Below are 57,671 nucleotides of genomic sequence, written 5' to 3'. Positions count from 1 at the left end.
TCGTCTGTCTCTCGCGGACACTTGGCTTACCTCCAGCGCGAAGGCGTAGGTGTGGAGCGAGCCGAGAGGCTGGACGGCTCGGCGGAACTGACTCCAACGCGCGGCCAGCTCTACGGCCCAGACGAAGGCGTTGAGATTGACGGACGGGATTTTGTCGCTCGCTCCCAAGAGAGCTTCGACGGACGCGGCGACCCGCATCAGTTTCGGATAATGATCTCGCCCGAAGATGGGGCGGAGCTGGCCCGCGTGAATCGCGACGGCACACCGAACCTGAAAGACACAACACGGGCGCTCATGGCGCAGATGGAAGAGGACTTGGGCACGCGGCTCGATTGGGTGGCGGTTGACCATTTCGACACCGCCCATCCGCACACGCATATCATCGCGCGGGGCGTGACCCATGACGGCAAAGGATTGAACATTGCGGGCGAGTATATCTCGCGCGGCATACGCGGACGGCTGGAGGAAGAACTGACCCGAGAGCTTGGCTGGAAGTCCGAGCTTGCAATCCAGCAAGAGATGAAACGTGAGATGAAAGCTATGCGCGTGACGCAAGCAGATAAGCATATCGCGGACGGTATGGACAAACTGACCAACACAATCGACTTACGCGCAGGGTCAGCCGTAGCCACCTTCGCCGCTAACTCATCTATGAACAGACATATCCTGATTGGGCGTATGAGACATTTGAAGTCTATGGGCCTTGCAACGCAAATTGAGTCTGGCCGCTGGCATATCGAAAACGATGCACTCAAGACCCTCGGACAGATAGAGCGGCGCGAGCAGCTCAACAAAGATATTCACGCGGCGATGAAGAGGGCAAACATCAAAAGACCTGTTCGCCTACATGATGGCCGCCAGAGCTATGACGGAGGCCTTTCAACCCACCGCGTCATTGGGCGCGTAATCGCGAAAACTCATGGCTATGATGAAGGCATGGACGCAAGCCAAAATGGCGGCGGTAGAGTCAGGTTCATCATCGACGGCAGTGACGGCTATGTCAGCACGGTTGAAACGAGCATGGACACGCGAGCAGGCGAAGCAGCTAAGGTCGGCTCGATTATCGAAGTCTCACCGCCCAGCCTGCGCAAAGTTGATCGGAACATCCAAGCCATTGCAACGGGCAAAGATTATCACGGCAAGCCACGTAACGGGCTTATCGGGAATTACGCGATAGCGACCAGCGGGCCAGACGATTGGATGGACGGGAGCGGCAGCAGAGGCGCAGCCCATATGCGGGCGCATAGATTGCGGCTAGCAACGCTAGTTAAGGCGGGCGTAGTGCAAGTCGTGAGCAAGGATAAGGACGGCGACCCCAATGAATGGCATGTGCCAGAAGACTTTGAAGAAAAGGCAATCGCACTCGATATGAAGCAAGGCCGCGCGTCAGGCGTGAAGCTGTTATCCGTTCAAGACTTAGAGGCACAGCTCGCGAGTCCCGGTGCGACTTGGCTTGACCGTTCACAAGTAAGTTGGGGCAGAAGCGGGCTAGGAGGAATGAGTTCAAAATCCAGCGCATTCGCGAAAGAGCTGGACACGGCTTTCCAGCAGCGACGCACATGGCTCATTGAGCGTGGCTATGCGGAGCTACGCCAAGACGAACAAAAGGCTTCCATCATCTATAAGCGAGGTTATCTGAAAGCCTTAGAGACGGAAGGGTTCGACGCCGCAACCGAGAAGCTGGAGAGCATCACAGATAAGGCCCATGTTGCTGCGCAGACGGGACGGCTGATTGAAGGTACGGTTGCGCAGAAATATGAACTCCCACACGGCCCCCACGCGATGATTGAAACGCAGCGGGCTTTCTACCTCGTGCCATGGGAGAGCGCACATGCGCAGAAATGGGGCAATCGTATCAAAGGCAGAGTGCTTAGTGGCGGCAGTATTGATTGGGAGACAGGACGGACACGAGGAATTGGGAGGTGAATTATGCAACGGCAGCAAGGGAGTTTGTGAATTCGTGCTTCAAGGGCTTGAACCTTTGCTATTGTTTACAAGCGTGGCAATTATATCATATTGCAGAATCTAAAAAATGCTAACTCCCAACTTATCTCAATTATGGGTTGTTCACTCCAGCCTTGCCTTTAAAATAAATTAGAGATTCGTAGGGGATATTAATGCGTGACGCTAGGGTACATCTTTATAAGCCATTAGCGCAAAATCTATTGAATTCAGCACTAGAGCAAGCTGAATTAACCCACCCCGATGGTAGACCGCTTTATAGATACGAGTTATCCGAAAACGCCTATCGTGAGGCAGGCAAAATAGTCAAAAACCTTAAAAACTCTCTTGGTTCGCCCGTCCCTTGGTTGGATCGACTATTTGTTCTTTATGCCGCTCACTGGTTTCGAAGAGAGTGTTACAGCACTGCATATACTTGGAGTGATCTAAAAATTGTCCCAGACTCTCTTAACACCATAAATCGTGGAAAGATTGTCGAAAGAGGATTCAAGTTCTGGAATGTTTCACCAATTGAAAATGGGAATGGACGCCAATGGCTGCAAACTCTGGCTTTAAATGGAGGAATACCCGCGAAATTAATTGCAGATCAAAAAGAAACTTGGCTTGATCGATATCTGAACTCTGTTGTGCGCGATCCGGAGGCCTATATTGATGATGGCGAGTATAGCCTTCAAAAAACTTGTCAAAAGCCAGAACACCTCAGCCATCTTATTGAGGGGTTTCGGGACGAAATAATTGTTAATCAAGCTGTGGATCTATTGACGGCAGTAATAGGTTGGAGAAGAGAGCTCCCTGCAGGACTAAACGATATTGAGTCTATGCATTGGCTGGATAGCAACCATCCGCATTGGCGAAACCACTTCGCTCTACATGTGGAGGGCCTCGGAGGTGCTTTGAAGAGTTTAATCAGTCGCTTGTTAGACGTCAGCATTCCCAAAACTCCTGCGGGGCTGACCGCGCAGAGGTTCATTAAGCTAATAAAGTCGGAAACCGGAATTTTAGCTTGGGACGAAGAAGTAAGCATAGGACTGGATGGAGAGGCGCCAAACCACTTGGCTAGATCAAGTGACGGATTAGATTGCAAATGGGACATTCACTTAGTCGGGCGTTTGGACGGGAACGAAAGGATCGGTATCGCCAATTACACTGCAACGCCTAACAAAGATGATGGCCGAACTAATGCCTCACTTTTTCTAACGCCCAATAAGCGTACATCCGAGTATTACAGGCTACCATTACGGGATCCAGTGCTTTTGATGTTTTCAAACACCAAATTTGGACGAAGGTCTCTACTTTGGCAAAAAGGAGAAAGTCTAAATCAGGAGGTTCTTGTTTTCGGCGTGATGGATTCCTTAAGAGCAGAATATGTTGGCTCTGGAACCGTAGACTGCAGAAGTGTCTCAGCTTGGCTGATAATTAGTAGTTCGTCAGTGTTTCAGTTGCTGGACGCCGAAAGCTCAATGCAGATGCTGTGTGAAGATCAAACAAGCAAACTGTATGAACTCCGAGGTCGAGTTAAAATCACTAGTGGAAGACGACATTATCGCATTCGCACCAATTGCAAATCAAAAACTCAATTTCAGCTGACAGTAGATGGAGCAGATTTCGACGGTCTGAAAGCACTGAATTCCGCCATTTCTATCTCCGTGGAAAACAGTGAAGTCATACGTTGGAAAAACGGGACGCGGGATAATTCCCGTCAGAATAAGAAACTAAAACAAGGTCGTTCATCTCTGGTATGGAAGGATGAAGATGGTTTTGTGTTATCACGGGTTTCTGTACTGGCGCTTCCAAGTAGGGCGACATTCGATGCCTGCATCGTTGATGAAGGCATCGAAGTTAAATGGTCTGGCCTCACTGACTGGAAGCTCATTTTCCCGGAGTCAAATAAAGTATTTTGTGGCGCTCAAGGTTGCTGCATTTTACCAAAAAATACCAAAGCAAAAATTGATTTTTTCCTAGTTGATGTCAACCAAAAGACCACGAAAGTAATTATTCCCGTAAAAGTACTAAAACCATTGATGGCGAACTCAAATGGAAGTGTCATTGAAAGCAGGACTATATCCGATTTCTCCGATATGCGGGACTTGTATATCCACTTACCTCGAAGAGAAGTTTTGGAGTTAGAATTGAAAACAACACCAAGATCTCGAGTATATATGAATGGATACAGTGGTGAAAGCAGAGCTAATGATTACCTACCAATGGTTAAGGCTCTCGCAGCGAACTCTCTGGAGAGAGGTCCAAGAGTCGAGCTGAAAGTATGGAATGGGCCTACGCTTGGGTTATTTAGTCGTCCTCAAAAAATGATGCTTCAAAATCAGAATGGAAACATCCTTTCACCACCTGCCTCATCAGGTTATGGTGTTGCCAGACCACTATGGTCACCGGAAAAAGTCTATCGACTGCAAAAAATTGGTGAAAATGAATATAGGTTACCTGCGTCAGTATTGGGCCCAGCCCTAGTATATCTTCAGGATGTAGGCCGCGTCACTACCAGGCCCATACTCATAGGCTCAGCTTACAGAACCTTACCTCCAACAGGTAATTTCACCAGAATACTAGGAATAGAAAATGAGCGTGAAAGACTTTCACGGCTCACGGATTTTTTTAAGTCACTAACGATGGCGTCCCTGGAGTATAAACCAAAAGTTGATTTGTTAATTAAGACTGTTGTCTCTCTCAGGGGGTTGTCACCAAGATCTCTAGATATGCTTAAAGTTCTGCCTGATTGTCCGTCAATATTAATCGCTATGTTATTTAAAGCGAGTGCGGAGCAACGGGAACTCATACTAAACTTGTCTGAAGATCTGCCATTTTTGTGGCAAGCCTTGCCAGACAAGGCGTGGCAAAATGCCTTGCAATCAAAGTTTTTGGAAATGCAATCAAATCTTAGAGAGCTTGATATGCCAAGTTCACCTCCTGACGTTATGGAGCGTCTAAAAAACTGGGCTATTAATATCAGCTTTGATGCTCCATGGTTCGGTGGAATTTATCGAAGCTTAAATTCGGAAGTTCCATCAATGGCATCGCTAATAAGAGAGCACTTAAATATATACGAAAATGCTGCTTTAGACACCCAATATGATACCGTATTGACTAATCCAAAGGTAAAGGAAGCTCTCAGTGGTTTCAACATTAGACCCAACCCTGGATTGGCAGCACCTTTTGCTCTCTCATTAGCCGCTCTCGGAATGTATAAATTATCACCCGAACAAGTCATCGACATTCGAAAGCTATTATCTATTAGCCCTGATTATATTAACTTAGGGTACATCCACGCGATGAAGGATCTATGTCATGATTGATGTATTACAGACTACGGCTGATTTACGAGAACGACTAGCAGAAGCAGTTATTGCCCAAAATGGAATCGCAGACCCAAACTTACTTTTCGAGCTTCGTAAGTTACTTAAGAGTAACTCTCAGGCGTTGCTTCGGGACCCAATTTTGGAAGGTGCCTACCCTTTTGTTCAGGCCGAATGTACACTAGAAAATTTATCTGGAACCTTACTTCATAAGGAAACGGTCCGAGCATTAGGTATTGATGAAAATGAAGGCTTTCCCGCAAGCCGAAGGCCTTACGCACATCAATTAGAATCATGGAATAAGCTCGATTTAACTAAACCAGCTGAGTCCATCGTGGTTAGTTCTGGTACTGGTTCAGGTAAAACCGAATGTTTTATGGTTCCCATGTTAGATGATTTGATCAGACAAGACGCGAATGGCGGTCTTGATGATGGAATTCGAGCAATTATGCTTTACCCCTTAAACGCCTTGATTGATAGTCAACGCGAACGCCTTGATGCATGGTCGCGCCCATTGGGCGGAAGAATACGCTACGCCCTATATAATAGCCATTTATCTAAAAGCATTCGTGAAGACGTTCGTAGACAGCATCACAGAGGGAATCCCCAGCAGGTTCCTGATCGGAAGGAGTTGTATTCGCGTCCCCCCCACATTCTTGTGACTAATGTCACGATGCTCGAATATATGTTAGTTCGGCCACAAGATAAAAATTTACTCGAAAAATCACAAGGAAAGTTGCGCTGGATTATCTTGGACGAGGCTCACACCTACGTAGGCGCAACAGCAGCTGAAATCGCACTATTATTAAGACGGGTCATGAGTGCGTTTGAGGTCGCGCCATCTGAAGTAAGAATAGTGGCAACTTCGGCGACTGTAGGTGACGGTCAGAAGGCAAAAAATGATCTCAAGCGTTTCTTATCGAACGTTGGAGGCATTCCAATGGAGCGTGTCCACGTGATTGAGGGTAGTCGGCGTCTTCCTCCAGGGCCGGATGCGGATAACCAGCCTGATAAGTATCGTGAGCTTGTTCAAAAACCGGGGGTATGGTCTTTTGTGCAGAAGTTATATTCTGGAGAAGTCTCTGTTCAAGAGTTAAATACGCTTGCATCAGAATTAGGTTTAACGTCATCTGATTTATTGCTTCAATTGGGTCAAACGCGGAGCGGTGAAGAGAACCTAGCTGCATTTAGGGCACATCTGTTTCAACGGTCATTATCTGGTTTGTGGACTTGTATTAACCCCGAATGTAGTTCGAAAAATGCTGACTCAATTTGGCCTTTTGGTAAATTATACCTTGACCACAGAAACACCTGCGAATGTGGTTCTCCCACTCTCGACGTCATGACCTGCCGAAGATGTGGCCAAAATGCGCTTGCCGGACGAGAGGAAGGTGGGCAACTGCTTCCCAAAAACATAAGAGACTTTGGTGATGAGTATGTATTCGACGCGCTTCGAGAGCGCGAAGAAGAAACGGATGATGACGAAGAAATAGATAGCGATGCATCAAACGTTGAAAAAGAAAGATTAGATCTACTGTTTAGTGCCTCAAAGGCGCCACCAAAAAACAACCTTGGTACAATGTCGGTCAAACACGATGGAACGATTTTAGACTATACTGATCCGAATACGTTATCTTTATCCCAAGTGCCTGATATTGATGGAAACTGCCCACATTGTTCATCAGCTGAAACGGGCAAGAAGCCAAAATTATACGATTTCTTTTTTAGCGCACCGTCTTCAATGACAAACCTAACGCCCGTAATGCTCGAAGCAATGCCAGCGCATAAAACTACAACAAACACTATTGTTCCCAGCGCCGAACCCGATCTGCCAATGGATGGGCGTCAAATTTTATCATTTACTGACAGTCGACAAGGTACGGCTCGTATGGCTGCCAATTTGCAGCGTGATGCCGAAAGAAGCTTCGTGGCCTCATTTATATACAGAGAAGTCCAACGGCGACCCAAAGCCTTATCCGAAGAGGATCGGGCTTTGTTAGAAAAGAAGATCAACGTTGGCCTAGAATTATTCTCAGAAAGTGAAATTGAAAATTTTCGGTCAAAACTGGAGAATAAGCCATCACCGCTCTCATGGGACACATTGGAGCTAAAGTTGAGTGAGAGGATAGAAGTTCATAAATGGATAAAAGACACGTGGTCTGTTAGAGATGAAATTTACATGAGTTCGACCGATGGGGCGCGCAATATTGCTAAGGCCCTTTTGATGCGGGAATTTTTTGCTAGGCCCAAATTTGCATCTTCAATTGAGACGATGGGGCTCGCTCGGTTGAAGGTCTCAAAGATTGAGAATGCTATTCCTCCTAATGTTCCCGGCTACAATATTAGTCCCGAAGATTGGAGATCATTCCTCTATGCATTTTTTACGTTGTTCATCCGCAATCGGAATATGATTTTCATTGGGCGCTCAATGCAGCAATGGGTTGCGAGAAAGAGTTCGAGAGCGTGGTTCCTTCCACCTGGAGAATTTAGTGACCGGAAAGCGACCCGCGTTTGGCCAAATGCAAAGCCTGGCAAGGTTAACTCTCAGATGGCAAAACTTCTCGCATTGGGTCTGAAGCTAGACCTAGAAACGAGTGCTCACCGGAACGTAATAAATGAGTACCTCCAGGCCGCGTTCAAAACCTTTCAATCCATCAGCAAAAAAGATGACAAAGGCGGGTATCAGTTGCACTTGGAAGATACTGTATCAATTGAAGCATTCGTAAACGGATACTTTTGTCCCGTTAGTAGACGGCCAATTGATATAGCCCCGTTCGGGATATCTCCATATGCGCGCAGCTTAGAAGACAAAGCATCAGCCATATCTTTTCCCCAAAGACCGGAATTCTCTGCGCCATGTGATGCGACAAACTGGCTCGCATCAGATGCAAAAATCAACGAACTTAAAGCGCTAGGCGTTTGGAGAGATCGTCACGACCGGGTAGCAAAATTCTCCAATTATTATCGGACAGCGGAACATTCGGCTCAGAATTCACGACAGCTTTTAGTGGAATACGAAAACGAGTTTAAGGCCGGCCACATTAATGTTTTGAATTGCTCAACAACGATGGAAATGGGTGTTGATATTGGCAGCGTGAATGGTGTTGTCATGAGTAATCTTCCTCCTTCTATTGCAAACTATAGACAAAGGATCGGTCGAGCCGGTCGACGTGGGCAAAGCGCAGCACTCGGTTATACGATAGCCAAGTCTAAACCGTTGGATATGGAAGCGTTTAGAACGCCTTCCTCCTATCTAAAACGCACCCCAAAAGCTCCTAAGGTTGATCTGAAAAGCGAGCCAATTGTTGACCGTCATGTGAACGCATATTTACTGGGACAATTTATGAGGAAACATGATGGCAATCTTACGAAGATTGATGCAGGCTTCTTTTTCGGCTGCCCAAGCTCTTTAAAGGAAAGGCGCACATTACTTGCTCAACGCCCCAGTTCCAAGTTCATGGAATGGTGCAAAGGGGTCCAAGACCAAACTGGAATTCGTGAGGATTTAGTCCGTTTATGCAAAGGAACTGCGCGAGAAGGAAGTATCAACTTAGTCGATAGAACGATTGATAGCTTCAAGAAAATTGAACTCGAATATGCGAATGTTTGGGATAATCTACGCCGCCAAATACAAAGAGATAACATAAAGGATGCCGGAAAAACTGGGATTGAAAGACAGCTGAAGCGACATGTCGGTGAATACTTAATGGGATATCTTGCAGACAAAGGCTTTCTCCCGGGTCACGGATTTCCTAGTCATGTTGTGCCTTTTATTATGAAACGGAAACAGAAGGATGCATCCTCAAATCAATCACGATTTGGAGATTGGCCCAGCCGAACCTTAGATGTAGCCATTCGAGAATATGCTCCCGGTTCAAGCTTTATGGTAGATGGCCTCGTTTATAATTCGGGTGGAGTTACCCTGAATTGGAAAATTCCGGCAAGTGTGGAAGGTGTGAGCGACATTCAATCGCTTCGGTGGAGTGCAAGTTGTGGTGACTGTGGCCATGCATGGACTAATGAAATCAAACCTGAAGTCTGTCCTGAATGTAACAATGTTGAAGTGGAGCCTCAACGCTACTTGGTTCCGTCAGGGTTTTGTCAAGACCACTCAATAAAACCCCATGCAGATGTTGAGGATGTACGTTTTGTACCTATGGAACCGGTTAGGATATCAGTTGGTAAACTAGCGGGTCATCAACCGCTTCCCAATCCTGCTCTTGGCCGAATGTCAGCGGACAGAACAGGGACGGTATTTTTTCATTCGAGGGGAGAAGGAGGAGAAGGCTATGCGCTCTGCTTAGACTGTGGTCGCATGGAGAGCCAGTCGGAAGATTCGACAGAAGCTTTAAAAGATCACAAGTCCCTGAGGTGGACTACTGATGCTAGCAGCATTTGCGCGGGAAACTCTAAAGACTATGCTATAGTTCCAAAAATCGACCTAGGACATCAAATTCAAACAGATGTTTTTGAACTGCAACCCAATGAAGTTATTAATCATCCAGCCGTTGCCCATGCCTTAGCAATTGCAATCCGAGAATTGCTTGCATTTCGACTAAGTATCGATCCCCAAGAGATTGGTTTTGGCCTCAAGACTGCCCGCAATTCACTTGGTCGCAAAACTTTTGTCATTGGACTTTTTGATAAAGCGGCTGGCGGCGCGGGATACGTATCTGATGCGGTAAATGAATTTGGTTCCTTAATCGATCGCGCAATCGAGGTCCTCGACTGCGAAATGGATTGTGAACGAGGATGCTCGTCTTGTGTATTGACAGGGGATGCTCCGGCTGGAGGGGTAACCAGCCTAGATAGGCGTGCTGCCCTAACTTTTGCCCGCCAGCATCTAAGATGCAGCGATGATTTAGTGTCTGAAGACGCGAAATTGCTCCAAGATGCTCGCAGAGTAGGAGATTTGCGGGGAGACATTTTAGCAAAGATGCGCAGAAGTAGTGACAAATCCATTCCCGCTTATTTCTATTTTGATTTGATTGATCCAACCATGCTTGAAAATTGGATTTTAAATGAAGAATTGCCAGAATGGACCCGTCAGAAAAAACAAGAAGTAACATTAGTCATTCCCCGAAAATTCTATGAGAACTGGACGAGTCCCCAAATCATGTACGCACGTGATTACCTCAATAGAACTGGCGTAAAGCTTGCCTTAGGTGACGCGCCGTCAAGTGCTGTTTTTGCATCACTTGGCAACGATGCTTGGGCATCCCGTGATAAGTCGATTAAGCTTCCCGGCGCTCACTGGGGCATTACTGAGGAATCGATAGTCGTATCAGGAAAAAATAATAATCAGAGCGGCAACTATGAGAGCATTCCAACATCTTCCTTGAAGCCATTATCGGGTGCTCAACGAATAGATTTAGATAGCGGATTGGATGTCGCAATTTCAGAATTTGGGAAAGCTTTTGCCTCAAGGGTAAAGCAAGCAGCTATGCAATTGGGAGCAGATATAGATAGCATCCAAGACGTGCACTATACCGACGCTTTTATGTGCTCCCCATTAACATGGCGGCTTTTACTGGATACCGTAGAGCAGCTAGCTCCCAAGGCTAATCTTCAAGTTCAAACGCGTATACCGCATAATCAATTTGGTAACCCGAAGGCCGTGTTCCACAATTTCAGAGACGCAGCTACGATGCAGAGTTTTGTTAAAACATATTCCGCCCATAAAGGCCTTAATACTAATATCTCACTCAAAGATGTGCCTCATTATAGGCGGATGCATCTAACGCTTTCGGGTGGAAAACATATACATCTGGACTTAGATCAAGGCTTCGGCTGGTTAAAGTATGATGCATATCATAGATTAAGTGGTAATGCATTTGAGGATGTTAAAAAGTTGAACGGGAGGCTAAAACGCGCAAAATCCTTCGATAGTTATGCATACGTCTCAATTGTTTAAGGATCTTGTCCGTTTACTTACGAGCTGGAATTAGAATTTTGAATTAGCGGCTGCATAGTCAAGGACTGATGCGGCCTAACACAATTGTGGGTCATATCTTCATCACCATGGGCTTTAAGGATACTCGCAACCCATTCTGTATTGCGATGTGGCAAAGTCTAAGATCGGGATAATTCTGCTTATAAACGCAATAGTATTTGCCTCACAAACACCCTAACTTATTGCCTCACAAACGTCTTGCACGAACGCCTAAATCATTGTAATAATTAGATATTCAGGACAATGGGCACCCCGTGTGGGGGCACCATTTTCTCAAAATTCAAACCGCGTAAGTCTTTGATAAGGCTTATATTCTCCTGAGAAAACCTGCAACCTCATCAAAGATACTGTCATTTTGGGCTACATTATGAGCGAGATGAAGACACTCGACTAATATCTAAAACAACGCAAAGGCCGCTGGTATTACGTGCGCCGCGTGCCGCACCGCTATGCAGAAGTGGATAAACGGCGGCTAATCAAGAGCGCGCTCAAAACTTCGTCGCGGGAAGTCGCCAGAGCAAGGCGCGACTCGCTTGCCGAAGCCGATGATCTGTATTGGTCGTCTTTGGCGACGTCTCGGGCGAAAGGTTCGAATGCTTCTGCACTTTCTCGCTATCGCGCGGCCAAGGCACGCGCCTTTGCGAGAGAGGCTTTGTCACGTTAATGCCAGTTTTCAGACATTCTGCTAAGCATACGCGATGAAAACCTCAATCTATTCTCGCCGTCGCTTCGATTTGGACATTATTCGACGTGCTGTTTGGATGTATTTCCGGTTCAACCTCAACTTCCGGGACGTGGAAGAACTCATGGCCGAACGCGGAGTTGAATTATCTTACGAAACGATACGAAGATGGGTCGATAAGTTTGGGCCAACTTACACAAGGCGCATAAAGTGCCGGTCCAAAGCCCCTCTCCTTTTTGGCATTTGGACGAAGTCTATACAAAAATTGGTGGCAAGATGGTTTACCTCTGGCGAGCCGTCGATGACGAGGGAACGGTTCTCGACGTTGTTGTTCTAAGACGGAGAAACACAAAAGCAGCGCTGCGCCTAGTAAGGAAACTATTGAGAAACCAAGTTATAAAACCAAAACGAATCGTGACTGACCGACTTGGATCCTACGGAGCAGCGCTCAAAATCTTAGGGCTGAAACATCTGCAAGATGTGGGAGGAAGAAAGAACAATCGTGCAGAATGCTCTCACGTTCCTATCCGGCGAAGAGAACGAAAATCCCAGAAATTTAGATCAGTCAGGAACACCTAAAAACCGCTCTCCGCCCACAGTCAGTTCTACAACATCTTCAATCATCGACGTCATCTCATTTCAAGATCAATACTCCGAAAATTTAGACACCAAGCTCAAACTGAGTGGGATATTGCGACCTCACCAGTTTGCCCATAAGTCTTCAATCATTGGAGCATCACACCTCGCATGATTAACGTAACAAAGCCAAAAATTCAGTCACTAGAATATAAATAACACTTGAATGAGATAGGTGTAACAGGTTTTTGACAGGTAGTCGCTATTCACAGACTCGTGAGGATTTTATTATTGACCAAATGGTTCATAATGATTAGGTATTTGATTGTCGGCAAAACCGCCACATTATTTTTATATTATAATTGACCATTTGGTCATGAAAAGGAACGAAACGATGACCCTTATACCCTCTAAATATCACGGCGCCTTAGATTACGCTGTTGCTGCGACATTAATCGTAGCTCCTCTGGCGTTAAATTTTGAAGGCCTCGCTAAGTATTTAGCGATTGCTGGTGGACTTGGATTGCTAGCTTATAGCTTACTTACTGACTATTCACTGTCGGCTCGCAAAATTTTGTCTTTCAAAGCTCATTTGGTTTTGGATTTCATTGCAGCACTTGGACTGGTAGCTGCGCCATTTATATTTGGCTTCACTAGTTTGGAGCGCGCTTTTTATCTGTTGATAGGCTTGTCAGTAGTCGCGGTGGTCTTAGTCACCAATACAGAAACTGAAGATCAGGTGCATGTATAATGATTAACATCCATACACCCAAGAATGATTATCTGCTTGACGGCGAATTGCTCACCCAGATGTCCTCCTTCACTCTTACGTTTGCCGCGTTTGGCCTTCTTATAAGCCCAATTTTTTAAAAATTGTAGATACCTAGAAAGGTTCTCAGAATGACTAAATCTATCGTGTTATATACCAAGGGCTATTGTCCTTTCTGTAAGAGTGCTAAAGCTCTCCTAACCTATAAAGGTGTATCATTTACCGAATTCGAAATCACAGGCGATGATGCATTGACGGCCGAAATGGTGAAACGCTCGGGCCGTTATACTGTCCCGCAAATCTTTATCGGAGACGTCCATGTTGGCGGCGGTTCTGACCTAGCCGAACTCGACGCCGCCGGCGGACTTGATCCGTTGCTGACGCCATTCTTGGCACGAGCGGCATAACAGGAAACTTAAGGGAGAGAAACAATGCCAAATTATGATTATGACGTCGCTATTCTGGGGGCTGGCACAGCCGGCATGGCCGCTTATCGTGAAGCCACCAAATATACAGACCGCGTCGCCCTCGTAGACGGTGGCCCATTAGGCACCACATGTGCGCGTGTTGGGTGTATGCCGTCCAAACTTTTAATCGCCGCAGCAGAGGCTGCGCATCATGTCCGCAAAGCGTATATGTTCGGGGTAAACACAACGGAACCCGTTATTGACGGCGTCGCTGTTATGGCGCGCGTTCGGAGTGAGCGTGACCGATTTGTTGGTTTCGTCAATGAAGCTGTTGAAGGTTTCGAGAAAGGTGAACTTATCCGCCACTACGGGAAGTTCGCAGATGACCACACATTAGAGCTGAGCAATGGGAAACGCATAACGGCTAAAACGATCATTATTGCAACAGGCTCCCGTCCGAACATTCCTCCGATGTTCGAGGCAGCAGGCGACCGTTTGATTGTGAATGATGATGTTTTTGATTGGACAGACTTACCTAATTCTGTTGCCGTTTTTGGCGCGGGCGTCATCGGGTTAGAGTTAGGTCAATCATTACACCGTCTCGGCGTAGATGTGCGCCTTTTTGGTCGCGATAATTTGGTGGGGCCGCTCAGCGATCCTGAGGTTCGTGATTATGCGCTAAAGACCTTTGCCGAAGAATTTTCTGCTCATTGGCATGCCGACGCGAAAGTGTCACGCAGTGGAGAAAAGGTGAGTGTGTCATGGTCGGATAATCCAGAGGATAAGGCGGAGTTTGATTATCTTATTGCGGCGACTGGCCGTCGCCCAAATTTAGATAAGATAGGTCTCGAGAATACGACACTCCCCCTGACTGACCGCGGCGTACCAGTTTACGATCCCCTGTCAGGACGGATTGGTGACAGCCACGTTTTTATTGCCGGTGATGCGAATGTAGACATTCCGCTGCTTCATGAAGCCGCCGATGAAGGACGTATCGCAGGCGAGAATGCCGCGCGCTTCCCGCATAGCTACCGACGCAAACGCCGTACGCCACTGGGCGTCGTCTTCTCTGATCCTCAAATCGGCATCGCTGGTGCGAGCTACGCCTCACTTATCGAAAGCGGCATAGACTTTGAAATTGGTGAGGTCTCTTACGAAGACCAAGGCCGCGCGCGCGTTATGGGTATCAATAAGGGCCTTTTAAGAATTTATGCGGCGAAGGACTCCGGCAAAATACTTGGCGCAGAGATGATTGGCCCCCACGCGGAACATCTCATCAATCTTTTAGCTTGGGCTATACAATCTGATTTGAGTGTTGATGACACCTTGCAAAACCCGTTCTATCACCCTGTGCTAGAGGAAGGGGTTCGCACAGCGCTGCGCAAACTTAACCATGCTCTTGGGTTTGGCCCAAATCCGCCACTGCGTTGTATCGATTGCGGCCCTGGCGCTTAGACTTAAATATTCCACATCCCTCCCCTACTTAGCCGCTGTGTCAAAACAGCGGCTTTTTATATGTGATTTGCGCAAAGGAAATTCTGGAGTTAAAGCCTTAAAAAAAGGAAGATTATGCGCAACACCTCATCGTTTCGGATATTTATTGTTGCTTGTCTTATCTCTGTTTGTTTCTTGAGCGCCTGCACAACAACACTGCAAGAACGCTCAAATTTGAAACGTCTCTACGACAAGAGCGCTCAATATCATCAACCAGACCGTAATCCTGTCATTGTTATTCCAGGTATTTTGGGTAGCCGTTTAGTGGATGATGAAACGGGGATGACAGTTTGGGGGGCTTTCCGCAGAGACTTTGCTGATCCTGGATCTGATCAAGGAGCGCAACTCATAGCGCTACCGCTCTCTTCTGATCTCGCTCACGATAATAATCACCACATTAAAACAAGTGTGCGTTCTGACGGTGTACTTGAAAGTTTGAAGGTTGATCTGGCGGGCATTCCTATTTCTATTCAGGCCTATGCTGGTATCCTCAACACTCTGGGTGCGGGAGGGTATCGGGATGAAGAGCTGGGGCTAAATTCAATTGATTACGGAACGGATCACTTCACATGTTTTCAGTTTGATTATGATTGGCGACAAGATATTCCGTCTAATGCGGCAAGGCTAAAGACTTTCATTGACCAGAAACGCAAGGATGTTCAAAAAAATTATAGAGAAGACTACGGCATAGAAAATGCTGAAGTTAAGTTTGATATCGTCGGCCACTCAATGGGGGCAATTTTATCGCGCTATTTCGCACGCTATGGTGCAACTGATTTAGATGCCATTCCAGAGGGCGTTGTGCCTTGGTTGGGAACAAATGATGTAGAGAGGCTCATTCTTGTTGCGCCTCCCAATGCAGGATCATTGGAGGCTATGGATCAATTGCTTAATGGCTTTAATACTGGGCGACCGGTGTTGCCATATTACCATCAAGCTCTAATCGGCAGTTTTCCGTCCGTTTACCAGCTTCTACCCCGAACGCGCCACAACGCATTAGTATGGGATGGTGACATAAATCAGCCTGTGCAAGACTTGCTAGACCCTCGTCTGTGGCAAGACATGAAGTGGGGCTTAAGCGGTGACGACGAAGAAACAGATAAAGTCCTCAAAAGACTGATACCGGATGTGAAGTCGATGGCTGAACGCCGTATTATTGCTCGTGAGTATCAGCGTGCCGCCTTAAATCGTGCACGCCTATTTCAGTCGGCTATGGACTCGCCAGCGCAGACACCTGAAGGTTTCGAGATGTTTTTAGTTGCGGGTGATAACCGCGAAACGCCTGCAATTGCGTCTATAGATAAATCTAGCGGCGAGTTTGAAATATTATATTATGAGTTGGGTGATGAAACTGTGACACGCGCGAGTGCGCTGCTTGACGAGCGTGTGGGACAGGCGTGGGAGCCAAGAGTCGTCTCGCCGCTAAATTGGTCATCAACTATGTTCATTCCCGGAAAACATCGGACCATAACAAGTGGTCCGATATTTGAAGATAATGTGCTTTATTGGTTATTAGAAGACCCGCGTAAATGAGCAGGATATTCCTAAGCTCCTGAAATAACTGTGAGAACAATGCCACTTATAATCAAAGTGGAATAAGTCCAAAAATTTAATCTCTTCATAACATCCGCCTAAGCGTTGCAAAGAAAGCGCTTAGCTTGCTCGTACTGTGCAGCCATACGGTCTCTATTTGCTAAGTCAGCATCGCTGACGTTGTCACGCGTCACTTTGAAATCAAGTGCGGCCAATTGTTTTTTAAAAAAAGCTACTGATATATCGTTTGATGGACAGTCATGATTGATGAAATTTGAAATGTTTGTGTGGTTTTGCACTGGGATGTCTCCTTTTGTTGAAATTATAATTTGATCTTTAAGCCCGTTTTGGCGACCGTTTTTGGCGACCGTAGATTTGTAATAGTCATTTATTTGGTAATTGCTCGATTGTTTGGGATTTCTAACCAACTGCGCTCGACTAGTATCAAAGGCTTCAAAGCGTCTTTGGACATAATTCTCTTCAACGGTGAACCGAATTGACCCCAAGAGCGAGACATTAATCTCTTTGAAAGAAGACTTCATATATTTATTTTTTAAAAGCTTTAGAGGTGCCTGTTCAGGCAGGTTTTTTGACTCTACGGCTCCGGTATTGGTCTTTTGAAAATCTGTTTCCATAGCGTGGCTAACAGCAGGCAGAGCCAATATGCCAATGATTAAAAACGGTTTAATAATGCGCATTTTAATCCCCTCTAATTTAGAACCCTTGGTCAAGCTTGCGTTAAATTTTAGGCGCTGCAGTTCAGGACTTAACTGTCTTGTTTTTGCTTTACTTATTTCTCAAATATATTACTTTACTATTTGGTCAATAATATTGTAATCACAGTTATATGAATTAGAAAAAGGAACCTTAAAATGGGTCGACCACGCGAATTTGATAATGATGACGTTTTAACAGCCTTGCAGGACGTGTTTTGGGAGCACGGTTATGAGGGCGCGTCTTACGCAGATATAATGAAGGCAACGGGACTTAAGAAAGGTAGTTTATATGCGGCCTTCGGGGATAAGCGTTCTCTTTACCTCCATGCTTTGGCTAAATATGACAAAGGGAATGTCTCAGACGGTGTCGCCATGTTGCGAAATGAAGGTCTGACGGGAAGCGAGCGCATAAGCGCCCTCATGCAAAGCCTGGTTGATGCCGCAGAAACAAAGCGGGGGCGTTGGGGATGCCTTCTTTGTAATGCGGCTGTTGATCAAGCGCCATTTGATGCGCCTACAGAGAAAGTCGTTCAAGCCAGCCTGCAACGCATGAGGGATGCCATTGCTGTAGCGCTGAAAGATACCAAAGCTGCGGATAAATCGGAACTGATTTGGACAGCTTATTTCGGGGGGCGTGTCATCATAAAGTCTGGCGGCACCAAGACTGTACTGAAAGCTATTCAAGGGCAAACGCTTGCTTTGCTATAAAAACCGCATCCAGTTGGCTTTTCTATGATGCCTTGGGCCAAAGGGGCTAACCTAATACATGAAGGAAAAGTAGGTTATGGATATTCTTAGCGATATTCTTGATACATTAAATCTAAAAGGCGTGTTTTATTTCCGTACGGATTTTTCAAAACCATGGAGCGTTAAGGTCCCGGAGCATAAACAAGCCGCGCGATTTCATATGGTTGTTCAAGGTCAGCTCAATGTCAGAATTGATAATGGCGAAGAACACAGTCTTACGGCAGGCGACATGATACTTATCACGGGCGGCGCTTCTCATGTCCTGTATGATACAGATTATGAAAAGGCCCCAAAACTTGAAACGCTTCTCGAAGATGTTGGATATGATGGCAATGGTGTGCTTGTTTTGGGTGATGGCGATGAGATGGCTAAAACAAAGCTTGTCTGCGGACATTTCACATTTCGGACCGCTGCGGATTATCCACTGCTGAGTGAGCTTCCGAAATACCAAATAATTACGGAAAGCGAGCGAGCCTCTAACACAATGCTTGATGACATTATCAAGCTACTTATTCGCCAAGTTTACTCAAAAAAATTGGCTATTGAAGCGTCTGTTATTCGGCTGTCAGAGGTCATGTTCATAGAATTATTACGCATGAATATTGATAAGGCTGAAAATCTAAAGGGCGTGCTTGCGGCCTATCGCGATAACCAAATCGGACGTTCTTTAGGGTTAATTCATGCGAGTCCGTCTTTTCCTTGGTCAGTTGATAGGCTTGCGTCAGAAGTCGGTATGTCGCGCAGTCGATTTGCAAAAAGGTTTCGTGAGCTATTAGATATGGGGCCGATGACCTATCTTTCAGAATGGCGTATGCAAAAGGCATTAGCCAGACTTCATGATTCCAACCATAGCATTCAAGAAATTGCGAAACTATCGGGGTATCGGTCTCCTGCAGCGTTTACACGTGCATTCAAGGACAGGTTCGAAGTTTCTCCCTCCAAATATCGCCAAACTATGACGTAATTTGCATATCATCTCTTTTTCTTTGCAGATGATGTCACATTAAAGTCAATGGCTTGATAATCAGTCGCTACAGTGAGCAACTGGCCCTAACGAGTTTTATCTAATCCGTTTATAACTATACTTACTTAGGGGACATCATGGACACTGCATTTCACTATTTAGCGCTTAGCGGCCTTCTTACTATCTTACTTTGGACGCCTTATATTGTAGCAAGGCTTTTTAAGTGGGGAATCCCCACGTTTTTAAATAATTACCCAGAAGGTTTTCCTGCCAAACAACCCGAGCCGCCATTATGGGCGCAAAGGGCGCATCGCGCGCACCTCAACATGGTGGAAACGATGCCGGCCTTTATCGCGGTTGTTTTAGCGGCCGCCTATTTCGCCAAATCTGACGCCACTATCATACCAGTTGTGGCTCAGTGGGCGATGATCTTTTTCTTTGCCCGCGTCGCTCATGCGATTGTGTACATCTTGGGTATTCCGTATTTGCGCACACCTGTTTACCTTCTGTCATGGCTTGCCGTACTTGTCATTGGCGCACAATCGGTATTGTGACAAGAAGATAGGAGAAGCCGCTTTAGAAGGTCTTTGTGTCAATGTCTCAACCGTCTGATGATGACCTGCGTGAACTCATTAGCTCAGTTAGAGATTGCACGGCCTGCGATGACCTCCCACTTGGCCCAAAGCCTATTTTGCAAGGCGACCCAAGCTCTAAAATTCTAATTGTGGGTCAAGCCCCGGGAAGGATCACGCATAAAAAGGGTATTCCTTTTGATGATCCATCAGGCGTTAGATTACGAGATTGGATGGGAATCTCCGAAAGTGTTTTTTACGATCCCAAAAAGATTGCTATTTTACCCATGGGGTTTTGCTTTCCGGGAACGGGAAAGAGTGGTGATCTTCCGCCGCGCCCTAAATGTGCGGCGCTATGGAGGCCGCAATTACTGGAAAGCCTTAAGGGCGTGGAACTGACTTTAATCATCGGCCAATACGCGATTGATTGGCACATTAGAGATGGAGAAAAGATAACGCTCACCGAACGTGTTTCCAGATGGAAGGACTATATGCCCTCAAGGCTGGTTATGCCTCACCCTAGTCCAAGAAATAATTTATGGCTCAAGCGTAATCCTTGGTATGAGGCTGAAGTTTTACCCGCATTAAAGCGTCAAATTTCTAGGGTTTTAAATGAGAAAATCTCATAACCCCTTAACGGTGAAGCCATCATAGACCTCTAAGATTAATATTTGCAGGCAAAATATCTATGAATTATAAAAATAAAACAATGAGCTATAAGGAAAAATGGACACTTATTTTGGCATCACAATTTTGTGATAATCATATTCTTGACCAATCGGTTTATTACTCGTACAAGAATTTCATCGCAGACACCGAGCTGCCATTTTTTAAAACTCGAATTAGACCAATCGGTCATTAACTAAGGGACTACAAAATGACAACTACAGCAAAACTCTCTGACACAAGATATTCAGCGACACGTATCAACGCGCTGGGTGAAAAAATCAGCACGGTCGGCCTTTATGCATTAAAAGCATCGACCATTACAGTTCTGGGCTGGATTGGCGCCATGAAATTCACAGCCTATGAAGCAGGTGCTATTGAAGGGCTTGTTGCCTCCAGCCCACTGACAAGTTGGTTGTATAAAGTGACTTCCGTCCAAGGCGCGTCCAATTTTATTGGTACCACTGAGATAGCGGTCGCCGCACTTATCGTTCTAGGCTTTAAATTCCCGAAGGCCGCTCTTTTGGGTGCGCTAGGTGCTATTGGGACATTTTTTGTGACAGCAAGCTTATTGTTTACAGCACCCGTTACAGAGGCGTCATTGGGCGGCTTCCCGGCACTGTCAGTCGTGCCAGGCCAGTTTCTCTTGAAAGACTTGGTTCTTCTCGCAGCAGCAATTTTCCTGGCGGGTCAAGCGCTTCAGGAAACTGCAAAATCCTAATATAATTGTCGCATCTGATCCTGACAAGGTTTTGCTGTTTGGATCAGATGCGACAACTTTCCAAAATAGATAGGAAAAACCATGTCGAAAACATATATCGTTCCTGGACGCCGAACCCCATTTGTAAAAGCAGGAAAAGAATACGCCTCTCTTAATGCTATTGAAATTTCAAAGCCTGTCATTGAGCATATGGTAAAATCTGCGACCCCAGACTTCTTTGCATGGGGGCAGGTCATACCAAGCCCCAGCATTTCAAATTTGGGGCGAGAGCTCTGGTTGGAGGCGGGACTAGACCCATCCGTGCCAGCCTTTTCAACACAATTGGCCTGCTCAACGAGTATGTTGGCGACAATCCAAGCTTCCTCAATGTTAGGTAAAGGAGGCAATCACTTGGCTCTGGTCGGTGGAGTTGAGTCGATGAGCCATGTGCCGATTGCGTTAAAAGAAGACGTCGCTCAGAACCTTGCTTTCCTGTTCCAAGCCAATCCCGCCGCTGCGCTTGAAGCCTTTCAGTCGCTTCAACCCACCGACGTAGACCTTCCTGTCAAAGGGTGGGCCAATCGAATTTCTGGCCGGTCAATGGGCGAACATAGTGAGGATATGGCGCAGCATTTCGATATAGCCCGCGAAGATCAGGACAAGATTGCCTTCGATAGTCATAAGTGTGCCACTTCTGCGCAATCAGCTGGGTTCTTTGATGATCTTATATTGCCCTTTAACGGCGTCGAAGCCGACACAATTCCGCGCGCTGACTCCTCGCTGGAAAAGCTGGCAAGCTTGAAACCCGTTTTTGACCGAGGTCCTAACGGAACCTTGACCGCTGGAAACTCATCGCCTTTGACGGACGGTGCCGCCGGACTGTGGGTTGCTGATGAACAAGGCCTCAAAGACTTGGACGCAAGCCAGGCTGTCGAACTGGTTGATTGGCAAATTGAAGCCATGGATTACAGAAACGAAGAAGGTATTTTGATGGCGCCTGCGCGGGCCATTCCTAAACTATTGGCGCGGCATGGTTTGAGATTAAAGGATGTGGCTCTGTTTGAAATCCATGAAGCCTTTGCCGCGCAACTCTTAGCGAATGTCAAAGCGGTGACAGATTCAGTCTATCGTCGAGACAAGGCTGGTGTGGATTTTGATTTGGGCGACTTCCCTTGGGACCGATTAAATCCGAATGGTGGATCGTTGGCAATTGGTCATCCTTTCGGGGCGACGGGTGCACGTATCCTGAGCCAGACGGCAAAAGAACTCTCCGCTTATAGCTCTGGCAGTTATGCGCTCGTGTCCATTTGCGCGGATGGCGGTCAGGGAACGGTCGTTCTCTTGCGCAAACCTTAACGCAACATTTTTCTTCATGGTGTGCCGCATGAGTTGGCACGCCATCCATGACTATATACCCCAGTTGAAAGTTGAATGAATGAAAATTGACGTTCAAATCCAACGCCCGAATAACCAGACATTATCGGGTGTGTTACATGTTCCAGATAGTCAGCCCGTCTTGGCTTATGCCCTGTACGCGCATTGTTTTACGTGCACAAAAAGCATCAAGGCAGCTGTCCATATTTCCGAGCATCTCGCCCAACAGGGTATTGCGACTCTTCGCTTTGACTTCTTGGGGTTAGGCCGCAGTGAAGGTGATTTCATTGATAGTAATTTCTCAACTGGTATTCAGGATACGCTGAGCGCTGCGCGATTTTTAGAAAAAAACTATCAAGCACCACAATTACTTGTCGGACACTCCTTCGGTGGCACGGTGTCATTGGCTGCCTCAGCGCAAATTCCTTCGGTAAAAGCCGTGGCAACCATTGGCGCGCCAGCTACTCCTGAACACATCCTCAAAGCGCTCTCTGATCATTTGGACCGTTTGCGAACAGAGAAGCGGGTCGTCATCCCATTAGCAGGGCGTCCGTTTGAATTTAAGCAGGCCTTTGTCGATGATGTGACGTCTTATATGCCGGATTATAAAACCCTCAAAGCGGCGGTCCTCGTAATGCACTCGCCGCTTGACGATACTGTATCTATAGACGAGGCGACGAAGATTTTTGTCCAGGCCAAGCATCCGAAAAGTTTTGTGAGCCTTGACCAAGCGACACATCTGTTATCAGGTAAGGGCGATGCAGCCTTTTCCGCAGACATCATCGCAAGTTGGGCCAAGAGATATCTCGTGCCCCTGCCAGTTGAGGCTGCGCCAGATTTTGAAAAAGAAATTGTGGTTGAAGGAAAAACCAACAAAGCTTTTTACACATCGGCCAGAGTGGGTCGGCATAATTTCGTGATTGATGAGCCAGAACGAGTAGGTGGCACGAATAAAGGCCCAACGCCCTATGATTATCTCGGCGCAGCATTGGGTGGATGTACATCTATGACCTTAAATATGTATGCGCGCAGAAAAAAGCTCTCGGTCGAAAAAGTTTCTGTAAGGGTTGTGCACGACCGTGTTCATGCACAAGACTGTAACGACTGCGAAAAAACTGAAGGCAAAGTTGATCGTTTTGTGCGTTACATTGAAATCAATGGTGATCTTACCGATGCGGAACATCGCCGGATGATGGAAATAGCTAATCTTTGCCCGGTCCATAAAACATTTGAGAATGAGATAAAAATTGAGACCGCGCCAATGACGGATTACGCGAACTAGCTAACACTCTGCGGGAGGATAATATGATTGATGTTTACACAGCAAACACGCCAAATGGCGTGAAAGTTACCATTGCACTCGAAGAGCTAGGCCAGCCCTATAAGCTCAATATTCTGAACTTGAGTGACCAAGATCAGAAGAAGGATGCCTTCCTAAAAATCAACCCAAATGGCCGTATTCCAGCGATTGTGGATCGAGACGAAGCCAATGGGAAACCAATCCGTGTTTTTGAAAGTGGTGCAATTTTGCTTTATCTGGCGGAAAAATTTAACGGTCTTCTGCCGATCGATCCTGCGTTACGAATTGATGCAATTGCTTGGACATATTTTCAAACAGGTGGAATCGGCCCCATGATGGGGCAGGCTGGTTATTTCAAACGCAATTTTCCCGAATTTCAGCCAGGTTTTGATCGATTTAATACAGAGAGCCAACGCCTCGTTGGAGTAATGGAAATGGCGCTATCTAAATCACCTTTCCTCAGCGGAGATGAGTTCTCGATTGCGGACATTATGCACATCGGTTGGATTGATCGCGCTCCTACATATTTCGGCTTTGATTTGTCCGCATTTCCCTCTGTAGTAGACTGGCATGCGCGCGTGATGGCGCGCGACGGCGTAAAACGCGGGCTCAATGTGTTGACATAGAGTTTAAGGTCAATTTTTTTGGCAGAGGATGAAATGGCAGAATCTAGTCACAAGATGATAGAAGATGGCCTATTAGACACACTGCAGGCACGTCTTAATAGCGCTTTCGAAAAACGGTGGACTGGTAGTTATAAACAAACCCGTCGCAGCGCTATGTTGTTTGCCGAACTGCCGTATAGCTTAGACGCTATTTAGAAGGGCTATGACGGGCATCACTGAAATTCTATGGTTGAGCGCGCTCGTTGCGCTCTGTTTTCCGATTGGTGCTATCCTGTCTCTGAGGCTAAAAATAAGCCATCGTATGACGGCCGCCTTTATGTCTTTGGGAGCCGGGCTATTAATCGCCGCTTCTTTCTTGGACTTGATTAATGGATCGCTCCATGAACTCGCTCTCCCTTCTGTTATTTTAATGATTTTTTTGGCGGCAGCTGTATTCAGCATCATGAATTGGTGGCTAGCGAAGCGAGGGGCTAAGCACCGCAAGCGGTGTGCAACTTGCCTGAATGACATGCAGACGGAGCTAAAGCCAGACAATGGACTAGCTATCACGCTCGGGACGATACTTGATGCCATACCAGAAGCACTTGTCCTTGGTGTCACGCTCACAGGAAATGGCAGCACTATCCCGTTGGCGGTTGCGCTCGGGCTCGGCAATGTCGCGCAGTCCATATCAAGTACGTCAGGGTTAAAAGCCTCAAATATCTCAACTGCACATATCATGATCCTTTGGATTGGGTTGGCGATAATCACAACCTTAGCAACATTGATGAGTTATGCTCTACTCGGTACTTTGGGCCCTAGTCTTAAACCATGGCTAGAGGCGTTTGCCGCCGGCATATTGTTGGCAATGGTGTGTGAGGCCATGCTGCCTGAAGCCCACCATAAAAGTCCGTCCTTTACTGGATTGATCGGGTCGGGGGGCATATGTCTCTACCTTCTAATCCACGAAATGCTGTAATGGCCGTTTCGGTGAAAGGCGCAATAAGCTTGCTCGCTCGGAGCCCAACAGCGCTCTTTCCGATTGCGTTGGGGCTGGCAGGCTTAGGTTCAGCGATTATAATAGCGGCCCAAACTTTAGATATATTATTTGCCTACAGCATCGGTAGCGGATTACTCATCGCAGCCGCTTTTGTGCTGCTGGCAGATATTGTACTATACTTTACAAAATTTGTAAGAGCACGTCAGGCGGTGTCAGAGGACTTTTCAATAGCGACACGCGCCAACTTGCTCGCACCCGGCTTTATGGCGGCTATGCTGATAGGTGGGGCTTGGTCCGAAACAAGCTCACTTGGCTGGATAGTCTGGTTGATGGCAAGTATAGGGCATCTCGCTTTGTTGTTTAAGTTTGTGGGTCGGTGGTTAGTAAAGGAGTTCGCACCAGCAGACATAAATCCAACGTGGTTTTTACCTGCAGCGGGCATTATGACCTCCGCGTTGAGCTGGCCGCAACATGGACCGATTGAGTTTCCCCTTTTTCTCCTGAGTGTTGGCGCAATACTTTGGCTTATGTTATTACCCATCATATTCCGTCGCTTGGTGTTTGAACCCGCAATGGCGCCTGGCCTGCGGCCAACACTGTTTATACTGGGGGCACCTTTTGGGTTATTAGCGGGGGGACTGCATACAATCGTGCCGTTTATTCACCCAGAAATTACCTTCGCCTTATTGTCTGTCGGCGGTTTTCTGGTGCTCGTTATCAGTTTTCAATTACGGTTTTTGACTCAAGCTGGCGTATGCCTAAGTTGGTGGGCAGCAACTTTTCCGATCTCTGTCATATCCGCTGGGTTTTTCCAACTCCACAACTTTGAAACCAGCGCAACGCTGTATGCTGCCGTTTTGTTTTTAACCCTTGCTGGCTTCACGACAATAATTGCGGTTCTGGCAACCATCAGAACTGCTTGGTGTACTTGCGCTAACACAATACCGGAGACTGAACACCAGATTAAGGCGATGATGGGAAACCCATCGGACTCATCTAATCTATAAAAAAGTCAAAATCTCTCAGTCAAATTTTCTTTCGCGCAGCCGTGTCACCAAGAGCTCTTTAAACCGCGTGATTTTAGCTGCGCTCAATTTCGTTTCATTGTACACCACATGGATCGGGATCGGTGGCTTCTCATAGTGTGCCGAAACTTGCTGCAGCCGACCTTCATTTAAATCATTTGATAGGCTTTGTCACGTTAATGCCAGTTTCCAGACATTCCGCTAAGACATAGCGATGAAAACCTCAATTTATGCCCGGCATCGTTTCCATCCAGACGTCACCAAACGGGTTGTTTGGCTCTATTTCCGATTCACCTCGATCTTTCGGAATGTTGAAAAACTCATGATCGAGCGTGGCATTGATGTTTCCTATGAAACAATCCGAAGATGGGTTGATAAATTTGGATCCATTTACACAAAACGGATAAAGTTCAGATCCGAGCGCCCCTCACCTGTCTGGCATCTAGACGAAGTTTATACAAAAATAGCTTGGAAGATGGTCTATCTATGGAGAGCCGTCGACGATGAAGGCACTGTTTTGGGCATCGTCATTCAAAGCCGACGCAACACCAAGGCGGCCATGCGTTTACTGAGAAAACTCCTAAAAAACTCAAAGCATCAAACCTACTCGAATTGTTACTGACCGACTTGGTTCGTACTGAGCAACGCTCAAAAACCTTAGGCCTGAAACATTTGCAAGACGTTGGAGGAAGAAAGAACAATCGTGCAGAATGTTCACACGTTCCTATCCGGCGAAGAGAACGAAAATCACAGAGATTTAGATCTATCAGGAACGCTCAAAGACTTCTTTCTGCTTTCAGTCAAATCTACAATCTCTTCAACTTCAGACGCACAAAATCTCAAGAAACACTCCAAGAAAATTTAGAACTCAAGCTCAGAATGAATGAAATCTCGTGACGGCATTAACTTGCGTTTAAAAAAGCAATTAAAGAAAAATAATGTTTGACCTAGCTTACGTGACAAAGCCGTTATCGATATCATCAGAAATTCCAGAGGTGTTTTTTTATCGGAATCGCAAAAATTACTGTTAGGAAAGACATTAGTATAACCGAGAAGAAATCAGTCAAATTGAGCCAGTTAACTAAAAAATATGTTGCGAGGAATGACACAGCGAATGCAGTGCTAATTGTATAAACCCAAGCGAATACTGATGACAACATTTCCATCAACTCCTTATTGACACACACATGGTGCTCTGAATGGATCGGGATTTATCTTGTAGTCGAAAACGCGGGATGCTAAAAATCCTTTAGCAGAAGAGTCAATAAAATCTTTTATTTCCATTTTGAATTGATTTGAATTTTTTGACGTGCCGTAGATTTGTTTCATCATGCGACGATCGCTTATAAAGCCTTTGGCAAAATTTGGTGCAGATGGTGAAGATTTAGAAAACTTTAAGCCAGGAAACTTTACTAATCCTGCCACTCCACCAGCAAGTGCATTTTTGAAAATACGTTTACCGTCGAAATTTCTTATCGACAAGCACCCTGCTCTTTGAAGGATGAAAGCTTGTGAAACAATGTCTATCACTGCAGGTAACACCGCGCCAGCTACGAAACGCCTCACCAGAATAGCCACCAAAGGCACAGCAAGAAATGCAATCTCTCCAGTGGGATCGATATAGCTGACCGGATTCCCGCCCACATAAGCATATCTATTCAACCCGCCTGCCAGCCCTATCGGATCACTCTGTAGATACCGCCCCAGTTCCGGGTCATAGGTCCGGTTCCAGTTTTGGTCATAGCCCGTCTCCTCGTCGCGGTACTGGCCCGGGAACATGAGCTTTTGTGTGAAGGTGCCGACCACGCCGAGGCTGTAGCCAAACGGCGTCGTGATGCCGCCGTCCCAGACGGAGGTGCCCGATGGGTCCGTGACAAAAGCGGGACGGCCGAGATGGTCCGTGTGTATGTAGTGGAGACCGTCTGCCGCGCTGTCCACCGCGACGGGCGACAGGCCAAACCAGATATAGTCGCGGATCGTCGCGCCGGTAAGGCCATCTGTTTCCGCCATCATCCGGCCTTGTTCGTCATAATGATAGTGAATAATGGACCCATCCGCGAGTGTCTTGGACACGCGGTGCTGGTTCACGTCATAGCCGTAATCGGCCACCGCTACACCGTCCCGCGTGACAGAGGCCATCCGCCCCCGCGCGTTTAGAGTGAAATCTAGTATAAAAAGTTAGCTCTACCCCAGTTCAAAGTTTCTAAGACTTATTGAAAATCATACTAAAAACTCTCATGGTCAGACTTATAGCAATCATTAATACTGCCCAAAAAGTAATAAATATCAGCGCCTTGTAAAGTACATCAACTGACACTCCACGATCCCATATAGAGAATGTTACAATAGAGCCTATAAAAATCATTCCGAACTGCTTTAGCCAGAAGATAAGTTGCTTTTTCATACTTATCAGTTTCTTTCTGAGACAATATTTTGTACTGCTGACAATCCTGTAGAGCCTCCAATAATTGTAAAAGGAACGAGTGCATTGCCAAATTGATCGTTTATTGCTGGAGTTAAACCCCAGCCTTGGTCCAAATACTTCACAGCATAATCAAAATCGACTACATTATGGAACTTTCGATATTTGTTTCTAAAGAATCTTCCTGAACCATTAAATAACAAACCTGATCCTGCACCAGTTCCAACACCTATGAGAACGTCTTCAATGGAAGCACACTCTTGCAGGGCCGCATCAATTCCACCTGAAACCGCTCCTGAGATTAAAGCATTGCCAAAAAGGCTGTTTCTTAATCCAGCCGCACCGCCTCCGAAACCACCTGCCAAAGCCGAAACCCCAATCGACCTCCAATCTAAGTTTTCCAAGGCGGGCTTTCCACTTATGACATTAGCTAATACTTGTCCTCCCAAATCAACGCCACCGCCAATAATTGCACCGCCAACGACTCTTACGACAACTGGTGCAATAAGGCCCGTCGGGTCCACCCGACTCACCGGATTCCCACCGACATAGGCATATCTATTCAACCCGCCCGCCAAGCCGATCGGGTCACTCTGTAGATACCGTCCCAGTTCCGGATCGTAGGTCCGGTTCCAGTTTTGGTCGTAGCCCGTCTCCTCATCCCGGTACTGGCCCGGGAACATGAGCTTTTGGGTGAAGGTGCCGACCACGCCGAGACTGTAGCCGAAGGGTGTCGTGATTCCGCCGTCCCAGACGGAGGTGCCGGACGGGTCCGTGACAAAGGCGGGGCGGCCGAGATGGTCCGTGTGGATATAGTGGAGGCCGTCAGCCGCGCTGTCCACCGCGACGGGGGAGAGGCCGAACCAGATATAATCGCGGATTGTCGCGCCGGTCAGGCCGTCCGTCTCCGCCATCATCCGGCCCTGCTCGTCATAGTGATAATGAATGACGGACCCATCCGCGAGCGTCTTGGACACCCGGTGCTGGTTCACGTCATAGCCGCAATTGGCAAAGGGTTAAATCAACGCGTTAGGATCTTCACTCTTGCTAAGCTAGATCAATCGTCAAGTTTATAGATTCCAAGTTTCGAAACTTTGATAAAGGTTTTTGAACGAGTAAGCACACTTATCCAAAAGAAAATGTGAACAAATAAAGTATATAAAATTAATCCTTCAAACAAATTTGAGCTGTTGACGAAAAAAATTGAAATAATCGAGATTATTTGCAATATTATTATAAAAGAAAGCGACAATCCAACAAACACCCCACGTTTAAATATCACGACCAACCCGTAAAGTGACATAATAGATAAAAGTGTCAATAAAAGAAATGGAAAGAATGATTTTGAGAATTCAGGAAAGTTAGATATCACTTCAATGATAAAATAAATTGATCCAAGAAAACTCATTAAAGTCGTCGTACAGACCATAATCGTACTAAAGACTCTTGGGTTACCACCAAAATACATTAATCACACCTACATTCTTCTATATTTCTACGGGGGCGGTCTAAGCCCCACTGCCCGATAATTTTAGATTTACCGATACCTGCGTTAGCACCAAAGGGCAAACCTGCCTCCAAACCTAAAGCACCACCTCCAGCAAGTCCGTCATCTGTTGGTGAAGCATTGATATTTCCTGCCACAGGCCCAATAGAACCTTCTATTTCACCGTAGACTCCATTAAACAACTCATCTGGAGTTCCTTTTGCGACACCAGTACTCACCCCTACAGATCCGTCTAGACCAATTCCTAATTTACCTGATCTATAAAATCCCCATGTAGTAAAAGAACAGTTATCTTCATTCGAATAAAAGAAACCTAAATCAATTGAGAAGCCTACCCCTAAATAGAGATCGAGATTTAGTGAGTAATCAATTGTAAGCAATCCATTTGGATCCACTCGACTCACCGGATTCCCACCGACATAGGCATATCTATTCAACCCGCCCGCCAAGCCGATCGGGTCACTCTGTAGATACCGTCCCAGTTCCGGATCGTAGGTCCGGTTCCAGTTTTGGTCGTATCCCGTCTCCTCATCCCGGTACTGGCCCGGGAACATGAGCTTTTGGGTGAAGGTGCCGACCACGCCAAGGCTGTAGCCGAAGGGCGTTGTGATGCCGCCGTCCCAGACGGAGGTGCCCGATGGGTCCGTGACAAAGGCCGGGCGGCCGAGATGATCCGTGTGTATATAGTGGAGGCCGTCTGCCGCGCTGTCCACCGCGACGGGGGAGAGGCCGAACCAGATATAATCGCGGATCGTCGCGCCGGTCAGGCCATCTGTTTCCGCCATCATCCGGCCCTGCTCATCATAATGATAATGAATGACGGACCCATCGTTGAGCGTCTTCGACACGCGGTGATTATTCACATCATAACCGTAATCCGCCACCGCAACGCCGTCCCGCGTGACAGAGGCCATCCGCCCCCGCGCATTCAGCGTCATCGCCATGACCACGCCGTTCCGCGTGTCAGAGGTCATCTGACCCGAGGCCGCATAGGTGAACTGGCGATAGGGTGAGCCGTTCTTCTTCACACCGCTCTGCCGTCCCGTCGCCGGGTCGAAGAGCGACGTGTTCTTGGCGAGCACCTGCCCGTTGCTCCGTTTCAACGTGCGGAAGCGACGGTCGCCGCGCGCATTATAGCTATATTCCGTAACGCGGTAGCCGCCCGTCGCGTCTGTCAGACGCGAGAGTTCATCATAGATAAATGTCTGGCTGCGGGTGGGACGGACATAATCCTGCATGCCCGTAATATTGCCGGACTTATCATGGGTGAAGCCAATATCCATCAGGGCCGTCCCGCCCTGCCCGCGCGTTAAACGTCTCGCTCGGTCCGAGTCGTCATAAGTGATGTCGAGCACATTCCCGTCGCCATAGGTCGCTTGCGTGACACCGCCATAAGGCCGGTAAGTCGCGCCGGACAAAATATCCACGCGCGTCCCATCCGCCCGGACGAGGTCTATATCCTCAATCCGCGCGAGGCTGTCCCGTGTGAGTTCCACCGTCAAGCCGGACGGGTAAGTCGTCGTCAGGACATTCCCCGCGAGGTCATACGTGTAGCCGGTCGTGTAAGTCTGCCCGTCGAGCGTGCGCGTCTCAGACGTCAGAAAGCCGAGCGGGCTATAGCCGTAATCCGTCCGGCCAAAGCCTTCGATCACGGCGGTGAGCTGTCCAATACCATTGGGGCCTTGATCATATTCATAGGTCACATCATCCGATGTGCCGCCGGAATAATCCTCGCTCAACAGGCGTCCCGTATCGTCATAGACGTAATCCACACTCACACCGCGGGCATCCGTCATCTTTGTCACAAGACCCCGTTCGTCATATTCATAATCGGTTGTGCCGCGTTCGAGACTGACTTCGCGGACCAAATCGCCAAAGCCGTTGCGGACATAAAGCGTTTCAAGACCCCGTTGGTCACTGACTTTCGTGAGTGGGTTCGTACCGTTATCAATTTTGGCGAGATCGTAATCCACGGTACTCGTCAGAGGGTCGGTCTGTTGTTTCAAACGGTCCAACCCGTCAAAACTGTTGGACCAACTATTTTGGCGCGGGTCTTCGATATTGGTGAGATTATTCTCGCGGTCATAGTCCAACTTGGTGATGGACTCACCACTGACGGCCCCGATTGTTTTGATTTCGCGGACGCGGTTGATTTCGTCTATGACCTGATCGACCGAGAATGTCTTTACGCCGTCAGAGCCGAAAATCTCCTGTTTTGTGACACCGCCCATATTGTTGAGCGTCAGGACGATCCGTTCATTGGCGGAGTTTTTAATTTCCGTTAGGCGGCGGGCATCGTCATATTCGAACTCCATCCAGACGCCATTGGGTTGGGTGATACGCTTGACCAAATCGACAGCCGTATAGGTTAGAGTGGTAGTCGCATTCAGGCGACCCATGCCTTCATCCTGTATGATTTCCCGGACGCGATGCTCGGTATCATATTTTATGACGGTGCGAACATTATTTGGATCAATAATGACTTTTGGAGCACCAATGGAATTATGTTCAGTGATAGTTGTCGTTTGACCGATTTCATTTGTAACGGATGTTAGATTTGCGCCTGCCCAGGTAAAACTGACCGTATCGCCCGTTCCCGGCAACGGCCCGTCAATTTTCGAGACATTTATGCCATCATAGTCATAGTCCCAAATACGGTCTGGAGCACCTTCCCCCGATGTGTCGCTCAAACTACGCGTGTCGAGACGACCCTTCGCATCATATGTGCGCACATCCGTGAGGCCGGGCGTGACGCGTATCGTAGGCAATCTCCAACGGCTATGCCAGTCCGTAGTTGTTTCAACAAACTCAGGAAGGCCGTCTGCCACAATCTTTTTGATGGGCCAACCACGATAATTGCGATCAGTTTTTGTTACTCGACCTTCGCGGTCTGTTGTGTTCAAATATGTTTCGGACTGAAGGTGGTATCTACCTTCCGAGATTGTGGAAACATCACCAACGCAGGTTTGAGTAGCCTCACCTTCAATTCTATTGAAAGAAAAACTCGAACCAGTAGTGAAATAATTCGTTTTGCGTCCCAATGGATTGGTTACAGCAACATTATCCAATTCGAGGCCATAGGCGCTATCTTCTCTATAAGTATAATCGACATCAAATCGCTCTACACCGCCCGCATGCTCACTGCTTATTGCAAGCCCTACGGAATTATACTCCCAACTGGCATATCTAATATCAGCAATGTCAGTCACCCCAGTTAAAGCATAGGGATACCGGATGTCTTCATAATGATAATTTTCGGCAGCAATCCTAACTTCTGTTACCCCATCCTCGCCTAAAGCGAATCTTTCCACGGACTTTAAACGCTCGAGAGCTCCCCAGGCTTTGGCATCATCAGAGACTGTGTCGTAACTGAACTCCAGCAGACTGCCATCTGGTAAACCAACAGATTTAATTCGTCCAACACTTGGACCCCTTACAATAAATCCATTGACTGCTGGATAGACTCTAATTCCATTTAGACCGACATCATGACTTGCCGACGGCGGCGTATACAAAGCGGGCTCAACCAATATCCAATCTTCCGTGTAATATTGAAATGTCATTGAACGATTGAAGCTGTCGACAATGCTACTGACAACAAATTTTGCCGGCCCAAATGCCACAATCTCGCCGTCTACCGTTACGCTGTTTGTGTCAAAAGTTGTATTGTAGGTAAGAGCATATCCATCTGGAAATTCAGCGCGCGCAATACCGCCATAATAAACGCCATTATGCTCTTTAACTTCAAAGATATACCGCACACCACCATTATCAACTATTGAGACATTGGTTTGGTTTTGAAGAAAACCTCCGTCACGAGCTGAGCTACTGCTCTCATGAATAATCCTGCGTTTCCCAGACGCTGTATATTGTGGTGTTGTGTAAGAACAGCTCGTGCCGGAATTGGTAGGAATGCAAGTTACTTGCTCAGCACGATGCCCCGGTAGATGAAAAGTCGCCTCTTTAAAGGTAGCATTTATAGTGAGCCGAGGTATTTGGTCTATCATCCAACCTCGTCCCAAACCGCCAATCGCACCAAAATTGGACCCCGTATCGCCACCCATAGACGCATATGAACGGGAGAAGTTAAACCTGCCGTCAGCCGTCGAAAAGTCACTAACAGTTTCGACCTTCATACCTGAAATCAAATCAATCGGATTGCCAGCAGTATTTTCAACACCGCCATCCGAGCATTCTGAACCTCTGACTCTACGCTGAAGCGTACACTGACCGCTTTGTATTTGACTGTCTGTACATTTTTTTGACGCTCCCGGACTACCGACATGCGCTCTGCCCAAGACCTCAATCAAGTAATCTCTATCAATATGACACACTGCAGAAGATGATCCTTCAGACGTAATAGCCCCGCGGTAGGCTTGTAACGCGTAAGGATCATACCATGTCTGCATCGCATCATAACAGGCAGCCTCTAAAGATGGCGAGCAATATAATTTAGTGCTCCCATCTTCATTTATTTCGTTACTAACGGCGCACCAGTTTGGTTCTGAGTTAAACGTCTCAGGGATTTCATAGGCATGTATAAAAGAAGGTACAAATAACACTAAAAAGGAAGCAATCTGAATTGCTCTATATAGTAAACGCATGAAAACCTCTATAATTAGGAAAATTTTGTTAACCATATTTATGCACTCAACAAGGGTGTTTTTATAAAAAAATGCAAATAGTTGAACTTTCAAATTTTTTATCTATTGCTACGCTGAGTCATCGCCCTTGCGGGCCAAAGCGGGCTTTGGCTCTTCGGTCAGCTCCGGCCCGCTATAGCCGCAAAAGTGTCAGGGTTCAGCTTTGCACGGACTGTCTTTTTTTTATTTTTGCAGGAACACCTACTTATTGCGAAACTATTCCATGAGATTCGCAGTGCCGATGTGCCACAGTTCCAAACTTGACAGTCATAAGCAATTGTTTTATATGTATTTTTGCTACGTAGCATCGTGCTATGTGGGGGCACCATTTTCCTATCATAGTAAGTTGCGTAAGCCTCTGAAAAATCTCGGAGAATCTCTCTTTCCTGTACTTTCCACACGGTAACTCGCGCGATTTGCCTCACTTCTTGCCCTACATTGGGCTGCACGGAGATGGCAGGATGAAAGCGATAAGACGGCCCAATCAGTACTTACGGTTACGCGGTGATATTTGGCACTATGTGCGGCGCGTGCCCAAGGCGGTCAGCCATATAGACGACCGCACATTGATATATCGTTCCTTCGATACCGATAGCCGCAAGGTCGCCCGTCAGCGGCGGGACATTTGCGCGGATGCGGACGAACAACGCTGTAGCGAGGTCGCGCCGAGCCTCTTCCGCTCAACTCCGAGAGAAGTCAACTATCCTGATGTGAGCCATCACGCCCTCTCGCTGGGATTCAACTATGAGCCTATGGACAGTTTGATTTCACGCGATACCGTCACGGATTTATTGCACCGCTTACAGGCATTAGGGCCGTTAAAGGAGGCTCCGCACCCCAAGGAAGAGCAAGACGCATTGCTTGGCATGGCCAAGACGCCTTCCGCTACTATCACTGGGGCTATGGAGCTTTACCTATCCGAGATAGTGGCCGACGAACTCGCAAGTAAATCACCGGAACAAGTAAACAACTTTTCTAAAATTAAACGCCGCGCCGTCGCTAACTTCGTGAACCTAAACGGCGATTTAGATATGCGGGATATTACCCGCGAACACGCCTACGCCGTGCGTAAATTCTGGCATGAGCGCATCCATCCGAAAGACGGCTCGAAACCCATGAGCGGCAGCAGCGGCAATAAGGACTTGGGCAGTTTGCGGAAACTCTACCGCCGTTACTTCGAGCATATAGGCGAGGAAGAGCGCGAAAACCCGTTTCGAAATATGCGGTTCAAAGACAAAATTCTAACGAAGGTCATGCCCTTTAAAGACGATTGGGTTAGGTCACGCATACTCGCACCCGACGTTTTTGATGGCCTCAATCGCCAAGGCGCATTGCTTTGCATGGCTTTGATTGAGACAGGATGCAGACCAAGTGAACTGGCCAATATCAGGCCAGAGAACATTAGGCTGGACGCCGAGGTTCCGCACATCCGCATCCGCCCAACGAAAGACAGAGAGCTTAAATCAGGCGCATCCGTACGAGATATTCCGCTCGTCGGCGTTGCGCTGGAGGCCATGCGACAGGCTCCAAACGGGTTCCCGCACTATCGAGATAGAAGCTATTTGTTGAGCGCATCACTTACCAAAGCGTTCAAGGCGAGAGGCTTATTCCCGACAAAGCAGCACCGAATCTATAGCTTTCGGCACAGCTTTGAGAGCCGAATGTTAGAGGCTGGATTAGACTTTGGACTGCGCTGCACATTGATGGGACACCGCAACCCACGCCCTGAATATGGTGATGGAGGGTCGCTTGCTTACCGCCGAGACGAGCTGTTGAAGATAACTCACCCCGTCAGTGACACGCTATTGCAAAGCTATCCGTTTAAGGGCTGAATTTATCAGTTTATGCAGCTTGGTCGGCATCCGATAGGAGCGAGGCAAGCAAGGCTTCGCGGTCATCCAGCGCATCATATTCCTGTTTAAGACGTTCCAAAACAGGCCAGTATTTAGGGCCGTATCGCTGAACAAGCTGCGCGGCCATAGTCATGCCGCGCTTAATATCAGCGCGAGACGGCTCTTCGCATGGGCGACTTCCAATTACATTTTGAGCTTTATCCACGAATGGATAATAGCTCATTCGTTACGTTTTTAATGGAGCAAAAGAGTTGGATAATTCAAAGGTTATGGGTCAAATAATGACGTCGACTGTTATTCAATATTCTCTAAATGTTCGGGAGCAATCCTTTTATACCTAGGTGTAGAGCTTCCTCTTAGAGCTTTAAACCCAGAGTTTTATGAAATCTTTCTTTTAGTGCTGTAGAGTTGCCAACAGTTTCTTTGAGAAAAACCATCTCACGTTCCGAGGGCAAAAAGGCACCTGTATTTCTCTTCTTGGTGAGTAATTGCCATAGATTTGAGTCTTCAGTTTTCACTTTCAAAATGTGCAATTCAGCAATCGCTAAAGCTAATTTCATTGTGGGTAGCCTGCGAATAAGCCGCAAATATCCGCGTGATCGTATATCTTGACCGCTTCTGATAGAGCTTAAAATCAGCTCTACATTTGGACTATAATCCGTTTTAGCTAACCTGTTGGAAGCATGGCGTGCCTCATTATCATGCTTACCAAAAGCAATTGCTTCTAAAGCATCCATAGCTGAGCGATTGCCAAGTTTCGCAGCAGCGCCCAGTGCTGGCACTCTATCATTTCTGGCGACTTTTTGTGCGCTGCTATAGATGAGGTTACCATCTTCATTTGAGCCATAACGACTAAGTATTTCGAGCGAACGAACCGAGACTTGCCCATTGGTAATTTGCTGACGAACTTCATTAACGTAATCAATTTCAAGAGATTTTAACCCATAGATTGCTCGCTCCACTATTGAGAAGCGCTTGTCAGTCAGGTGGTCTCGGAAGGTCTTCTCACAGTATAATCCGTAAGGTTTAGAGTCAGATATATAACTAAGCGCAACGCTCCTAACAGGTGGTGATTTGTCAGTTAATGCGGTTGCTGCAATCTCATTTTTATCAATGTCTATATCCACCGTTTTATGACTAATGCTTCCGCTTTCTTTCCAAGAATATATGCCGTTCAGCAGTGTGTTGGTCGCTATACGTCGTACTTCTGGGTGTTTTCCTTCTTTAGAAATTGATGGCAGTGCATCGACTAATATGCCTCTTTTCAATCCGTGCTTCAGATATCGGGGAGCACTATCTATGGAATTATTTGTAACGTATTCGGCCAAAACGAATGGCATATTGTTCATGTTTAGTAGCTGGTTTAAAACCCTAAATTCTACCTCTCGGCTTCGCCCGAAACGCTTCTTATTCAAGATTAAGTCCATGCAACCCAGAACGGTTTCGTGAGTGAGACCACTTTCGTTTACGGGTGATGCGATTAGGTTTTCTAGCTTTGAAATTGCGGCGTAGCGAACCTGTTCAACCCAATCATTCAATCGAATAAGCAAGAGTGATAACTCGAAAGAGTTGTTGATTCGCGGCCATGTTCTCACCGCCTTTTCACGAACATACCCGTTCCATGACACGGAGAATAACGCTGATATTTCAGGGTATGTGTCCAAAGTTTTCAGTATAGATTTTAGGCCATTCTTAGACTTCATCCACCATCCATCAGAACCTTGTGACTCAACAGACCAAAGCGCTTTACGCATATCATTCGAAATAGAAGTCACGCGGGCTGGATTTAGTTCCTTTAATAGAACCTCGAAAGTGTCTTGGTATCCTGCTTTTCCGTTAGCTACTAAGGACAGAGAGCGTTCGTATTCAGGCGGCAATGTATTTTTCAAGGGCATTTTTTGTTCCAAAATTAAAGTCACTTTTTTGAAAAAAGTAGCCCTATTACCACCTACGTTATATATTTATCAAGCGGTTTATTCCTTCGCCGCTTTGCGGCGAGTCCAACGCTCCTGCCTCCGCTCGTGTGGGCGGCTCCGGCAGGCGCGTCGGACGGCTCTGTTTTGAGAGAGCGTAATTAATTAGATAGGATGAGGCTTGAAGAGAGATTAAGAAAGAAAAGAGCTTTAGCGTCGAACCGCCCCTTTGGGGGCACTTCGACGCTAAAGCTCTGTTTTTGCTACGCGAGTTGTGGTGGTACATTTTCGGCAACTCATGCGCGGTGCCTCCAAAATGCCTCTATCCCGCAAATTCCTAGAAACTCTCATTTCCCTTTAATTTTCAAACGGCTTCCTTAGAGACAAACGCACCTTTTGTACCCGATTATATTATAGGCAAATGTCAGATGAAGATGATTTCCGCCTAAGAGCCAAAGCCCGCAAGACCAGCAGCCGAGGCGCTGAGGTCAATATCCCAGCAAACTACAAGGGGTTCCATCAGGGGGTTCGCGCCGCCTTGGTCAGAGGTCAGGCCGTCTCTGGACGGCGGGCTCTGATGAAACCTGCGAAGCCCCGCACAGGACGCTTCAACTCTCGCGGACGAGGGCGAGCGGCGTTAGAGCGCGGCATTGGCCCCAAGCAAGGTTGGCGCGTTCACAAGGCAACGGGAGACCGCTACCGCGCCCGCCGCGCGATTGTGAAAGTGCGCGTTGTAAAGCTTCGCAATGCCAAGCCTTCTGTCTCTCGCGGCCACTTGGCTTACCTCCAGCGCGAAGGCGCAGGTGTGGAGCGAGCCGAAGGGCTGGATAGCTCGGCGGAACTAACCCCAACGCGCGGCCAGCTCTACGGCCCAGAGGAAGGCGTTGAGGTGGACGGGCGGGATTTTGTGGCCCGCTCGCAAGAGAGCTTTGACGGACGCGGCGACCCGCACCAGTTTAGAATTATGATCTCACCCGAAGACGGCACGGAGCTGGCCCGCGTGAATGGCGACGGTAAGCCCAACCTCAAAGACACAACGCGAGCGCTCATGGCGCAGATGGAAGAGGACTTAGGCACCCGGCTCGATTGGGTAGCCGTTGACCATTTCGACACCGCTCATCCGCACAGGCTTTGTCACGTTAATCACGCGATGTGTTAAGTTCCATTGCTTTAAGACTTATGAGCAAACTGGTGCGGTCGAAATATCCCACTTAGATTGAGCTTGGTGCCTAAATTTTCAGAGTGTTGATCTTGAGATGAGATGGCGTCGATGGTTGAAGAGATTGTAAATTTGACCATGGGCCGAGAGCAGTTTTTGAGCCTTGTGCAACGATCTAAACTTCTGAGCTTTTCGTTCTCTTCGCCGGATGGGGACGTGTGAGCGTTTGGCTCTGTTCTTTTTCTACCGCCGACGTTTTGTAATTGTTTCATGCCCAGCTCCTTTAGTGCTGCGCCATATGATCCAAACTTATCTGTAAAAATGCGCTCTAGTTTGACTCCCTGGTTTCTAAGGAGTTTCCGCAGCAAACGTGTGGTTGCTCTTGTATTTCTCCGTCGCTGAACAGCAACATCCAGGACCATTCCCTCGTCATCGACCGCTCGCCAGAGGTAAACCATCTTGCCACCTATCTTTGCAAAGACCTCCTCCAAATGCCAAACAGCAGAGGGCCCTTCGGACCGACACTTTATGCGCTTTGCGTAAGTTGATCCAAACTTATTGACCCATCTTCGTATCCTTTCGTAAGATAATCCGACCCCGCATTAGATCATGAGTTCTTCCAAATCTCGGACGCTGAGATTGAACCGGAAATACATCCAAACAGCACGTCGAATAATATCCGGATGGAAGCGATAGCGAGAATAGATTGAGGTTTTCATCGCGTGTGCTTAGCAGAATGTCTGAAAACTGCCATTAACGTGACAAAGCCCCACACTTTAAGTTACTTAAGCCACAAAATTTGAGATGAAGACTCTATCTTCATTGCGGACGTTAGCCAAAGTTTGCTAAAAGCCCAAAATTTAACAGTCTGAAATTATGAGATTGTCGAAGGGTCACTTCGGTCAGTTAAACGCTTTAGTCCTGTTATGGTGTTTGCAATGTCTGCAATGGGATTGAGTGTCTTTTGCAAATCGGCATCCAATTTCCCGTTTGCAGGCTCATATTTCTCCAGATATAGCCGCAATGTCGCTCCGACAGTCCCCGTACCTGACAGACGAAGTGCGAAGCGACTTCCGCTTTTGAACTTAACCATCAGGCCTTGGTTTTCTGAAACAAATCTGTCAACGGGATCACGATAGGTGAAGCTCTCTGCCGCGCTGATGATTTCCTCTCCAAAGACTTTACCTGGCAACTCCTCAAGTTGATCCCGCAATCTTTGCATCACGCTTTCGGCTTTAGCGGTTTCAACTTCTTCATAGTCATGGCGCGAATAATAATTTCGGCCATAATCTTGCCAATGCTCACGCACGATTTCGGTAACGGGTTTACCGCGTGCTGCCACAATATTGAGCCACATAAGAACTGCCCAAAGCCCGTCTTTTTCGCGGATATGATCTGAGCTGGCCCCTGCGCTTTCTTCGCCGCAAAGGGTGATTTGTCCATCATCCAAGAGATTGCCAAAAAACTTCCAGCCCGTGGGTGTTTCAAAAGCCGGAACACCTAACCGTTCCGCCACGAGGTCTGCTGCACGGCTGGTCGGCATAGAGCGCGCTACGCCTTTTATACCCGCGCTGTAACCAGGTACGAGATGGGCGTTAGCCGAAATAATCGCGAGACTGTCAGACGGAGAAACATATAGACCTCTTCCCAAGACGATATTGCGGTCGCCATCGCCGTCTGACGCCGCCCCAAAATCAGGCCCGTCTTTGGAGAACATTCTTTCAAATAGCTCTTTGGCGTAGATGGGGTTGGGATCTGGATGCCCGCCGCCGAAATCCGGCAGTGGTACAGCGTTAATAATGCTGGCATCAGGCACGCCCAGTTTACCGAATATGGCTTTTGCATAAGGGCCTGTGACCGCGTGCATCGCGTCGAAACAGAAAGTCATGCCGGATATGAATAGTTTGGAGATGGCAGTAAAATCAAACAGGCTTTCCATCAACTCTTGGTAATCCGCGACACTGTCGATGATTTCAATCTTCATGCCAGACATTCTGCTTTCACCGCGTTTGCTCAGGTCAACGGTATCAGACGAAACGGCTTTGTAACTCTCGATAATCTGGGTTCGGGCATAAATCGCATTGGTGACGGATTCTGGCGCAGGGCCGCCATTGGCGCTGTTGAATTTAATACCGAAGTCACCCTTCGGGCCGCCCGGATTATGACTGGCAGAGAGGATGATTCCGCCAGCTGCATCATTTTTTCGAATAATTGCCGAAACGGCCGGGGTGGATAAAATGCCGCCCTGCCCGACCAATACCCGCGCGACGCCATTTGCTGCGGCCATGCGTAATATAATTTGTATGGCGACATCATTATAATAACGCCCATCACCCCCAACGATCAGAAGACTGCCGCGCAGCTCTGGGACGCAATCGAAAATCGCTTGAACAAAATTCTCCAGATAATTCGGTTGGGTGAATGTCTCGACAGTTTTCCGCAAGCCAGAGGTGCCGGGTTTCTGACCTTGAAATGGCGTCGTCTTAGTTATGTTCATTTCGAGGTCTCCGGGGTCTAACGGCAGCAATCGTGTCGAGGATTTTATTGCAGTCTATATCGGTCTTCAATGCTTCAAGGGAAAGCTTGCTGCGCCTTCGCCAGTTCGGTTGTTCGTCCGTCGTGCCGGGTACATTTGGCTGTTGCCGATCCAGCATTATATCTTCCAGAGGGATGGCGAAAGCCAGAGCCGGCGCAGAAGCGAGCCAGCCTTGCAGTTTTGACATGACCTCGCCGTCTAGGGCTTCCGGTTTTTCATGGAGGTTCAACGCCTCAAATAGAACGTTTTTATCCTGTTCGCGGACATATTTTTCATGGGCCAAAACATTGGGGTCGTTGCCAATCCCAAGCGCTTCCCGCCATAGAAAATCATCACCGGCCCAAAACCCGGCGAGTGTTGGAAAATCATGGTTAGAAAAAGCTGCTACAGCCAGCTCACGTAAGTGCTCTAGTGGAATAATGTTGCCCGATGATGTGCGTTCGATTAGTAAGACTGAACAGCCCATGAGTTGCCAATCGGCCATGTGGGCGCGGAAATCATCCGGGACAGTGCCGAGATCTTCGCCGAACACCACACAATTTGTTTCATGCGAAAGCTCTGAGACAACATCTAAAAGCCCATCGAAAGGAAAACGCAAATAAGCTCCGGCACCGCCGCTCTGCGGTATGAAAAAACTCCGCTGCAAGCCAAGAACATGATCAATACGTAAAGCGCCGCCGAGCTCCATATTGGCTTTTAACGCACGCTTGAACGGGGCATAGTTTTCTTTGACTAACAGGTGGGGATTGAAAGGCAGTAGATTCCATTTTTGTCCATTGGGATTAGCCATATCGCCGGGCGCGCCTAAGCTTATGCCTTTTGCAAAAGCGGTCTGTTCACGCCAAGCATCGGAGCCGCCCGGCACGACGCCTACTGCAAAATCGAGATAAAGACCGACGCGCATTCCGGCCGCCTTGGCACGAGCTTGAGCGTCCGAGAGTTGCGTGTACGCTATCCATTGCAGATATTTATAATAGCTAATGCGATCTGAATTTTCTGTTTCAAATTTGCGGCACGCGAGACTTTCAGGAGACTGATATTTTTTAGGAAAATTATGAAACCCATCGTAAGTTTGCTTGGCTTTGGGAAGCGTTTCGAACAACGCGTCGAAGAGAGCGTGCTGTGATAGGGCTTCACCTTTGCCGTCGCAGAAACTCTCAAACGCCTTTGCCCGCTGATGGGTCTTCGAAAAATTTCTGAAGACTGCAAACGCCTTTTCAAAGGCTTCTGTTTTTAATTTATAAACGGCCTCATAATCCACTAAACCGTCTTTGTAGGGATTTGACGGCGCACTGAACTTCGCCTCGGCCAGTTCCGGAACATTATCTGGCGCAATATGCATGATGTTTAGAAATTCACGCGAACTGGGTGAGTATGGCGAATAGAGATGTGGCGCACTTGGAAAGAGAGCGTGTACTGGATTTAGTCCAATAAAGTCAGCGCCTTTACTGGCCATATGTTCGGCTAAGATGGCTAAATCTTCAAAGTCACCAACACCCCAATTTCGGTCGGATCGCAGGCCGTATAATCCGCAAGTGACGCCCCAAATACCCTCATGGTTCCGTAAAGCCTCTGCGCCATAGACGGGCATTTTATCTTCAACATCAGGGTAGGCCTGTGGCGGTACAGATTCTACGGCTTTTAGAAGTTTGCTGAGTGAATGAGATTCGGCCTGATGTGTATGACCTGAGATGTCGCGAAAACTCTCTATAAACCCATAGACTTCAGCTTTTTTTTTGAGATCCGCTGTCTCTTGTTCGTCAGTTTTGTAGGGCCTATCCAGACTAAAAACACTCACACTATTTGCTGGAATTAGGTTCCCTTCAAACGCCCTTGCGCTCGATAAATCAAATTTCCAATCCGCATTCATTACAGCATGAAACGTCTGAGCTTCGCCGCGGTTCATAACAATCAAAACCGCACCTTCAGCGTCCATGTTCAGGACTAATCCAATACAGCTTAGCCCATGATCGTCCCAAGCGCCGCCTTGTAATTCACCGCCCTTTGGAGACAGCCAGAGGGCATTTCTCGCGCCGTCGTCATTAATGGCTTCGCCATGTAAAAAACCGCTTTGGGAAAAATGCGGTTTGGTTTTTCGCAACGCAATCAGCTCTATCGCGAAATTTTGAAGCTCACTATCAGCTGCCCCCCAATTCAACCAAGTGATGTCATTGTCTTGGCAATAGCTATTATTATTTCCACCTTGGCTATGTCCAAACTCATCACCGGCAAGCAGCATAGGCGTGCCTTGTGACAGGATCAGCGTCGCAAGCAAATTCTTTGATCTGCGGCGTCTTGCGTGGATTATATCAGAATTATCCGTTGCGCCCTCAACGCCCATATTATCAGATAAATTGTGTCCGTGCCCGTCGCGATTTTCTTCGCCATTCGCATGATTGTGTTTCTCATTATAACTCACGGTGTCTTTGAGCGTGAAACCGTCATGGGACGTGATGAAGTTCAGCGAACTATGCGCGTTTTTATCAGAGTGATCGAAAACATCCGCGGAGCCGAGTAGACGCGCCGCCAACGCTTTGTGGGCCATTTCATCGCCGCGCCAAAAACTTCTAACATCATCTCGGAAACGATCATTCCATCCTCCCCAGCCTTTGGGGAATTGCCCTAAGACATAGCCGCCGGGACCGATGTCCCACGGTTCAGCGATGAGTTTTACTTTTGAAAGAACAGGATCTTTTTCGCAAGCGATTAGGAAATCACTCTGCTGGGTAAATCCATCCGGCCCCCGCGCCAGAGTCGAGGCCAGATCAAAACGAAAACCGTCAACGCCCATCTGCTCAACCCAATATCGCAAGCTGGCGATTGTCAGCGCCAAAACCTGCGGGTGGGTCATATCAAGCGTATTACCTGTTCCTGTATGATTGACGTAAAAACGTCTATCATCCTGCAAGCCATAATAGCTCAGATTATCAATACCTCTATAAGAGAGGGTCGGTCCTAGCTCATCACTTTCAGCCGTATGGTTATAAACAACGTCTAATATGACTTCGATACCTGCTGCATGTAGCGCCTCGACTGAGGACTTAAACTCGGACGCCTCGCCGTAGCTCGAGTGGGCAGCAAAATAATTTATGGGATTATAGCCCCAATAATTGGTCAGCCCAAGCCCCGTCAGGCGCGGCTCCGTGAAGAAACTTTGCACAGGTAAAAGCTCGACAGCTGAAACAGCCAGAGCGGTCAGATGCTTGATGATGGCTGGCTCTTTTATTCCGGCAAATTTCCCCTGAGCGGCGGGCGCAACATCCGGATGCCGCATCGTGAGACCTTTGACGTGAGCTTCATAGACGAGCGTCTCTGCCCAAGATGTTTTAGGACGTTTGGATTTATAGGGCGCAGCCTCCGCAATCGCTATGCATTTGGGCATGAACGGAGCTGAGTCACGCTTATCAAACGACAAATCTTTTTCGGAGCTACTTAAATCATATCCGAATATCGCGTCATCTTGGATAATTCTGCCGAACAACTCCCGAGCGTAAGGGTCTAGCAACAGCTTATTAGAATTAAATCGATGGCCGTCTTGCGGGGCATAAGGTCCATCCACGCGGTAGCCATAAAGCTGGCCCGGTTCTAAACCTTCTACGAAACCATGCCAAATATCGCCTGTCCGAAACGGTAGGTCTATCTTAGCAATTTCCGTTTTCCCGTCTTCGGAAAATAAGCAAAGCGTCACCCGCGACGCGTGAGCAGAAAACAGAGCGAAATTAATGCCGCCTGCGCCAGTTGATGCCCCAAGTGGAGATGGTTTACCCGCACTGGCTATATAATGTGAAGCGGTCATTTTCAGACCTCTAGCAGACCTGCATAAAGATTGAGATAGTCTTTAGCTGACGGCTCCCACCCAACCGGATGAGAGAGACAATTTTGCTTCATTTGTGACCAGATTTTGGGCGCTTTGTACAGGCTAAAGGCACGGTCAATTGTGGCCGATAAATTATGCGGCGTAATGTCAAAAAATAGTAAGCCCGTGGCTGCTGACTTTGCCAGCGCTGCAGGACTGGCGTCAATGATTGTATCATTGAGCCCGCCGACGCGGCCAGCAATAGGCACCGTTCCATAACGCATCGCGCAAAGCTGCGTTAGGCCGCACGGTTCAAATCTGGACGGAATGAAAATCGCATCAGACCCAGCTTGGATGAAATGGGCAAGCGGTTCATCATATCCAATTTGGACGGAGACTTCAGTCGGGTGTTTTTCAGCGGCAGCACGGAACTTATCTTCAATGGCGCTATCGCCCGATCCAAGGAGCGCCAATTGCCCGCCTGATAAGACAATGTGGTCGACGAGATCTCCAAGAAGATCTAGCCCCTTTTGCGTGGTTAATCTGGAAATCACGCAGAAGAGCGGTGTATCTTTTGAAACCCGCAATCCCATTTTCTTTTGTAGGGCGACTTTGTTTTTGGCTTTACCTTCCGGCGCATCGGCAGAGAACGGCGCCGTAATAGCCGGGTCTGTTTCAGGATCCCAAACCTCAAGGTCGATTCCGTTCAAAATGCCTGACAAGGCCTTCTGCCGAGATTTTAAAATTCCGCCAAATCCCATACCACCTTGGTCGGATTGAATTTCCAAAGCGTAGCTTGGGCTTACCGTTGTTACGTGGTGACTATAAACCACGCCGCCTTTGAGGAAGCTAACCTTATCCCAATATTCTAAGCCGTCTTTGTGGAAGACCTCGTCGGGCAAGCCAATGCCAGTCAATATTGATTTCGGAAAGAGGCCTTGAAAGGCAAGATTATGTATTGTCAGAACCGCTTTAACTTCGGAATTTGTGGCTTGGAGGTAGACTGAAACAAGCCCTGCTTGCCAGTCATGCGCATGCACGACATCAAAGGCTTTTAGACCAAATTTTCCAGAGGCCAGGTCAGCCGCAATACGGGAAAAGGCAGCAAATTTTATTGCATTGTCCGGACGGTCAACGCCGCTCTCCAGCTGATAAGGATTGCCTTCAAATTTGAATAAATGCGGTGCGTCGAGTGCAATAACTGAGAGGCCCACTTTCGTTCTTCCGGACATAAGTTTGGCCTTACCTCCACCAACGTCAGTAAGTTTTTTGATTGTTTTTTTGCCTGTTAAGCCACTTAAAACAGATGGAAATCCAGGTAGGAAGACTGTGACATCTGCCCCTTGCGTTTCAAGCGCCAGAGGCAAAGCCCCGACGACATCCGCAAGCCCTCCCGTTTTAATGAGCGGAAAACACTCTGAGGCCACCATTAAAATGCGCATTATATCGGCTAAAAATCCAAATTATCAATCATGGGCTGTGTAATTAAACAGACCCCACTTTTAGTGCGGTAGAAGCGTTTAGCGTCGAGTTCAGCATCATTCCCAACGGCTAAACCTTTAGGGATTTTAACCCCTTTGTCTATCACGACATTCGTCAATTGACAAACTTCAGCGATATCGACTTCCGGCAACACAATACAGCGTTTTAGCGTCGAATAAGAATGAATATAACACCGCGTAAACAATAAAGATTGATCTACGCGCGCTCCGGAAACAATACAGCCTCCAGAGATTACAGAATTGACGGCAGAGCCTCGCCTGCCAACCTTGTCGTGGATGAATTTCGCACCGGGTGCTAACTCACTATAGGTCCAGATTGGCCAACTACTGTCATAAAGATTGAGAGCTGGCTCAAAAGATGTCAGATCCAAATTCGCTTCCATATAGGCGTCCACGGTTCCGACATCACGCCAGTATGCTTCCTCCTCGCCGTCAGAACGTACACAGGACTTCGTAAAGCGATGTGCCTGAGCTTTCCCGTTTTTCACAATATAGGGAATGAGGTTTTTGCCGAAATCTCTATCTGAATCTGGATCGGCTGCATCCCGGCGGAGTTGTTCAAAAAGATAATTCCTATTAAAGACATAGATCCCCATAGATGCCAGACATTTATCTGGTTGTCCTGGCATGGTTGGAGGGTTCGCCGGCTTTTCAAGAAAATCAGTAATGCGGTAACTTTCATCTACATGCATAATACCGAATTCGCTGGCATTATCTGTCGGTATCTCGAGGCATCCAATGGTCACATCGGCTTTAGAGTTTACATGCTCTTCGAGCATGATTTCATAATCCATTTTGTAAATATGGTCTCCCGCGAGAACGACGATATATTCAAGGTTGGAATAGCTCTCAATGATATGGATATTTTGATATACTGCATCAGCCGTCCCTTCGTACCATCGGGTTTCTGACATGGTTTGAGATGCTGGCATAATGTCGAAACTCTCATTGCGTTCCGCACGGTAAAAATTCCAACCGCGTTGCAAATGTCGAATGAGGCTATGCTGCTTATATTGTGTCGCGACCCCGATGCGCTTAATCCCGGAATTCATCGCATTAGAGAGTGCAAAATCAATGATGCGAAACTTGCCGCCAAAGAAGACCGCAGGCTTGGCGCGAGTCTCTGTCAGATCTTTCAAGCGGCTCCCGCGCCCTCCGGCCAGAACAAAAGCCATCGACCTCTCAGCCAGTCGTCGATTATTGGTTCTATCACTTTGTCGCCGATTCAACGAGGCCGCCTTATTTTGCATCAATTTCCCCTCAATGGGTGTTTTTTCCTGTTTTTCTTACTCTAAGCATAGTTTTTATACGGTAGTAAGGGAAATTCATGCGGGAAAGACTAGACGCATCTCTTTTTGCCGACTACCTCCCGCCGCGATATAAGTAACTCATGGACAGCGCTGTCATCATGCGCATGATCCGATTTAAAAATATTCACGAGATACCCCATGAAACCTGTTCAGCATGAATTCGAAGATGCGAAGGATCTTTTGCATGAAAGTTTCGGCAACTCTGTCCTGCGTCACCTTATTTACTCTGTCGGAAAAGACACATCTCACGCCGTAGAACGCGATTGGTGTGTGGCTCTATCTATGGCCATCCGTGACCGTATGGTCGAAGGCTGGATTGATACGACCCGCCAGATTTACGAGAAAAAGCAAAAACGTGTTTATTACCTCTCTATGGAATTTATGATTGGCCGTATGCTCGAAGACAGCCTGACCAATTTAGGCCACTTGCAGGAAGCTCGAACCTTTATCGAAGCCCAAGGTTTAAATTTTCACGATGTCTTACACGCAGAACAAGATGCCGCTCTTGGCAATGGCGGGCTTGGACGGCTTGCGGCCTGTTTCATGGACAGCATGTCAACGACCGGCGTTGCAGGCATGGGCTATGGTATCAGATATCAGCACGGCATTTTTCGTCAAAATATGGAAAATGGTTGGCAGATGGAAGAACCTGAAGATTGGCTCGTTCAGGGCAATGCTTGGGAGTTCCGTCGTCCCGAAGTTGTTTATGACATTAATTACGGCGGCTTTGTTGAAACAAGTGACGATGGTAAAGCAGAATGGAAGCCTTCAGAGCGTGTTCAAGCCATTGCCTTTGATATGCCGATTGCAGGTTGGAAGGGCGCGCATGTGAACACACTTCGCCTTTGGTCTGCGCGTCAGGCGGATCTCATGAATTTGAAAAAATTTAATGAGGGCGATTTTATGGCCTCCGCTCACCAGCAAATTCTGGCTGAGACACTTTCGAAAGTTCTCTACCCCGGCGATCATACGCCAGAAGGCCGTGAGTTACGCCTGAAGCAAGAATACTTCTTCACAGCGGCTTCGCTGCAAGACCTCATTCGACGTTTTTTCACCAACTATGACAGTTTGGATAATCTCGGCGATCATGTTGCTGTACAATTGAATGACACACATCCTGCTATCGCTGTACCAGAGCTCATCCGGACTTTGATGGATGATTATGATTATAGCTTTGAGCGGGCGTTCGAGATTACACGCAAGACGCTGCATTATACGAACCATACGCTTCTACCCGAGGCCCTTGAAAAATGGCCGAAAGGATTGTTCGAGCACATTTTACCGCGCCACCTTCAGATTATCAATATGATTGACGGCGCTTTCTATCAGGAAGCCTTGAAGGTTGGGCTAGAGCACAACGTCATCGCCAACATACAAGTGATCCATCCGCATCAGCAGGATTGGGTGCGTATGGGGAATTTGGCCTTTATTGGGTCACGCAAAGTCAACGGCGTTTCAGCCCTTCATACTGAGCTGATGAAGCAAACCGTTTTCCATGATCTGCACACTATGTTCCCGGATAAAATCATTAACCAGACCAATGGTGTCACGCCGCGGCGCTGGGTACTGGAGTGTAATCCGGGCCTGTCTGATCTCGTGACGGAGAAAATCGGTGAAGATTGGATTGACGATCTCGAGCAACTAAAGAAACTCGAAGAATTTGCCGAAGATGCCAAGTTCCAAAAGCGTTATATGGACATCAAATCAGACAATAAGAAACGTCTGGCAGAATTCTTAGAAGCGCGCATAGGTATCACTGTAAATCCTGATGCGATGTTCGATATTCAGATTAAACGTATCCATGAATATAAGCGTCAGCTCATGAATATTCTGGAAGCGGTTGCGCTTTATAACGAGATGAAAGCTAACCCTTCCGCGCCGTGGCAACCGCGTGTGAAAATCTTCGCCGGTAAAGCTGCACCAAGTTATTTTCTCGCAAAAGTCATCATTAAACTCATCAGTGATGTGGCAGAAGTCGTCAATAATGACCCAGAAATCGGCGATAAGCTCAAAGTCATCTTCCTGCCAAACTACAATGTCTCAGCAGCTGAAGTACTCATCCCGGGGGCTGATCTCTCCGAGCAAATTTCAACCGCTGGTTTCGAAGCCTCCGGTACAGGCAATATGAAATTTGCGCTTAACGGCGCGCTAACCGTTGGCACACTCGACGGCGCCAATGTCGAGATGCAAGAGCATTTAGGCGAAGATAATATCTTTATCTTCGGTATGAAAGCCGACGCTGTGGCCGAACGTCAACATCGCCGTGCGCGGCCATCCGAAGTCATCAAAGATTCCCAGCGCCTCCAGCAAATCATCGGGCAGCTTGAGAGTGGTTTCTTCAGTGACGGAGATACAGGCCGTTATCGCGATATTTTGGATAATATTAAAAATCACGATTATTTCCAAGTCGTCCCGGATTTCGAAGATTATTGGGCCACGCAGCGCCATATTGATGAGGTCTATCAAAAGCCTTCGGAATGGGCCAAGATGGCGATCCTAAATACGGCTCGCATGGGTTGGTTCAGTTCTGATCGGACAATTCGTGGCTATGCCAAGGACATCTGGAAGACACCGACGATATAATATTATTAGGAAGGCGGGAGAATGAATAGTAGCGAAATTCACCGCCTTGTTTCCGGCACGCATGCCGACCCTTTTTCGAGATTAGGGCATCATAGCAACGGTAAACAAGATATATTACGAACCTATGCGCCTGAGGCGCATAAGATTGAGATATTTACGCCACGCGGAAATAAACCTGTTGCAGAAATGACCAAGATTCACGACGCGGGATTATTTGAAACGACACTGACGCCCATTAAGATCAAAACAGGTTACCGTTACGTCGCGCATTATGACGGCGGCTCCCATAGTTTTGAGGACCCTTATCGATTTGCACCAACTATCGGTGACTTGGACTTATACCTGCTTTCCGAAGGTCGTCATGTGCATGCCTATCGGATACTCGGCGCACATGTGACGGAGCAAGACGGCGTAAGCGGGACACGCTTTGCGCTTTGGGCACCCAATGCCGCCGGTGTCTGCGTGGCCGGCGATTTCAATCATTGGAGCGATGTAAAAAACCCGATGCGGTCTCGCGGCGGCAGCGGGATATGGGAGCTGTTCCTGCCGGACGTCGGTGATGGAGTAACCTATAAATATGCCATCCGCGATGCGTCCGGACATATGCAGCCCTTGAAGGCTGACCCGTTCGGATTTGGCGGTGAAATGCGGCCAAAGTCTGCATCGGTAGTGCGCGATCTTTCGACTTATAATTGGCGTGATAGTAAATGGCTGGAGTCGCGTTACGTGCGCCATCACCGCGCTGCGCCGATGTCGATTTATGAAGTTCATTTAGGGTCATGGCAGCGCACAGATGACGGCGGTTTCCTGTCCTATGCGGATCTGGCAGAGAAACTCATCCCTTATGTGAAGTCTTTGGGGTTCACACATATTGAGCTAATGCCAATTACCGAACATCCGTTTGACGGCTCTTGGGGTTATCAACCCATTGGGCTGTATGCACCAACAGCGCGTCATGGCACCGCTGATGACTTTAAAGCCTTTGTCGACGCCTGTCACGAAGCTGAAGTTGGTATCATTCTCGATTGGGTGCCGGGACATTTTCCGTCCGATGAACACGGGCTCGCACAATTCGACGGCTCTTATCTTTATGAGCACGCTGATCCGCGCAAAGGGTTTCACCCCGATTGGAATACACTGATATTTAATTTCGGCCGCCGCGAGGTCGTCAATTATCTCGTCGCCAATGCCCGTTTCTGGCTCGAAGAATATCACCTAGACGGTCTGCGCGTCGATGCGGTCGCGTCCATGCTCTATCTGGACTATTCTCGCGAAGACGGCGAGTGGATTCCGAACCCTGACGGCAGCAACCAAAATTGGGAAGCCGTCAAATTTCTGCAATCCATGAACGCGGATGCTTATTCGGCGATGGGCGGTATTTTCACCGTGGCCGAAGAAAGCACAGCGTGGCCCAGCGTCACATCACCAACCGATCAAGACGGCTTAGGCTTTGGATTTAAATGGAACATGGGCTGGATGAATGATACGCTCGAATATATGGGCGAAGACCCGATTAACAGGCAGTTCCATCATCACAATATGACCTTCGGAATCGACTATGCCTTTTCTGAAAATTACGTCCTGCCGCTCTCTCATGATGAGGTCGTTCACGGCAAAGGCTCGCTCTTGGACCGCATGCCCGGGGATCGCTGGCAAAAGCATGCCAATCTTCGTGCCTATTTCGGATTTATGTGGGGCCATCCCGGAAAGAAGCTTTTGTTCATGGGCTGCGAATTTGCGCAAAGCCAAGAGTGGAAAGCGGATTCCTCGTTGGACTGGCATTTGCTCCAATATCCCGAACATAAAAACATGCAAACGCTTATTGGCGATTTGAACAAGCTTTATCTGGCCACGCCCGCCCTATTCGAAAAAGATTGCGAACAGGATGGATTTCAGTGGATTGATGGCGGCGCTCAAGCGGATAATGTGTTGTCTTTTGTCCGGTGGGATAACGACCGACAAAACCCAGTGCTCGTCGTTTGTAATTTCTCAGCGGCCGTCCGCGCACCCTACCGCATTGGTGTACCCAAAGCTGGATTCTGGCAAGAGAAACTGAATACAGATAGCCAACTTTACGGCGGTGCGGGTCAAGGCAATCTTGGCGGATTAGCGTCAGACGACGTTGGCGCTCACGGGCAAACACAGTCACTGTCTTTGACGTTGCCAGCTTTATCGACCCTTATTTTTAGCTTTGCGACAGATAAGTCTTAAATCCACTGTCTCGAGCTGTGATTAAAATCAGTGCTTCCCACTTATATTTAGAACAATTCCATATCGCCCCAGACCGTTCGTTCTGCGAGGCCCAAGCGACATATGATACTTACGCTCAGTATATTAAGGACTGAAGGATTTTAAAAACGCAGAACAAAAACATAGGAGATGAAAATGGCCGGCAAAACAACCTATGAGATGAAACAGATAGAGGCCTACCGGCTTGCTGAGGCGGACGGCTTCCGGCAACATCCTGATGTTTATTGGCACCAAGTTGAAACAGCGCCGAGTACATCAAAGCCGAAACCTGCGAAGAAAAAGCCCAAAAAAAAATCACCTATCAAAAAAGATAATCTGACAGTCGTTGAAGGTATCGGGCCTAAGATCGCTGGATTGCTAAACGCCGACGGAATCGTCACCTTCGCGGATTTGGCGAAAGCTAAAGTCGGGAGATTGGAGAAAATTCTTAAAGACGCCGGCCCTCGTTTTTCATTCCACAAACCCAATAGCTGGCCAAAACAAGCCAAGCTTGCGCGAGACGGAAAAATGGACGCGCTTAAAAAGTTACAAGATGGACTTGATGGCGGGAAATAGTGAACTTTCTCATTCGATGATCATAAATCTATAGGCTTTCTTTTAGAGGGCTTAAAAATCAACTAAGTGTTCAAATTCGCTATACTCAAACCCTTTGTTCACCTGTCCACATTCCATTTGACAGAAACTTGGAAAACAGAAGATATCCGTGTGCAACAAAATCAAATGTGAACGTGCCACAAATTCGAATTTTGTAATCTTAAGCAATTGACTTACATGTGTTTTTCTACACAGCATCGTACTGTGTGGGGACACCATTACTTTACTCTTTAGCCACCCCTAAAAGTCTCTAAGCCTTGTAATTTCCTTTAATTATCCCCTTAAAACCGTAATTTTATGCTTTTTTCCGGCTTATGCGGATAGTTCGGGGTTCAGTGCCGCTCTTGGACACCAGCTTTTTTCCTCCGACAACCAGTTAGGGCACTGAAACCCCTATATTTTCGCCATAAGTTATCTCAGACTGTCTCAAATTCTGAAGTAACGGCCGCGAGCCGCGGCATGAGCTAGGGATGAAAGCCGCACGGCCAAGACCGCGAAGGTGGCTTGGCCCACGCCAGGCCGGCCCGAAGTGCCAGCGAAGGAGACGCCATCATTCTCGATTCTACAATTCCCATGGAATATATTACCGATATGGTCAAATAGGCTCACAAACACTATTTCAAGGTCTTCATGACTTATGTCTTTAGCACCGAAATCTTCGGCATAAAAAACACAGTAATAATTATTCTCACGTCATCCAGGAAAAGAGTTCGAAGTTTTCTCGGTAGTGACCGATTGATCGAAAGATCAGGAAAAATTAGAAATAAAGTAAACAGAAATCTTCACCGAATTATTTCTTTTGATCTACTGCGTTTGCTTTAACTTATGCGTATTAAAATGCTAAAAACCGAGACTAGATAGTTTCATGATACTCCAGTGTCAAAGTCCGACTAAACCTCACACTTGCGTTAATATTTATACCATAATTTTCATACTGATAGGGGGATCAGTTTTAAAGCCGCCCTGTCAGAGACCGTAGGACTAATTTCTGCTGTTCAAGATCAAACGTCGTTTGTATTCGCGCTAGCCCGGCTTCCTCAAATTCAATCCGGAGCTCGACCAAATCCCTGTATGTAATGGTACCTGCACCAGCTTCAATTTCAGCAGCTTCGAACTGCAGGCGTGTTTGATGCTCGACTTCAACACGCGTTTGCAATTGCTTTTCCAGAGAATTCAAGCGTTGCCAAGTAATGGAAACATCTTCGCGAAGCTGTTGCTCTCTATCAAAAACGCGGGCCCGCGCAGCTGTTTCTCGCGCCGTTGCACGTCTCTTTTGGGCGCGTAGAGCGTTACCAGAATAAAGCGGAACGGTTACATCAACACCTACCCGATCACGAAATTCGAATTGATCGAAGCCACCAATGGAAGAATAAGCCCCTGTGGCGACAACACTGATAATCGGAAGTCTGGCTCGAGCTTCACGCCTTGCTCTGGCGGCTTCGCCTTCCGCGCGATTTCTCAAAGCACCGAGAGCCGGGTTATTGTCCAGCGCTTGCGTGACAGCTTGTTGAGCCACAAGATAGGACGGTGCAGACGAAAAATCGGAACTATCAGATATCGCACATATCGGTGAAGAAGCCCGTGTGGTGAGTTCGATTTGAGTTTCGGCCCTGTCGCGCCGAAATTCGAGTTCAAGGACGAATCCTTCCGTTTCCGATAATTGTGAGGCGACTGATGCGCGTTCAGTGCGCGTCGCGCCACCCATTTCCAGTAACTTGTCTATAGAGTCCAGCTGCCGCGAAAAGTAATCACGCCGACGTTCTGTTAGTTTAATTTGAGCAATAGCTTCGTGATATTCCAGTAAAGCGAACCCGGCTTGAGTGGCCGCATCGAGAGCCGCTTGGCGAGTGTCATCCTGTGCCGCTGCGAAATCTGCACGGGCGGATCGACGCGCATATTTCGCATCACCGAAATCAATCAATCTCTGCGAGGCCCGAAAACCGATGGAATTAGAAACACCGCTATCGACCACACCAGTGCTGCCCACACCTGTTCGACCAACCGCATCAAGGCGGGGCCGGTAAAGTGAGCGGGCTTGATCAATATCTGCATCAGCCTCGTCTTCTCCGGCTCTGGCGATAAGAACAGAAGGATCGCGCCGACCCGCCAGTTCAAGAACGTCGTTCAGCCGGAGACATCCTTCAGGTGCAACACTCGTGGGCGCAGCCGTTGAAATAATCTCTGATGATTGTGCCTGAGCTGTCATCATAAAAGCAGGTGTCAGCAGAACCAATGAGGTCAGTGCGGCGTGTCGCATAGTTGTAGAATTAAGAGACATGACACTACCCCGTCCGCAATCCCTTGAAGAGGGACTCACCCAGAGGTTCGAAGAGGTAATCCAACAATGTCCGCGACCGGCCGGAATAGATAAAAACATCAACGGGCATACCGGGTATGATATCGACACCTTGAGTTCGGGCGATTTCCGATTTCGGCACACGCAGGCGGGCTTCGTAATACGGCGCACCTGTGACCGGATCTGTTTTCAAGTCGGCTGAAACATCTATGATTTCACCTGTCAAACGCGGGGCCTGCCATCCTTTGTAAGATGAGAATTGTGTCCGGACGCTTTGACCCTCTGAAATCGCGGACCGATCTGTTGCGCTTATCTGGACGCTAGCAGTCACCTCACTAATTTCTGGTACAATTTCCATCAATGTCTCTCCGGAGCCTACAACACCACCAATCGTCGAAAAGCTCATATTTAGGACCTCGCCCGAAACCGGTGCAATGATTACTGAACGGTCCAGCACATCCTGAGCTTGATTCAGGCGATCCTGCGCTGCCAAGAGTTCGGCACTGGTGTCCAGAAGCGCCGTCGCGGTATCACGCGCGGTCGAGGCCCGGGTTTGAGCGATCTGTGCCACTAAGTCCGCCTCAGACGCCCGTGCGTCATCGCGTTGACTTGTCAGGGCGGCAATGTCGCCTTCTAACGTCGCAACAAGCCGCTCAGCTGATGTGACTTGGTCCCGACGAGCAAGTTGTTGTTCGAATATATTCGAAATAACATCCAATTCAGCGCGGGCAGACTCCAAGGCTTTTTGCGCAATCAGGATTTGCCCATCTCGAGAGCTTTGCAATTGACGCGTTGATTGAATGCGTGATTCCAGAACGGCAATATCGGCTAACAGAGAATAACGCTGTTGCTGGAAAAGCTCTGTTTCTCGGCGGATGATATCTTCACGTTCCGCTTCGCCAAGGTCTAATGTATCCAGAACAGAGAAATCGGGCGTGTTATGATTATCCTGCA

37 protein-coding genes and 4 pseudogenes (2 of these 41 running past the window's edge) are annotated in these 57,671 nt (G+C 47.7%); 26 read left to right on the top strand and 15 right to left on the bottom strand.

What is annotated here, in order from left to right; genetic code table 11:
* The 9 genes and pseudogenes from ACP9M6_RS06240 to ACP9M6_RS06200 form a co-directional block, all read left to right on the top strand.
* Positions 1–1,926, top strand: partial view of a DUF3363 domain-containing protein gene (locus tag ACP9M6_RS06240; RefSeq protein WP_427454508.1) — the 3' portion only. It extends 333 nt beyond the left edge of the window; 1,926 of the gene's 2,259 nt are visible here — the last part of the coding sequence; its start codon lies off the left edge, out of view; it ends in the stop codon at positions 1,924–1,926.
* A gap of 191 nt (positions 1,927–2,117) precedes the next feature.
* Positions 2,118–5,270, top strand: a complete 3,153-nt coding sequence (locus ACP9M6_RS06235) for an STY4851/ECs_5259 family protein (RefSeq protein ID WP_427454506.1) — start codon at positions 2,118–2,120, stop codon at positions 5,268–5,270.
* Entirely contained in the window at positions 5,263–11,184 is a 5,922-nt protein-coding gene (locus ACP9M6_RS06230; RefSeq protein WP_427454504.1) for a DEAD/DEAH box helicase, read from the top strand. The genes ACP9M6_RS06235 and ACP9M6_RS06230 overlap by 8 nt, the downstream gene beginning before the upstream one ends.
* A gap of 466 nt (positions 11,185–11,650) precedes the next feature.
* Positions 11,651–11,887 carry a hypothetical protein gene (locus ACP9M6_RS06225; RefSeq protein WP_427454502.1) on the top strand — a complete coding sequence of 79 codons (237 nt, stop codon included), beginning with the start codon at positions 11,651–11,653 and terminating at the stop codon, positions 11,885–11,887.
* 34 nt (positions 11,888–11,921) lie between these two features.
* Positions 11,922–12,622: pseudogene (locus tag ACP9M6_RS06220) on the top strand (IS6 family transposase).
* A 253-nt stretch (positions 12,623–12,875) separates the two neighbouring features.
* Positions 12,876–13,232, top strand: a complete 357-nt coding sequence (locus ACP9M6_RS06215; protein WP_427454500.1) for an SPW repeat domain-containing protein — start codon at positions 12,876–12,878, stop codon at positions 13,230–13,232.
* A 149-nt stretch (positions 13,233–13,381) separates the two neighbouring features.
* Entirely contained in the window at positions 13,382–13,657 is a 276-nt protein-coding gene (gene grxC, locus ACP9M6_RS06210; protein ID WP_427454498.1) for a glutaredoxin 3, read from the top strand.
* A 24-nt stretch (positions 13,658–13,681) separates the two neighbouring features.
* The gene (locus ACP9M6_RS06205) at positions 13,682–15,112 is read left to right on the top strand and encodes a dihydrolipoyl dehydrogenase (RefSeq protein WP_427454496.1); all 1,431 of its coding nucleotides are present in this window, start codon (positions 13,682–13,684) and stop codon (positions 15,110–15,112) included.
* A gap of 114 nt (positions 15,113–15,226) precedes the next feature.
* Positions 15,227–16,684, top strand: coding sequence for a lipase/acyltransferase domain-containing protein (locus tag ACP9M6_RS06200; protein WP_427454494.1), 1,458 nt, complete (start codon positions 15,227–15,229; stop codon positions 16,682–16,684).
* 98 nt (positions 16,685–16,782) lie between these two features.
* On the opposite strand, the gene ACP9M6_RS06195 is transcribed toward ACP9M6_RS06200, so the two are convergent.
* The gene (locus ACP9M6_RS06195) at positions 16,783–17,382 is read right to left on the bottom strand and encodes a hypothetical protein (protein WP_427454492.1); all 600 of its coding nucleotides are present in this window, start codon (positions 17,380–17,382) and stop codon (positions 16,783–16,785) included.
* Positions 17,383–17,556: 174 nt separating this feature from the next.
* Between ACP9M6_RS06195 and ACP9M6_RS06190 the strand changes: the two genes are divergently transcribed.
* The 12 genes from ACP9M6_RS06190 to ACP9M6_RS06135 all read left to right on the top strand — a co-directional run bounded on the left by ACP9M6_RS06190 (position 17,557) and on the right by ACP9M6_RS06135 (position 27,250).
* Positions 17,557–18,108, top strand: coding sequence for a TetR/AcrR family transcriptional regulator (locus ACP9M6_RS06190; RefSeq protein WP_427454490.1), 552 nt, complete (start codon positions 17,557–17,559; stop codon positions 18,106–18,108).
* Positions 18,109–18,184: 76 nt separating this feature from the next.
* A complete protein-coding gene (locus ACP9M6_RS06185; RefSeq protein ID WP_427454487.1) occupies positions 18,185–19,111 on the top strand; it encodes an AraC family transcriptional regulator in 927 nt (308 codons plus the stop codon).
* A 137-nt stretch (positions 19,112–19,248) separates the two neighbouring features.
* Entirely contained in the window at positions 19,249–19,665 is a 417-nt protein-coding gene (locus ACP9M6_RS06180) for an MAPEG family protein (protein ID WP_427454485.1), read from the top strand.
* Positions 19,666–19,706: 41 nt separating this feature from the next.
* Positions 19,707–20,312, top strand: coding sequence for a uracil-DNA glycosylase family protein (locus ACP9M6_RS06175; protein WP_427454483.1), 606 nt, complete (start codon positions 19,707–19,709; stop codon positions 20,310–20,312).
* A 248-nt stretch (positions 20,313–20,560) separates the two neighbouring features.
* Positions 20,561–21,070 carry a YkgB family protein gene (locus ACP9M6_RS06170; RefSeq protein ID WP_427454481.1) on the top strand — a complete coding sequence of 170 codons (510 nt, stop codon included), beginning with the start codon at positions 20,561–20,563 and terminating at the stop codon, positions 21,068–21,070.
* A gap of 81 nt (positions 21,071–21,151) precedes the next feature.
* Positions 21,152–22,405: an acetyl-CoA C-acyltransferase gene (locus ACP9M6_RS06165; RefSeq protein WP_427454479.1), complete on the top strand. Its 1,254-nt coding sequence runs from the start codon at positions 21,152–21,154 to the stop codon at positions 22,403–22,405.
* A gap of 79 nt (positions 22,406–22,484) precedes the next feature.
* A complete protein-coding gene (locus tag ACP9M6_RS06160; protein ID WP_427454477.1) occupies positions 22,485–23,705 on the top strand; it encodes a bifunctional alpha/beta hydrolase/OsmC family protein in 1,221 nt (406 codons plus the stop codon).
* Between the two features lie 23 nt (positions 23,706–23,728).
* Complete coding sequence (locus ACP9M6_RS06155; protein ID WP_427454475.1) at positions 23,729–24,349, top strand: glutathione S-transferase family protein; 621 nt, start codon at positions 23,729–23,731, stop codon at positions 24,347–24,349.
* A gap of 202 nt (positions 24,350–24,551) precedes the next feature.
* Complete coding sequence (locus ACP9M6_RS06150; protein ID WP_427454473.1) at positions 24,552–25,307, top strand: ZIP family metal transporter; 756 nt, start codon at positions 24,552–24,554, stop codon at positions 25,305–25,307.
* Positions 25,307–26,335, top strand: coding sequence for a hypothetical protein (locus ACP9M6_RS06145; protein WP_427454471.1), 1,029 nt, complete (start codon positions 25,307–25,309; stop codon positions 26,333–26,335). Before ACP9M6_RS06150 ends, ACP9M6_RS06145 begins: the two co-directional genes overlap by 1 nt.
* 232 nt (positions 26,336–26,567) lie before the next feature.
* Positions 26,568–26,975, top strand: a complete 408-nt coding sequence (locus ACP9M6_RS06140; protein ID WP_427454469.1) for an IS6 family transposase — start codon at positions 26,568–26,570, stop codon at positions 26,973–26,975.
* Positions 26,966–27,250 (top strand): DDE-type integrase/transposase/recombinase, encoded by a 285-nt coding sequence (locus ACP9M6_RS06135; protein WP_427454467.1) that lies wholly within the window; start codon positions 26,966–26,968, stop codon positions 27,248–27,250. Before ACP9M6_RS06140 ends, ACP9M6_RS06135 begins: the two co-directional genes overlap by 10 nt.
* A 276-nt stretch (positions 27,251–27,526) precedes the next feature.
* On the opposite strand, the gene ACP9M6_RS06130 is transcribed toward ACP9M6_RS06135, so the two are convergent.
* The 4 genes and pseudogenes from ACP9M6_RS06130 to ACP9M6_RS06115 all read right to left on the bottom strand — a co-directional run.
* The gene (locus tag ACP9M6_RS06130) at positions 27,527–28,462 is read right to left on the bottom strand and encodes an RHS repeat domain-containing protein (protein ID WP_427454465.1); all 936 of its coding nucleotides are present in this window, start codon (positions 28,460–28,462) and stop codon (positions 27,527–27,529) included.
* Between the two features lie 300 nt (positions 28,463–28,762).
* On the bottom strand, positions 28,763–29,752 hold the full coding sequence (locus ACP9M6_RS06125) for an RHS repeat-associated core domain-containing protein (protein WP_427454463.1): 990 nt from the start codon (positions 29,750–29,752) through the stop codon (positions 28,763–28,765).
* 490 nt (positions 29,753–30,242) lie between these two features.
* Positions 30,243–34,043: an RHS repeat-associated core domain-containing protein gene (locus ACP9M6_RS06120; protein WP_427454760.1), complete on the bottom strand. Its 3,801-nt coding sequence runs from the start codon at positions 34,041–34,043 to the stop codon at positions 30,243–30,245.
* A 246-nt stretch (positions 34,044–34,289) separates the two neighbouring features.
* Positions 34,290–34,418, bottom strand: a pseudogene (locus ACP9M6_RS06115) (hypothetical protein); the annotation flags it as partial.
* 968 nt (positions 34,419–35,386) lie between these two features.
* Here ACP9M6_RS06115 and ACP9M6_RS06110 point away from each other — a divergent pair.
* Positions 35,387–36,757 carry a tyrosine-type recombinase/integrase gene (locus ACP9M6_RS06110; protein ID WP_427454461.1) on the top strand — a complete coding sequence of 457 codons (1,371 nt, stop codon included), beginning with the start codon at positions 35,387–35,389 and terminating at the stop codon, positions 36,755–36,757.
* Positions 36,758–36,767: 10 nt separating this feature from the next.
* Here ACP9M6_RS06110 and ACP9M6_RS06105 read toward each other — a convergent pair whose 3' ends face one another.
* Both ACP9M6_RS06105 and ACP9M6_RS06100 read right to left on the bottom strand, forming a co-directional pair.
* Positions 36,768–37,001, bottom strand: coding sequence for a hypothetical protein (locus ACP9M6_RS06105; RefSeq protein ID WP_427454459.1), 234 nt, complete (start codon positions 36,999–37,001; stop codon positions 36,768–36,770).
* Positions 37,002–37,134: 133 nt separating this feature from the next.
* Positions 37,135–38,673, bottom strand: a complete 1,539-nt coding sequence (locus ACP9M6_RS06100) for a hypothetical protein (RefSeq protein WP_427454457.1) — start codon at positions 38,671–38,673, stop codon at positions 37,135–37,137.
* Positions 38,674–39,112: 439 nt separating this feature from the next.
* Between ACP9M6_RS06100 and ACP9M6_RS06095 the strand changes: the two genes are divergently transcribed.
* The gene (locus ACP9M6_RS06095) at positions 39,113–39,850 is read left to right on the top strand and encodes a hypothetical protein (protein WP_427454455.1); all 738 of its coding nucleotides are present in this window, start codon (positions 39,113–39,115) and stop codon (positions 39,848–39,850) included.
* 78 nt (positions 39,851–39,928) lie between these two features.
* Here the strand turns inward: ACP9M6_RS06095 and ACP9M6_RS06090 are convergent.
* The 6 genes and pseudogenes from ACP9M6_RS06090 to glgC form a co-directional block, all read right to left on the bottom strand.
* A pseudogene (locus ACP9M6_RS06090) lies at positions 39,929–40,569 on the bottom strand (IS6 family transposase).
* A gap of 155 nt (positions 40,570–40,724) precedes the next feature.
* A complete protein-coding gene (locus ACP9M6_RS06085) occupies positions 40,725–42,347 on the bottom strand; it encodes an alpha-D-glucose phosphate-specific phosphoglucomutase (RefSeq protein WP_427454453.1) in 1,623 nt (540 codons plus the stop codon).
* Positions 42,334–43,977 (bottom strand): 4-alpha-glucanotransferase, encoded by a 1,644-nt coding sequence (gene malQ, locus ACP9M6_RS06080; RefSeq protein ID WP_427454759.1) that lies wholly within the window; start codon positions 43,975–43,977, stop codon positions 42,334–42,336. Before malQ ends, ACP9M6_RS06085 begins: the two co-directional genes overlap by 14 nt.
* Positions 43,978–44,142: 165 nt before the next feature.
* Positions 44,143–46,182: pseudogene (gene glgX, locus ACP9M6_RS06075) on the bottom strand (glycogen debranching protein GlgX); the annotation flags it as partial.
* A gap of 2 nt (positions 46,183–46,184) precedes the next feature.
* Positions 46,185–47,624 carry a glycogen synthase GlgA gene (gene glgA, locus ACP9M6_RS06070; RefSeq protein WP_427454451.1) on the bottom strand — a complete coding sequence of 480 codons (1,440 nt, stop codon included), beginning with the start codon at positions 47,622–47,624 and terminating at the stop codon, positions 46,185–46,187.
* 8 nt (positions 47,625–47,632) lie between these two features.
* Positions 47,633–48,934 (bottom strand): glucose-1-phosphate adenylyltransferase, encoded by a 1,302-nt coding sequence (glgC, locus tag ACP9M6_RS06065; protein WP_427454449.1) that lies wholly within the window; start codon positions 48,932–48,934, stop codon positions 47,633–47,635.
* 198 nt (positions 48,935–49,132) lie between these two features.
* Between glgC and ACP9M6_RS06060 the strand changes: the two genes are divergently transcribed.
* The 3 genes from ACP9M6_RS06060 (at position 49,133) to ACP9M6_RS06050 (ending at position 54,382) form a co-directional block, all read left to right on the top strand.
* Positions 49,133–51,577 carry a glycogen/starch/alpha-glucan phosphorylase gene (locus tag ACP9M6_RS06060; RefSeq protein WP_427454447.1) on the top strand — a complete coding sequence of 815 codons (2,445 nt, stop codon included), beginning with the start codon at positions 49,133–49,135 and terminating at the stop codon, positions 51,575–51,577.
* Positions 51,578–51,598: 21 nt separating this feature from the next.
* The gene (glgB, locus tag ACP9M6_RS06055) at positions 51,599–53,788 is read left to right on the top strand and encodes a 1,4-alpha-glucan branching protein GlgB (RefSeq protein WP_427454445.1); all 2,190 of its coding nucleotides are present in this window, start codon (positions 51,599–51,601) and stop codon (positions 53,786–53,788) included.
* A gap of 174 nt (positions 53,789–53,962) precedes the next feature.
* Entirely contained in the window at positions 53,963–54,382 is a 420-nt protein-coding gene (locus ACP9M6_RS06050; protein ID WP_427454443.1) for a hypothetical protein, read from the top strand.
* 991 nt (positions 54,383–55,373) lie between these two features.
* Here ACP9M6_RS06050 and ACP9M6_RS06045 read toward each other — a convergent pair.
* Complete coding sequence (locus tag ACP9M6_RS06045) at positions 55,374–56,678, bottom strand: TolC family protein (RefSeq protein WP_427454441.1); 1,305 nt, start codon at positions 56,676–56,678, stop codon at positions 55,374–55,376.
* 25 nt (positions 56,679–56,703) lie between these two features.
* On the bottom strand, positions 56,704–57,671 hold the 3' portion of the coding sequence (locus ACP9M6_RS06040; protein WP_427454439.1) for an HlyD family type I secretion periplasmic adaptor subunit. 343 nt of this gene lie beyond the right edge of the window; the window shows 968 of its 1,311 coding nt (coding positions 344–1,311); the start codon falls outside the window, past its right edge; the stop codon is at positions 56,704–56,706.

The sequence above is a fragment of the Litorimonas sp. WD9-15 genome (assembly GCF_050271975.1).
Taxonomy (GTDB): Bacteria; Pseudomonadota; Alphaproteobacteria; order Caulobacterales; family Maricaulaceae; genus Litorimonas.
The sequence above is the reverse complement of the archived record's forward strand: the minus strand, read 5'-3'. Positions and strand labels throughout refer to the sequence as shown.

Coding starts and splice junctions, on each gene's coding strand:
- ACP9M6_RS06095 (WP_427454455.1), top strand. CDS start 39,113: ATGTCAGATGAAGATGATTTCCGCCTAAGAGCCAAAGCCCGCAAGACC.
- ACP9M6_RS06165 (WP_427454479.1), top strand. CDS start 21,152: ATGTCGAAAACATATATCGTTCCTGGACGCCGAACCCCATTTGTAAAA.
- ACP9M6_RS06155 (WP_427454475.1), top strand. CDS start 23,729: ATGATTGATGTTTACACAGCAAACACGCCAAATGGCGTGAAAGTTACC.
- ACP9M6_RS06140 (WP_427454469.1), top strand. CDS start 26,568: ATGAAAACCTCAATTTATGCCCGGCATCGTTTCCATCCAGACGTCACC.
- malQ (WP_427454759.1), bottom strand. CDS start 43,977: ATGCCCGTCTATGGCGCAGAGGCTTTACGGAACCATGAGGGTATTTGG.
- glgA (WP_427454451.1), bottom strand. CDS start 47,624: ATGCGCATTTTAATGGTGGCCTCAGAGTGTTTTCCGCTCATTAAAACG.
- ACP9M6_RS06170 (WP_427454481.1), top strand. CDS start 20,561: ATGACAACTACAGCAAAACTCTCTGACACAAGATATTCAGCGACACGT.
- ACP9M6_RS06205 (WP_427454496.1), top strand. CDS start 13,682: ATGCCAAATTATGATTATGACGTCGCTATTCTGGGGGCTGGCACAGCC.
- ACP9M6_RS06100 (WP_427454457.1), bottom strand. CDS start 38,673: ATGCCCTTGAAAAATACATTGCCGCCTGAATACGAACGCTCTCTGTCC.
- ACP9M6_RS06160 (WP_427454477.1), top strand. CDS start 22,485: ATGAAAATTGACGTTCAAATCCAACGCCCGAATAACCAGACATTATCG.
- ACP9M6_RS06215 (WP_427454500.1), top strand. CDS start 12,876: ATGACCCTTATACCCTCTAAATATCACGGCGCCTTAGATTACGCTGTT.
- ACP9M6_RS06150 (WP_427454473.1), top strand. CDS start 24,552: ATGACGGGCATCACTGAAATTCTATGGTTGAGCGCGCTCGTTGCGCTC.
- glgC (WP_427454449.1), bottom strand. CDS start 48,934: ATGCAAAATAAGGCGGCCTCGTTGAATCGGCGACAAAGTGATAGAACC.
- ACP9M6_RS06105 (WP_427454459.1), bottom strand. CDS start 37,001: ATGAGCTATTATCCATTCGTGGATAAAGCTCAAAATGTAATTGGAAGT.
- grxC (WP_427454498.1), top strand. CDS start 13,382: ATGACTAAATCTATCGTGTTATATACCAAGGGCTATTGTCCTTTCTGT.
- glgB (WP_427454445.1), top strand. CDS start 51,599: ATGAATAGTAGCGAAATTCACCGCCTTGTTTCCGGCACGCATGCCGAC.
- ACP9M6_RS06060 (WP_427454447.1), top strand. CDS start 49,133: ATGAAACCTGTTCAGCATGAATTCGAAGATGCGAAGGATCTTTTGCAT.
- ACP9M6_RS06180 (WP_427454485.1), top strand. CDS start 19,249: ATGGACACTGCATTTCACTATTTAGCGCTTAGCGGCCTTCTTACTATC.
- ACP9M6_RS06085 (WP_427454453.1), bottom strand. CDS start 42,347: ATGAACATAACTAAGACGACGCCATTTCAAGGTCAGAAACCCGGCACC.
- ACP9M6_RS06195 (WP_427454492.1), bottom strand. CDS start 17,382: ATGCGCATTATTAAACCGTTTTTAATCATTGGCATATTGGCTCTGCCT.
- ACP9M6_RS06145 (WP_427454471.1), top strand. CDS start 25,307: ATGGCCGTTTCGGTGAAAGGCGCAATAAGCTTGCTCGCTCGGAGCCCA.
- ACP9M6_RS06235 (WP_427454506.1), top strand. CDS start 2,118: ATGCGTGACGCTAGGGTACATCTTTATAAGCCATTAGCGCAAAATCTA.
- ACP9M6_RS06045 (WP_427454441.1), bottom strand. CDS start 56,678: ATGCGACACGCCGCACTGACCTCATTGGTTCTGCTGACACCTGCTTTT.
- ACP9M6_RS06175 (WP_427454483.1), top strand. CDS start 19,707: ATGTCTCAACCGTCTGATGATGACCTGCGTGAACTCATTAGCTCAGTT.
- ACP9M6_RS06185 (WP_427454487.1), top strand. CDS start 18,185: ATGGATATTCTTAGCGATATTCTTGATACATTAAATCTAAAAGGCGTG.
- ACP9M6_RS06110 (WP_427454461.1), top strand. CDS start 35,387: ATGAAAGCGATAAGACGGCCCAATCAGTACTTACGGTTACGCGGTGAT.
- ACP9M6_RS06190 (WP_427454490.1), top strand. CDS start 17,557: ATGGGTCGACCACGCGAATTTGATAATGATGACGTTTTAACAGCCTTG.
- ACP9M6_RS06230 (WP_427454504.1), top strand. CDS start 5,263: ATGATTGATGTATTACAGACTACGGCTGATTTACGAGAACGACTAGCA.
- ACP9M6_RS06200 (WP_427454494.1), top strand. CDS start 15,227: ATGCGCAACACCTCATCGTTTCGGATATTTATTGTTGCTTGTCTTATC.
- ACP9M6_RS06050 (WP_427454443.1), top strand. CDS start 53,963: ATGGCCGGCAAAACAACCTATGAGATGAAACAGATAGAGGCCTACCGG.